Origin of the sequence: Polaribacter uvawellassae (assembly GCF_039748955.1) — a bacterium.
Classification (GTDB): Bacteria; Bacteroidota; Bacteroidia; order Flavobacteriales; family Flavobacteriaceae; genus Polaribacter; species Polaribacter uvawellassae.
This window is the reverse complement of the sequence record NZ_JBDIZN010000002.1, coordinates 519043-576713: the sequence shown is the minus strand read 5'-3', so window position 1 is coordinate 576713 and position 57671 is coordinate 519043. Positions and strand designations below refer to the sequence as shown.

Here is a 57671-nt window from a genome sequence, read left to right as displayed (position 1 = left end):
TTTTGAAATACCCTTGAGTTATGTAATAAGAATTTAAGTTTGTTACTGTTCTGCTAGTTTTTAAATCATTAATAATTACTGGAGATTCACCACTATTTAAAAACCAATTGTTAAAATTAATGTAAGATTTAGCTACACCAATACTTTGTTTTTCTGAAAATATACTTTTAAAAAAGTTGTATTTTTTTGGGTGTAAAGTTGCCCAAGCTTTAGGTGTTTTAGGCGAATTTGGATTACCAAGATTGTGAAAATATAAAGAAATAGGAATTCCTAAAGTTCTAGAATTTGGTTTTTGCAATACATAATCTAGCAAATCACTGTTTCTGTTTTTCTTGCCATCAACTAAAATTGTTGTAGTTCTTAATAAGTGCTCTTTTTCTGGAACTCTTTTTACAGAGTTACAAGAAGCAAGTATTAAAAATATAAAAAGAGAATAAGAAACTTTTTTCATTAGCTTTGTGCTGACTATAACTTGGTTCAAAAGTACTATTTTTAGATGGTTTTTCTAATTTAAAATTAATTAATGAATTTATCAAAGAATCACATTAAACTTATAACAAGTTTACAGCAAAAAAAGTATCGACAAAAACACAAATTATTTGTTGCCGAAGGCGTAAAAATTGTAAACGAATTGCTCAACTCTAATTTTAAAGTTGCGCAGCTTTTTATAACTGATGACTTTGAGGTTTCTTCTGAAATAGAAAACACGATAATCGTTACTGAAAAAGAATTAAAAAAAATAAGTCAACTTAAAACACCAAATAAAGTTGTCGGATTATTTAAAATTCCTGAAACACTTTTAACAAAAAATACTGGAATCATTATTGCGCTTGATGCAATAAATGATCCTGGAAATTTAGGAACCATAATTCGTCTGTGCGATTGGTTTGGTGTACAAAAACTCGTTTGTTCTACTACAACGGTAGATTGCTACAATCAAAAAGTTGTGCAAGCATCCATGGGTTCTTTAACACGTATAGAAATTATTTATACGGATTTGGTTGAGTATTTAAACGAATCTGAATTGCCAATTTTTATTGCTGATATGGAAGGTGAAAATGTCTATAAAAGCGATTTGCCAAAAGAAGCAATTTTGGTGATGGGAAATGAAGCAAACGGAATTTCGGATGAAATTAGAAAATTGGTTGATGCTAAAATCTCAATCCCAAGATTTGGAAATATTCAAGAAACAGAAAGTTTAAACGTTGCAACCGCAACTGCAATTTTGTTAAGTGAGTTTAAGAGAAATGTATAATAAAAGCCTTTGCAACTTTGCCACTTTTTTACTTTGCAACTAATTTCTACTCAAAAGCAAAATTCAAGAAAATACCACGAGTTCCTAGAAAGTTAACTGGAGAAGTCCATTGACTATTTGCACTGTCATCATATTTTAATTCGTTATTCATTGCAAATACACCACGTATTGAAGGAGAAAACTTAAAAAAGTATAAATAAATATCAATTCCAATTCCAACTTCGTACATAAAGTTGTGTGTTTTCATTCTAAATTCTCCGCCAGAATTGTCATTTGCATTTCTTTGATTGCTAGAAAAATTATAATCATAAGAAATTCCAGCTAACAGATAGGGTCTTACATTATCCATTCTGTCTGTACTAAATTTAAAGACAAAAGGAATGTGTAAATACGTAGAACCAATTTCTCTAATGCTATCTCGTTCTGTGTTGATGTGTGTAAAAGCTAAAGTTTTAGAATTGCTAATTAAACCTGGCTCAAAACGTAAATTAATGTTTTTATGTAAACGTAAATCTGCAATTAAACCAACGTTAAATCCGCTAGTTGCCGTTACACTTATATTTGCGTTTGCGTAATTACTTGTTTTGTAATCTATTTTAAAATCGTTTTGATTGATTCCAAGATAAAATCCATAATGTAATTTTTTCTTATCAAAACTTGGTAAATAATCTACTCGATCTCTTTGTGCAAACAAAGAGTTTGAAAGAAGAAAAACGAGTCCTAAAAAAAGTAATTGTAATGATTTCATATGTTACTTTGTAGCTGTATAAATTGACGCTACGCCAAAAGTTACAGGTTTGTCTGTTGCTGTAGTAAACCCATTTTTTAGTAAAATATTGTTGAATTTTTCTCCAAAAGGAAAAGAATTTGCAGATTCTGATAAATATGAATACGCAACTTTGTCTTTAGAAAATAATTTTCCAATTACTGGAAGCAATACTGAAGTATGAAAACGATATCCTTGTTTGTAAGGAAATTTTGTTGGTACAGAAGTTTCTAAGATTACCAATTTACCGTTTGGTTTTAATACACGATTAATTTCGGTTAAGCCTTTGTCTAAATTTGCAAAATTACGCACTCCAAAAGAAACTGTAATTGCATCAAAAGTTTCATCTTTAAATGGCATGTTTTCAGAATCGCCAACAATCATTTCTATTTTGTCTGATAAATTTGCTTTGGCAATTTTTTGTTTTCCAACTTCTAACATTCCGGCAGAAATATCTAAACCTGTAATTTTATCAGGATTTAAAGAAGCCATCATTATTGCTAAGTCTCCAGTTCCGGTTGCAATATCTAAAATTTGCTTCGGATTATTTTCGCCAACAATTGCAACTACTTTTTTACGCCATTTTACATCAATTCCGAAAGAAATTACACGATTTAATCCATCGTAATTTTCAGAGATATTATCAAACATTTGAGCAACTTGCTCTTTTTTTCCTAATTCTGAATCTTTGTATGGATTTATTTTTTCTGCTGACATTTTATATTTGCTTTAGGCTTCAAGCTATATGCTGTGGCCAATAATAGTTCATTTTCAGATTTTTCTTAAACTTGCAATTTCGCTTTTCTCTTTTGGTGAAATGTCCAAAAGGCAAAAGTAATTATCCGTTTATTGCAACAACTTCCTTTATTTGATTTGGTAACATCTCTTTTAGCATTGTTTCAATTCCGTTTTTTAACGTTATTGTTGATGATGGACAGCCACTACAAGCGCCTTGTAATACAACGCTTACAACTTTGCTTTCTTGGTCGTAAGATCTAAAAGCAATATTACCGCCATCAGAAGCAACAGCTGGTTTTATATATTCATTTAAAATACTAACAATTTTAGAAGAAGTTTCATCTAAATTTACTGGAGTTACATTTTCTGATGTTGCATCTTCTTTTTTTGCTTTAGGTAATTGCTTGATAATTATTTTGTCTTCTTGCAAATACTTAAGAATAAATGTTCTTAATTCTGGATAAATTTCATTCCAATCTACCATGTCAAATTTAGTAATAGACACATAGTTTTCAGAAATAAAAACTTCTTTTACAAACGGAAAATGAAATAAAGCTTGTGCAAGTGGCGATGTTGCATTTGCTTCATCAATATTTTTACATTCAACATCTGTTGTTGTTAAAGATTTTGTTGTTCCAAACTTCATTACTGAAGGGTTTGGAGTAACTTCTGCATACACTTCAATAACTTGTGTTTTGGAAGTTTCTATTTCTTTTACAATACTATTTCCGTCATTTAAATACGCTTCAATTTGTTCTCTAACTTCTTCTTGAACATCTGTCCATTCAACAATATCATATTTTTGAATAGCAATGAAATTAGCTGTAATAAAAACTTTTTTAACAAAAGGTAAATAGAATAATTGTTGTGCTAACGGCGCATTTTTTGCTTCGTCAATATTATTAAACTCATAACTTCCTCCGTTAATTAAAATAGAAGAACTTGTAAATTTAATGATAGAATTATTTGTTGTATTTTGTATAGATATTGTTGTTTTGCTCATGATAATAGAGATAGTATTCGATTGATTTTTATCGAACAAATGTTCGGCAAAATTAAGGTAAAAATATGAATGAATAGCAAAGACCTCAAAGGTTTATTTCCGATGAGGTCTAACTTGTTTTTAGGATTAATTTTTTTATAAATTGATGCTAACCGTAGCTGTTAAAATTCGATTATCAATTTTTAAATCTGCCGCATTTACTTGATTGTATTGCGGATAAAAATTATACAATTGTGTATTTGTTTTGTTTTGATATGCAAAATCTAATTTTACATTCCCAAAAGTATATCCTGCACCGTAAGAAAATCCTTTAATATTGTCAGATGCAATTGCGTTTGCATCTGGACTTTCTGAGTAATGATATCCACCACGTAAACTAAGAGATTTAAAACGCCACTCTGTTCCTACATTTAAAGTATATGTGTCCTTTAGATTATTGTTAAAGAATTGATTTTCTACAGTAAAATCTCCGTTAGAAAGTTTTAGTTTTTTATAATTATTTAAAGTGTAATCTGCGCTTATCAATCCATTTTTACCAAAAATATACGCAATACTTGCTGTTGTTTTTGCAGGAGTTTTTAGCTTATAAGAAAATGCTTGAACAGGAAAATAATTACCTGTTGTATTGTCATAAATTGTATTGTTGTTAGATACTTCAATTTCTGTATCGCCTAAAAAACCGTCATTATTTAAAATATTAGTTTCTTCATTTATTTCTGTAAACCAAGTTGGCGTTTGATAAGAAAAACCTAATCGTAAACTTTTTGTTGCTTTGTAAATTGCTCCAGCGCTTATAGAAAATCCGGTTCCTAAAGTATTGTTTTCCTGATAAAATTTAGCCTTTAATATATTTCCAGAACCATCATTATTTTGTTCATTTAAAAAAGATTGTTGAGAAAACTTTAAATCATACGTATTTATAGATGCGCCTAAATATAAATCGTTTTGATATACGCCAGAAATTGCAAAATTATATTCTGAAATTTCACCCTTATATACATTGTTAAATTGTTGAGAATCTGAATTTAAATATTGAGTTTTAGGATTTCCTGTGTCTAAAGGAAACTCTGTAAATGTTGCAAAACCACTATTTCCGTTTGCAATAAAATTTGTATCAAAATTATTTCTGATAGAATAATTAAAACTAAACGCAAATTTAGACCAATCGCTATTTGAATAACTACTGTAAACAAATACTGCCCCAGCTTGAGAAAAGTTAAAATAATCTTCTTGAGTGTTTGTTGAGCTGCCGTAGTAGGTGGTTTTTATTTCTGTAGCTCTAGAATCAAAAGTAGCTGTAAATAAGCTGTTATTAAAAACAGCTCCACTTGCAGGATTTATTTTTATTGCGCTAACATCTCCGCCTAATGCACCAAATGCGCCACTCATTGCATTGTATCTTGCAGAACCTGTGTTGTTGTCTTTTGAAAATAAAATTGCTAAATCTTCATAACCTAAACTTTGCGAAAAACTAGGCAAAGAAATTGCACAAAAGAGTACAAATAATGTAACTTTTTTCATTTTTTAAATTTAAATATCGTTTGTTAATTCCCTCTTCTTTTAGAAGTATTACTTCTTCTTGTACTAGAACTTTTTACTGATGAATTTCTATTAGAAGATGTATTTGATCTATATGATTTATTCGAACTTGAAGAACTTCTTCTCGTTGTATTATATGTTTTTTTATTAGACGAATTTGACCTGTTGTTTACAGAATTATTTCGTTTTGTATTTGTTCTTCTTGTTGTGTTTGTCGAATTTCTTCTAGTGCTATTGTTGTTATTCTGTACAGAATTACTTCGTCTTCTTGTGTTGTAATTTGTGTTGTTAAAAATAGATTTAACTCTAGTGTTTATTGATGAAGCTCTTCTGCTAGAATTTGTGTTTTTAGAATTGTAAAAAGAAGAATTTCTTCTGCTAGACGTGTTTGCAGAATTTCGTTTTGAGTACGTATAATTTCTGTTGTTGTTATAATATCTTGTGTTTCTATAATAAGGTCTGTTATAATAGAAAGGAGAGTAATAAAAATTATAAAATCTATAATTATTGTAATATCCATATTGATAAGGGTAATAAGTATAGTCGCCATAAAAACCATATCTAAATCCCCATTGATATCCCCAATAGCGATCATGGTTGTAAAAATCCCAATAATTTCTAAACCTGTTTCTTACATTAATATTTATGGAAACATTATCATCGTTACTTGTAGAGTAACCCCAAGGATCGTTGTCGTAATTATCATCTATATTATATGAAGTATAATCATCAGCATCAGTAAAAATAGTTTCGTCAGTAATGTCGTCAAAAGCTGTAATTTCTTCTTTAAAATAACTGTCCTCTACATTTTGATGTTTTTTTGTTTTATTAACAACAACCTTTTCTTCAATATTATCGTCGTCATAAATTCCATCATTATTATAAACACTTTGGTAAGTTCCGCATGATACTAATATTAAGTTTGCAAAAATTGCAAGGCTAAGATAGTAGGCTATTTTTTTTGGATATGATTGAGATTTCATAATATATAAATCAGATTAATATTGTTTTGCAAAAAAATTAAACTTTGATTGGGACACTAATCTTTTTGCATTAGTTTTGTGCAGGATTTTAAATCCACTATAAAGATAACAAGTTTTATGCCAAACTTTTAAAATATGGGTAAGAAGTTAACAACAAGAAAAGAAGATTATTCTAAATGGTATAACGAATTAGTTGTAAAAGCTGATTTAGCAGAAAACTCTGCCGTTAGAGGATGTATGGTTATAAAACCCTACGGATATGCTATTTGGGAAAAAATGCAAGCAGAGTTAGACAGAATGTTTAAAGAAACTGGACATGAAAATGCCTATTTCCCATTATTTGTGCCAAAAAGTTTGTTTGAAGCAGAAGAGAAAAATGCAGAAGGTTTTGCTAAAGAATGTGCAGTTGTAACGCATTATCGTTTGCAAAATGATCCTGATAAACCAGGTAAATTACGTGTAGATCCTGAAGCAAAATTAGAAGAAGAACTGGTTGTAAGACCTACATCTGAAGCAATTATTTGGAATACGTATAAAGGTTGGATTCAATCTTATAGAGATTTACCATTATTAATAAATCAATGGGCAAATGTTGTTCGTTGGGAAATGAGAACAAGATTGTTTTTAAGAACAGCAGAATTTTTATGGCAAGAAGGTCATACTGCGCATGCAACTAAAAAGGAAGCAATTACAGAAGCAAAACAAATGCAAGAAGTATATGCAGAATTTGCAGAAAATTTTATGGCAATGCCAGTTGTAAAAGGGTCAAAATCTGAAAGTGAACGTTTTGCAGGAGCAGAAGATACTTTTACTATTGAAGCATTAATGCAAGATGGAAAAGCGTTGCAAGCAGGAACATCTCACTTCTTGGGGCAAAATTTCGCCAAAGCCTTTGATGTAAAATATACTTCTAAAGAAGGTAAGCAAGAATATGTTTGGGCAACGTCTTGGGGAGTTTCTACGCGTTTGATTGGTGGTTTAATAATGACACATTCTGATGATCTTGGTTTAGTTTTACCTCCAAAATTAGCGCCAATTCAAGTTGTAATTGTGCCAATTTATAAAAATGATGAACAGTTAGATGCAATTTCAGAAAAAGTTTCAGAATTTGTAAAAGCATTTAGAGAAAAAGGAATTTCTGTTAAGTTTGATACTAGAGATACCTACAGACCTGGAGCAAAATTCGCAGAATATGAATTAAAAGGAGTTCCTGTAAGAATGGCTTTTGGAGCTAGAGATTTAGAAAATAACACAGTAGAAGTAGCAAGAAGAGATACTTTAGAAAAACAAACTGTTTCTCAAGATAAAGTTGTCAACTATATTGCATCGCTTTTAGTAGAGATTCAAGATAATATATACAACAGAGCATTAACGTACAGAAACGAACATATTACAGAAGTTGCTAACTTTGATGAGTTTAAAGAAGTGATAGAAAACAAAGGTGGATTTGTTCTTGCGCATTGGGACGGAACAGAAGTAACCGAAGATGCCATTAAAGAACAAACAAAAGCAACGATTAGATGTATACCTAATGATAGTAAATTTGAGTCTGGAAGCTGCGTTTTTTCAGGGAATCCATCAAAACAAAAAGTGCTATTTGCAAAAGCGTATTAAATATTTAAAAATTTCTCAAAAATTCTTGTAGAATTTCAAAAACATTGTATATTTGCACCCGCAATCAGCAATAAGATTGTAATGGTCCGTTCGTCTAGGGGTTAGGACGCCAGGTTTTCATCCTGGTAACACGGGTTCGATTCCCGTACGGACTACAAGTTTTAAAATAAACTAAAATTAAAATTATGGCAAATCATAAGTCAGCTTTAAAAAGAATTAGAAGTAACGAAGCAAAGAGGTTAAGAAACAAGTATCAGCATAAAACTACAAGAAATGCTGTAAGAAACTTGCGTGCAGTTGAAGATAAGAAAGAAGCTGAAGCGTTATTGCCTTCTGTTATTGCTATGCTAGACAAGTTAGCTAAGAACAATATTGTTCATACTAATAAAGCAAGTAACTTAAAATCTAAATTAACAAAGCACGTAGCTGCACTTTAATTTTAGATTAAAAACAATTTTTAAAAAGCGTTCTGAATTTTCAAAACGCTTTTTTTTATTTTAAAATCCAAGAAAAGCCTAAAATTAATCCAAGTAAGATTAAAACCCACAATCCAATAAAGGCTTGCCAATTTAAAATGGCAAAATCTTCGAAATGATAAAATTTTTTGAAGATTCTTCTAAAATATATTATTGCAAAAAAAAAGAGAAATAATAATTAGTATTATACCTGATGCTGTTTGATTTTCTGAAATAAAATCTTGAATTCTAATTGTATTTTTACCAGTCATAGCCTTTATTAGCATCCAACTTTATAAAAATAAAAAGTAATAAGGTAAATCCCCAAAGCGAAGATCCGCCGTAACTAAAAAAAGGTAATGGAATTCCTACTGTTGGCAATAACTGAATTACCATTCCAATATTTATGACTACATGAAAAAAGAGAATGGAAGCTAATCCGTATCCGTAAATTCTTCCAAATTTATTTTTATGAGTTTCTGCTAAGTAGATAATTCGATAGAGTAGAAGCATAAATAAAACGATAACAAAAGCACTTCCTACAAAACCCCATTCTTCTCCTACAGTAGTAAAAATATAATCAGTATCTTGTTCTGGCACAAAATTACCTTGCGTTCTATCTCCTTGTAAAAACCCTTTTCCAAATCCACCACCAGAACTAATTGCTTGTAAAGATTGATTTGTATTGTATCCAATCTTTTTTGTGTCTTGAGATAACCCTAAAAGAATTTCGAAACGATCTCTTTGATGTTGTTCAAAAACATTATTAAATATATAACCAGAACTAAAAATATAGAGCCCGAAAACTAAATAAAGTCCTAAAACTTTATACCAATTAAACTTAAAGTATCCTTTATTTTTCCTTAAATAATAAAAAACAATTATAGATAATATTACAAAAACAAGAGCGATAATTGTTGTTGGTCCAAAAAGTAATGTTAGTAAAAATAGAATAATTGCAAGTGCGCCAATTGTTATGTAATTTAAAGTTAAACCTTCTCTGTTTAACACAAAAAAGAAAGATAAATACACTAAAACCGAACCAAGATCTGGTTGTAAAGCAATTAAAAAAGCAGGTAAAAAAATGATGATAAATGCTTTTATTTGATTTTTAACTAGTTTTAAATTGTAGTGTCTGTCACTTAATAGCTTTGCAACAGCTAACGCTGTAAAAGCTTTAGCAAATTCTGATGGCTGAAAACTTGCGTTTCCGAATCCATACCATGAAGTTGCGCCATTTATGTTTTTACCAAAAGCAAAAAGTCCAATTAAAGAAAGAATACCAATTATATATAAAATGCTTGCAAATTTTTCGTAGAATTTTGAATTAAAAAAAAGTATAAGAATAATTAATGGGACACATAATATTATCCACAATAACTGTTTACCGTATCTAGTAGAAAGGTCAAGTATTTCTGAATTATTATCAGTAGTTGTAGCTGCATAAATATTCATCCATCCAAAACCAACTAATGCAATATAGAGGATTACTAAAAGCCAATCTATACCATAAAAAATATTATTTTTTTCTACTCTCAATCTTTAAATTCTGTTTTCTGTATTAATTCTTTTTGATCATAAATGTTTCTTAAACTAAGATTAATCATGCTGTTTTCTATCCACTTTCTTCTGTTTCCAGTTATTTTTTTATTCAAGTATTTTTCTATTAATAAGCTTGTAATTGGTGCCGCAATTGTAGATCCATAGCCTCCGTTTTCTACATAAACAGCAATTGCAATTTGTGGATTGTCTTTTGGAGCAAAAGCGATTAGAATTGAGTGGTCATCTAATTGTTTTCTTACACCATTAATAATAGCAAAATTCTCAGATGTACCTGTTTTACCAACAATATCAATTCCATTTACTTTACTATAAGTTCCTGTTCCTGATTTAAAAACATCGTGCATTCCTTCTATGATTAGATCATAATATTTAGAGTCTATGGTTGTTTTTTTGGCAACAGTATATTTTGGGTTTTTGATATTTTCCCCATTTTTCTTTTTTAATATATGTGGAGTAAAAAAATAACCTTTATTTGCAATTGCAGCAGTAACATTTGCTAACTGAATTGGTGTCGTTTCAATTTCTCCTTGTCCAATAGCATTTGAAATTGTTGTTGTTGCTCCCCAAGTGTATTTATAACGAGAATCATAATAATTACCATTTGGTATTAAACCTGGACTTCCAACAGGTAAATCGTAGCCTAAATAATTTCCAAGACCAAAACTATTTACATGTTTACTCCAAGTATTCATGCCAATTTTTGAAGATTCTGCATTTTCTATTATTCTTCTATAAGTCGTAGAAAAATAACTATTACAAGATTTAGAAATGGCTGTACTAAGTCTAATAGGGCCGCCATAAATATCACAATGACATTTTTGAAAGTCACTTTTTTTATTTCCGTAACGATAACCACCATAACAATATACACCGAAATTAGGATCTATGACACCTTCTTGTAAGCCAATTAATGCATTTATTAGTTTAAACGGAGATCCTGGTGCGTAAGATGCTTGTAGTGCTCTGTCAAAAGTTGGTTTGTCTAAATTGTTTTCATCCATTAATATAACAGAGTTTTTAGAGCGTTGCCTTCCAACCATCATATTAGGGTTGTAAGTTGGTGATGATATTAATGCTAAGATTTCTCCAGTTTTTGGTTCAATGGCAACAATTCCACCACGTTTTCCAGACATTAATAACTCTCCATATTGTTGTAATTCGCTATCAATAGTCAATGTAATATCTTGTCCGTTTATAGCCAAAGTATCAGATTCTCCATTTTTATATTTTCCAATAATTTTATTTAATCGATTTCTATGAAGAAATTTTTTTCCTTTAACTCCACGTAAAATAGAATCGTATGATTTTTCTACTCCGCTACTCCCAATTAATTCTCCTTGCTGAAAATTCGGATTATTTTTTGCCTCTAATTCATTTACTTCACTAATATAACCCAAAACATTTGCTGCCGAATTAATAGGATAATCTCTAATGTTTCTTTTTTGAATATAAAAACCTTTAAACTTATGAAGCTTTTCTTGTAAAAAAGCAAAATCTTCTTTTGCTAGTTGCTTTAAGAAAACCGACGGAAGCCAAGGTGAGTAATTTTTAGCAGTTTTGTACTTTTTATTAAAATAATCTACATCAATTTTTAAAAGATTACAGAACTCAATAGTGTCTAGAGGTTCTACTTCATTTGGCACAACCATTACGTCATACGAAAGTTGATTGGCAACTAAAAGTTTGCCGTTTCTATCAAAAATATAACCTCTTTCAGGATAATCATAAATTACTTTTACGGCAGCATTACGGTTTGGGTCTAAATCAGCTCCATTAATTACTTGTAATTGAAATAATCGACCTAGTAATATTAATCCTGCTAGAGTAATAATAAAGTAAAGTAAAACGCTACGTTTCATTTATTTTTTCTTTCTGATAATGTATGTTCCTAAAAAAAACAAAACTGAAGTAAAAATACTTGAATACAATGTGTTAAATAAAACACCTGAAAAGTTTTGTGTGCTAAAGTTAGCTAAAGAAAATAAGATGAAGTGATGAATTACTATTAAAATTATCACATAATTAAAAACTTTTCCAAATGGTTCTTGATACAGATCAAATAATAAATAATCTTGTTCGGTTTTTTTAAAAATTACTCTGACAAGAAAAAGCCTTATATATGCAATAAACAGTAAAGAGAAAGCATTTATTCCTCCAGAGTCAGAGAAAAAATCAATTGATAATCCTAATAAAAAAGAGAGAAATAAAAATAAGTATCGTTCTTTCTTTAAAGGATAAAAAATAACAAAAGCAACATATAAATACGGATTTATATATCCTAAAAACAACACGTTATTTAAGAGAAATACTTGTAATAATAAGAGTAAAAAAAATAAAAACGCAATGTAGCTAACTTTATTCATCTGATAAATTGATTAAAGTTCTTATTTCTTCTTTGTCTAATGCAGTAACAACATACACATTTCCGATATTACTCATGTCGTTAAACAATTTTATGTCTATTGAGTTGTTGTTGCTTTGAGAATTTATTTTTTGAATTGTTCCGATTAAAATTCCTTCAGGAAAAATAGTTGATTTTCCGCCAGTAATTATTGTATCTCCAACCTTTATGTCTGCTTGTCTTGGAATATCTTCTAATTGAACAATGTTATAATCTTGTCCGTCCCAAATAAGCGTTCCAAAATGAAAGCTGTTTTTTAACTTTGCATTAATTTTACTATTGCTGTTTAAAATTGACTGCACTCTAGCATAATTTGCACTTACATCATCGGTTATTCCAATGATACCTTTGCTATTTACAACTGCCATTTCCTTGTAAACTCCTTGATTTCTTCCTTTATTAATAAGAAGAATATTATTTTGATTGTGGTAATTGTTCCTGTTAATTTTTGCAGTTGTATAAGAATATTTCTGATGATATTTTGTAGAATCAACAATATTTATTATTGCTAAAGAATCAGCTATTGAAGTATATTTCTCAACTAAATTTTTTAAATTATTGTTTTCTAATATTAATTCTTCATTCTGGTGTTTTAAATTGAAGTAATTAGAAATTTGTGAAGTTTTATCGTAAAGACCACCAGTAATTTCATTAGCAGAACTAATAAATTTACTTTTATGAAAATTATTATTATTTATTGTAAAGAAGATGGATATAAATCCTAACAATAAAAAAAACAGAAAATATTTGTACTTTCTAAAGAAATAAAATAATTGTTGCATAGAAAAGTGTCAAATATATTTTATTTCATTAATATGCTTTTATATTTTTCAATCTCTTTTAAAGCAATTCCTGTTCCCCTAACAACGGCTCTTAAAGGATCTTCTGCAACATAAACTGGTAAATCTGTTTTTCTAGATAAACGTTTGTCTAATCCGCGAAGCATTGATCCACCACCAGCTAAATAAATTCCAGTATTGTAAATATCTGCAGCTAATTCTGGCGGAGTTCTAGATAATGTTTCCATAACCGCATCCTCAATTCTTAAAATAGATTTATCTAAAGCTTTAGCAATTTCTCTGTACGAAACTTGTACTTGTTTTGGTTTTCCACTTAATAAATCTCTACCTTGAACCAACATGTCTTCTGGCGGAGAATCTAAATCTTCTGTTGCAGCACCAATACTTATTTTAACTTTTTCTGCTGTAGTTTCTCCAACATATAAGTTGTGTTGTGTGCGCATATAATACATAATGTCGCTCGTAAATAAATCACCAGCAACTTTTACCGATTGATCACAAACAATACCAGCTAAAGCAATAACAGCAATTTCTGTTGTTCCACCACCTATGTCAATAATCATGTTTCCTTTTGGCTCCATAATATCGATGCCAACTCCAATAGCAGCTGCCATTGGCTCAAAAATTAAATAGATTTCTTTGGCATTCATATGTCTTGCAGAATCTTGCACTGCTCTTCTTTCGACTTCTGTAATTCCAGACGGAATACAAATTACCATACGTAAAGCAGGTGGAAATAATTTCTTTTTGATTGATGGAATTTGCTTTACAAATTCTTTAATCATTTCTTCTGAAGCTTGAAAATCTGCAATAACTCCATCTTTTAACGGACGAATGGTTTTAATATTTTCGTGCGTTTTTCCCTGCATTAAGTTTGCTTCTTTTCCAACAGCAATAATTTTACCAGTTATTCTGTTTCGGGCAACTATTGATGGACTGTCTATTACCACTTTACCATTGTGAATAATAAGTGTATTCGCAGTACCTAAATCGATAGCGATATCTTCCGTCATAAAATCGAAAAAACCCATAAAATTATCTTTTTTTTATTTTTTATTGTATTCTTACAAATCTACTAAATTTCTGTGGTCAAATCACACAATATTTAATAGTTATTTATTAGTGTTTAAAATGTCTAGTTCCTGTTAAAACCATAGAAATGTTATTGTTGTTGCAATAATCTATACTTAATTGATCTTTAATAGATCCGCCAGGTTGAATAACACTTGTAATTCCTGCATTTCCTGCAATTTCTACACAATCTGGAAATGGAAAAAAAGCATCACTCGCCATAACAGAATTATTTAAATCAAAATTAAAATTATTTGCTTTCTCAATTGCTTGATTTAATGCGTCAACTCTGCTTGTTTGACCTGTTCCACCAGCTAATAATTGTTTGTTTTTTACTAGAATTATTGTGTTTGATTTTGTGTTTTTACACAATTTTGAAGCAAATAATAAATCTTCTAACTGACTTTCGGTTGGTTTATTGTTGGTTGCATAAGATAAATCTTCTAAACGATCTGTTATAAAATCTTTGTCTTGCACTAAAGCGCCATTTAAACAAGTTCTAATAGTCGTTTTTGGCAACTCAACTTCTTTCTGAATTAAAATAATTCTATTTTTCTTTCCTTTTAAAATTGCTAAAGCATCATTTGTGTATGATGGAGCAATAACTACCTCGCAAAAAAATTTATGAATTTCTTCAGCAGTTTCAACATCTATTTCTGAATTTGCTATTAAGATTCCGCCAAATGCAGAAACAGGGTCACCAGCTAATGCATCTAAATATGCTTGTTTTATTGTTTGTCTTTGAGCAAAACCACAAGCATTATTGTGTTTTAAAACCGCAAATGTTGGTGCTTCTCCTTTAAATTCTGCCATTAAATTAACAGCAGCATCAACATCTAGTAAATTGTTATAGCTTAATTCTTTTCCGTGTAGTTTATCAAACATTGCTTCTAAATCGCCAAAGAAAAAACCTTTTTGGTGTGGGTTTTCTCCATATCGTAAAACTTGACCTTTAGTTTCGCTAATTTTTAAAACTGGTTCTTCGTGATTGTTGAAGTAATTAAAAATCGCTGTATCGTAATGTGATGAAATATTGAACGCTTTTGCTGCCAATTTTTTTCTATCTGAAAGTGAAGTTGAACCATTATTCTCAGAAATTAATGATAAAAAATCATTATACTGTTCCATTGAAGAAACAATCACAGTGTCTTTAAAGTTTTTTGCAGCAGCTCTAATTAATGAAATTCCGCCAATATCAATTTTTTCAATAATGTCTTCTTCTGAAGCACCAGAAGCAACGGTTTTTTCAAATGGATATAAATCTACAATGACTAAATCTAATTGCGGAATTTGATATTCATTCATTTCTGCAATATCGCCATCGTGGTTTTGTCTGTTTAAGATTCCGCCAAAAACTTTTGGATGTAATGTCTTAACTCGTCCACCTAAAATAGATGGATAAGATGTAACATCTTCTACAGGAATTACAGGAATTCCTAAGTCTTTAATAAATTTTTCGGTTCCGCCAGTTGAGTAAATAGTTACGTTTTGCTCGTTTAATTTTTCAACCAAAGGCTGTAATCCGTCTTTATGAAAAACAGAAATTAATGCAGATTTAATAGTTTTTGTGCTGGTCATTTTGTTGTGTTGTTAAGCACGCAAAGCTACTAAATATCTAAGCTTTAAGCAATAAGTTTTTTTGCTTAAAATTTAAACTTGTTCAAATTCAAATCTGGACTTAAAATTGTTGACTAAACTAGTATAGTTTTGATGTTTCTTTGAAGAAAAGCGGTTCTTTTTAGAACCTGTTATTTTGCTTATACAAGCACTGAAAAAAGTATTTTGTTTTTTCATTTTTAGGGGGAATTAATGAGTACAAAAGTATTTTAGTAATAAAAATTACATAACAAACATAAAGATTTTTTTTAGAATAAACAATCGTAATTGTTAGAATATTTTAGAAACTTTTTCACAAACAAATTCTAGTAACTCTTCGTCTTTTTCTGTAAATATGTTTGCTGTGTGAGAGTCGATGTCTATTTGCCCAATGTTTTCATTATTTACAAAAATTGGTATTACAATTTCAGACTTCACTTTCCATCCGCAAGAAATATAATTGTCTTGCTCAGAAACATCTTGCACTACAAAATTTTGATTACTAACGGCAACTTGTCCACAAATACCTTTCCCGAAAGGAATGATAACATGGTCTGTTGGTTCGCCTGTAAATTGTGCTAATTTTAATTCTTCTTTGTCACCGTTTTTAAAATAAAATCCAACCCAATCATAATAAGATATTTCAGATTCTAAGTAATCGCAAATTGCTTGTAGTTTATCTTCTTTAGTGTTTGATTTATCAATTATTAAAGAAATATGTTGTTTTAAATTATCTAGTTGCATATAGTTTTAATTGAAATTACTTAAATTTGTTAAGATTGATAATTAATGTTGCAAAATAAATACATTTTAGTTTGAATAAGTATAAAAATATCGCCCTTTTTTTAGTTAAATTTTTCGCAACATATTTTTTACTTTTTGCTCTTTATGCTATTTATTTGAAATCTAGTCAAGTTAAAGATAGTGTTTTTCAATGTTCATCAATTACTAATAAAGTTGCAGATCAAACAGTTTCGGTTTTAAGTTTTTTCGGCTATAATGTTTCAAGTGTACAGCATACAGCAGAAATGTCTGTGAAATTATTGGTAGAAGGTCATTACATTGCTAGAGTTATTGAAGGATGTAATTCTATAAGTATTATTATTTTATTTGTAGCTTTTATTGTCGCTTTTTCGGGCCCAAAAAGAACAACGATAATTTATGCAATTGTTGGTAGTTTAATTATTTATGCGATAAATATTTTACGAATTGCTTTTTTAACAATAATGTTATATAAATATCCAAATCAACAACTGGTTTTACACAATTTAGTTTTTCCGGCAATTATTTACGGAACAACTTTTTTATTGTGGGTAATATGGGTTCAAAAGTTTTCACATCATAAAAAATGAAAAAAGCGTATAAATACATATCGATAGTAATTCTTGTTACTTTGCTCTTTTTAATTAGAGCTTTTGAAAACGATTTGTTTTACGACCCGTTAATTGTATATTTTCAAAATGATTATTTATACTCAAGTATGCCAGAAGTAAATACTTGGAAATTGGTTGTCGATTTGTTGTTTAGATATACTTTAAATTCATTAATTACTTTAGGAATTATCTATGTAGTTTTTAATAAAAAAAGACTTGTAAAATTTGCAGGTTTCTTTTTAATGTTGGCGTTTTTAGTGTTAATAGTTGTTTTTGTGTTTTTATTAAAAGGAGAATTTAAACAAGGTTATTTATTTCCTTTTTATATTAGAAGGTTTTTAATACATCCACTTTTTTTATTAGTACTTTTCCCTGCGTTTTATTATATGAAATTAAATAAATTAAAAAGGTTTTAGTAAGTCATAGATTTAGTTTTTACCAATTAAATGAAACAATAAAAATAGTATTTGCTTTTATATTCTCGGTAGGTTCTGTATTTACAGCTTGTAAATCAGAGAAAAAAGAAATTAAAAACAACATGTTACCGTTGATAAAGATTCAAAAAAAATTAGTGCATAATACGTATCAATGCCCAATAGATTGTGAAAAGGCAAAACTTACGAGAAAGAAGGAACTTGCCCAATTTGAAAAATGAAACTCAGAAAAAAGTAAAAGGAGAAAGTGATTCAGACGAGAATCATTAAATTAAAAAAACCTCGAGTATTTCTCGAGGTTTTTTGTGTAAACTATTTGATAGTTATTATTTTCTCTTCAAAAATTATTGAGCCATCATTTGCAATTCCTTCTATATAAAATCGAATACTTTTTTGATTTAAATGCGGAACTTTAAAAGTGTAGTTTTCTTTATCTAATTCAATTTTTGATTTCCAATAAATACCACCGTAATTTTTGAAAATATCTGACGAAGTAGAATAATATTTTGGTTGATAATATTCTTTTGATTTAGAAAAACCAGTTGGTAACTCATTATTTAAAAAGGTTATTTTATTTCCGTACTTTCTAACAGGATTGGTAAATAAATAAATCTCTCCACCAAAAGATTTTGTGTAATATATTTCATCAAAATCTTCAACATTTAAATGATTAATCATGTAAATGCTATTTTCATATTGACTAACAATCTGGGTGTTGTCTAAAAACACTTTTACAAAATCTGCAGTAATTCCTGGGGTTTTAATAAGGTTGTTGTCTCCGCCGCCTAAAATACTTATTGGTCCTCTACTAGTACCTCTATTTGTAGAAATTGCAGCGCTTTGAGAATTATCTGCATTAATATCAAATCCTCTGTTTCTTAAGAAATCAAGGATATTTATTCTTTTAGGAATTAATCCGTCAGAAACTTTAAAAGTTTGGTAAGAGTTAGATCTTTTGGGTTTGTGTTTTAATTTTGATTTTCCTCTTACTACAACTTCATCTAAAAGAATTCTTTCTTTTATAAAGTCCTTTAAGTTTAGATTTAATTCATCCGATTTGAATGTTTGTTTATTTACAGCAATAGGATTGGTGTTTAATTTAGGTAAATAATTAGCATAAATCTGAGGTTTTATCAACTTGTTTTTTTCTTGAATTGAAAAACTTACGTTGCTAGAATCTAATAAATAAATATTATCAAAAGAAAACTTGTTATTAGTTACCGGAGCAGATAATAACAGTTCACTTTCAGATGAAAATAAAACGATGGTTGCATTATCATTAAGATTATTCATATTTACAGTTCCTTTAACTGTAATCCCTTTTTCAAAGTCAAAATTTTGTCTTGGGGTTGCATTAAAAATATTATACCAATTATACTTGCTCCATCCTTGTGTTAAAAGCAATAAGTCTAAATCAGCTAATTTTTTTCTGTTTGTGTTTTTAAAATAGTATGAACTGTTTTCTACATCCCCTTTTATATAGGGTTTTAATAGAAACTTAGAATACATTGTGTTTTCTAAAGCATAACTTTTTGTGCTTTCTGGCAAGAAAGTGGCACTTAAAAAATGATTTTTCGCATCGTTTTTAGTAAGTGTTATTGTTAATGAATCTCTAGATTTTGCAATTACTTTAGAAGAAATATCAGAATATAAATCCTTATGATTGTTAAAAAATACTCTTTCTAAGATTGGTTGCATCTTATCATTTAAAATTGTAATAATATTTGCTCCTTTTTGTAATTTTTTAATAGATAAAAAAGAATTATAAGAATAGGTGTTTTCTTTTAAAGAAAACGAACTTTTAATAATAGATGATGTGTTGTGTATATAAATGTGATATGTATTGTTTGCAGTATTTTTTAAAGTCTCTTTATTGGTCTGCATTGTTAACTTTATAAAAGTAGAATTAGGATTATTAACGTTAAGTGTAATTCCAACTTTTTTTGCAGCTTCAATATTTTTTATAATAGTTTCATTATTTTGAGTTGTAATTTTAACTTTATAATTGGTGTTTGGTTTGTAATAAAAACTTACTTTTCCTAAACCAAACTGATTTGTGCTTACTTCTTTTACAACGTTGTTTTTATCATCTAGTAAAACACCAGATTTTATTTGAATACCTTTATTTTTTTTGTCTTTAATGATAATGCCAACAACTGCGTTTGTAGCTTCTACTAAATGACCGCCTTCAGGCAACAATTGTAATTCATAATTACTGTTAGACTCAACTATGTTTTCCTCGGATTTTTTGCCTCCAATAACATGTATTTTTTGAATAAATGATTGATCTTCTTTAAAATTTTGCATCCAATTAGTCGATGCTTTTAAATAATAGGTTCCGTCTGTAAATGTAGAATCAATTTTTATGCTTCCAGATGCAATTCCGTTTTTAACAAATAGTAATTGAGATTGTTTGTGCTCCCCTTTTTCATTATAAATTGCACTGTACAAATTAGTTGTGTGGTTGTGTAATTTATTAGTTTTTTGATCTAAAATATATGCTTGAAACCAAACCTCTTCACCGTTCATAAAGCTCGTTTTATTTAAATGTAAGTACGGAATCTCTCTCGATAATTTAAAGTAATTAACATAAGAAGAATCTAGCGATTTCTTTTCTTGTCCAAAACAAGCAGCTGTAAAAATTGATAAAAAAAGAAATAAGAGTGTTTTTTTTTTCATAGCTTAAAGATAATTAATTATTTGTTAATTAATCACAAAAATCATTCCATAAAAAAACCTCGAGAATTCTCGAGGTTTTAAATTTATCTAAAGCGATTCGCTATTACATCATTCCTGGCATTCCGCCACCCATTGGAGGCATTCCACCACCAGGATTATCTTCTTTAATGTCGATTAAAGCACATTCAGTTGTTAAAATCATTCCAGCTACAGAAGCAGCATTTTCTAAAGCAACACGCGTTACTTTTTTAGGATCAATAATTCCAGCTTTTAACATATCAACATATGCATCAGATTTAGCATCGTAACCAAAATCTTTTTTACCTTCTAATACTTTGTTAATTACTACAGAGCCTTCTCCGCCAGCATTTTCAACAATGGTTCTTAAAGGAGATTCTATTGCTCTAGCCACAATTTGGATTCCAGTAACTTCATCTAAATTATCAGCAGTTAATTTTTCTAATACTTTTTTAGCGCGAACTAAAGCAACTCCACCGCCAGCAACAATTCCTTCTTCAACCGCAGCTCTAGTAGCGTGTAAAGCATCATCAACCCTGTCTTTCTTTTCTTTCATTTCTACCTCAGAAGCAGCACCAACATATAAAACTGCAACTCCGCCAGCTAATTTAGCCAAACGTTCTTGTAATTTTTCTTTGTCGTAATCAGAAGTTGTCGTTTCAATTTGTGCTTTAATTTGATTTACTCTCGCTTTAATATCAGCAGCATTTCCAGAACCATTTACAATTGTAGTGTTGTCTTTGTCAATTGTGATTCCTTCAGCAGTTCCTAATAAATCTAACGTTGCATTTTCTAAAGAAAAACCTCTTTCTTCAGAAATTACTGTTCCTCCAGTTAAAATAGCGATGTCTTCTAACATTGCTTTTCTTCTGTCTCCAAAACCTGGAGCTTTTACAGCAGCAATTTTTAATCCACCTCTTAATTTATTTACTACTAAAGTGGCTAATGCTTGTCCATCAACATCTTCAGCAATAATTAATAATGGTCTTCCAGATTGAGAAACTGGTTCTAAAATTGGAAGAATTTCTTGTAAGTTAGAAATCTTCTTATCAAATAATAATACATACGGATTTTCTAAATCTGCAATCATTTTATCTGCATCTGTAACAAAGTACGGAGATAAATATCCACGATCAAATTGCATTCCTTCAACAACATCAACATAAGTGTCCATTCCTTTTGCTTCTTCAACAGTGATTACGCCTTCTTTACCAACTTTGGTAAATGCAGTAGCAATTAAATCTCCAATAACATCATCGTTATTTGCAGAAATAGCAGCAACTTGTTTTATTTTTTCAGATGAATTACCAACTTTTTGAGATTGTTTGTCAAGATCTTTCACAATAGCAGTTACTGCTTTGTCGATTCCACGTTTTAAATCCATTGGATTTGCACCTGCGGCAACATTTTTTAATCCTTCTTTTACAATTGCTTGTGCTAATACGGTTGCAGTTGTTGTTCCGTCACCAGCTAAATCGTTGGTTTTAGAAGCTACTTCTTTTACCATTTGAGCTCCCATGTTTTCTAATTCGTTTTCAAGTTCAATTTCTTTTGCTACAGAAACTCCATCTTTTGTAACAGTTGGTGCTCCAAATGCTTTAGAAATAATTACATTTCTTCCTTTTGGACCTAAGGTTACTTTTACTGCATTTGCTAATGCGTCAACTCCACGTTTTAAACCATCACGTGCTTCAATATCAAATTTTATATCTTTTGCCATTTTTTAAAATTGTTTATTAGTTTAATTGTTTATTAGTTTAAAGTTGCTACTAAATACTGCAACTGTAAACTGAACACTTTTTATATAATTGCTAAAATATCGCTCTCTCTCATCATCAAATAATCAGAACCTTCTAACTTTAATTCAGTTCCTGCATATTTTCCGTATAAAACAGAATCTCCAACTTTTACAGTTAAAGGCTCGTCTTTTGTTCCGTTACCAATTGCAACGACAGTTCCTTTTTGAGGTTTTTCTTTAGCGTTATCAGGAATAATAATACCTGAAGCTGTAGTTGTTTCTGCAGCAGCTGGTTCTACAAGAACTCTGTCTGCTAAAGGCTTAATGTTTAATCCCATTTTTATAAATTTTTTGATTAATTAATAGTTATTTTATATGAAAAATAAAGAGTCATAAATTATACCAATTCATAAAAACTGACAATTTTACTACATCTTCGTTTTCTTTGTAAAATATATAGATATAAAAAATGCCAACGTGTCATTTACGTTGGCATTTATATAGTTTGTTTTTAAAAACTTTTACTAGTTAAGACTATCGTTAGTTGTAACTGGTGTTGTGTTTACTGGAGCTGGATTTACATTTTCTAATGTATTTTCTAACTGAGGATTGTTACTACTTGCTCTTGGTATTGCAAAATTTGCTAATAAGATTAAAGCAAACATAGAGATTGCTAAAGTCCAAGTAGATCTATCTAAAAAGTTATTTGTGTTTTGTACACCACCCATAGATTGTGCTCCACCACCACCAAATGAAGAAGATAATCCTCCGCCTTTTGGATTTTGTACCATAACGATTAATATTAATGCAATTGCAACGATTAATATCAAAATTAAAATGATTGTATACGTACTCATGATTTATTTTTTTGTAAAATTCTAATTCTTTTAATTTGGTCTGCAAAGGAACCACTTTTTTCTGGATATTTCAAACTTAATATTTCATATGCTTTGATAGCGTTTTCGTGCTTATTTTGCTCTAAATAAACTTTCGCTAACGTTTCAGTCATTAAGTAAGAGTCTTGTTTTTCTTCTAAAACAACTTCTTTTTTTTCGGCATCTTTAGAAATCTTAGAAATTTTTGGATTTTGTTTGATAAAATTATCAATAATCACTTTTTTATCTATTGTCTCTTTTTCAACAGGATTTCTTACAATCTTTTTTTGAGTTGCTAATTGCATCCATTCATTAAAAGAATGTGTTTCTGTTTTAGAAAAGGAAATTGGTTTGCCAATTGATAATTCTTCTTTAATCTCAATAACAGGTTTTTCTGAAACTATTTTCTCTGTAATTTGTTGATGTACTTCTTTAGATTCTAATTTTGGTTCTTCAATAAATTTTGATGAAGTAATAAAATCAAATAAAACAGTTCTGTCTGCTGTATGAGCGGCTGTTATTTTTAGTTCGTTATTGTATTTAAAACTATCTTTATTTTTTAATCCTTTTAAATAAATTGCTCTAGCAGCTTGAAAATATGGATATTCATCAATAATAGTTTTTACTACTTCTGTATTTTTTGCAGTAACTTTTAGTGGATTTTTTAATATTTTGGTAAAGCTGTTTGTGTTCATAATAGGTTTACCATTTTGCTACAGATGCGTTAAAAATATCTTGTGTTATTCTATCTATAATTTCTTTATATGCTGTTTCTAAAACATCACCGATTAATTGTGAATTAGCCGGATAATCATGATAAAAAGAAAATGATTTCTCGAAATTATCCTTTTCAACAAACTTATTAAAATAACGAACATTTACTGTAATTGTTAATCTATTTTGCGCCGCTGTTTGTTGAGCAGTAGAGCTCATTGGCGCAATTCTATATCCTGTTATTTCTCCTTCAAAACGTAAATCTCCAAAACTGCCAGTTGGCGCAGGAGATAAGTTGGTTTGTCTTAAAAATAAATCTTGTAAATCTTGCGTAAACTTCTGACTTAAAGAAGGCTCAACTAAAGGAGCATTATTTCTAAAAAAACCTATTTGAAGCGTTTTAGCCTTGCCTGTATCTCCGCCAGTAAAAGAATAAGCACCACAAGATGTTATGAGTATTAAACTGATAAAAAAAGTTGCGATGTAAAATAGTTTTTTCATACGGATTTCAAATATAAACAAAAGTAAGAGTTACAAATCGTATTGTTTAATTTTTCTATATAATGTGCGTTCAGAAATGCCTAATTCTTTTGCAGCTAATTTCCGTTTGTTATTGTTTTTTTCTAATGATTTTTTTATCATTTCAACTTCTTTGTCTTGCAATGATAAAGATTCATCTTCTTCGATAGTTTCAATAAAATCATACGTATCATCATTATCTACAGAGTTTTGTTTAGAAATTTGAACCACTTCAACATTACTAGAACCATGTTGTTCTTTGTAAATTTTTTCTAATAATTTATGATTTTCCTCTTGTAAGTCATCAATATCATCATTCTTTAAAATATCTAATGTCAATCTTTTTAAATCGTTGATGTCATTGCGCATATCAAACAAAATTTTATACATAATGTCTCGTTCGTTTGCAAAATCAGAATTTGAATTCCCAGAATTACCAATTACAGCAGGTAAATTGCCTTGGTTGTTTGGTAAGTATTGAATCAGTTTTTCTGCAGTAATCAATCTATTTTCTTCAACAACAGAAACTTGTTCAGCAATATTTCTTAACTGTCTAATATTTCCTGGATAACGATAATTTGTGAGTAGATTTATCGCATTTTCTTCTAATCTAATCGTTGGCATTCCGTATTTCTGAGCAAAATCTGCAGCAAATTTTCTGAACAATAAATGAATATCTTCTTTTCGTTCTCTTAATGGAGGCAAAGAAATTTCTATGGTACTTAATCTGTAAAATAAATCTTCTCTAAATTTTCCTTTCTGAATTGCATTTGCCATTTTTAAATTTGTAGCAGCTACAATTCTAACATTGGTTTTTTGAACTTCAGAAGAACCAACTTTTATGAATTCTCCATTTTCTAAAACACGCAATAACCTTACTTGAGTTGTTAATGGTAATTCACCAACTTCATCTAAAAAAATTGTTCCGCCATCGGCAACTTCAAAATATCCTTTTCTACTTGTTGATGCTCCAGTAAACGCACCTTTTTCGTGCCCGAATAATTCACTATCAATAGTTCCTTCCGGAATTGCACCACAATTTACAGCAATGTATTTTGCATGTTTTCTGTGTGATAATTGATGGATGATTTTTGGAATATTTTCTTTACCAACTCCACTTTCTCCAGTTACAAGTACAGAAATATCTGTTGGTGCAACTCTAACGGCTTTTTCTAAAGCACGATTTAAATGCAAATCGTTTCCAATAATTCCGAATCGTTGTTTTATTACTTGTAAGTTTTCCATTTTTTTGAGGTTCAGAGGTTCATAGTTACAAAGGCTCAAAGTGAGTTTTATTTTCACTTTGTAACTTTGAAACTTTGCTACTTTTTTTCAATTTAATTATTATCAGAATATCCGACTGCGGCTCCAATTAAAGTTGCAGAAGTACAATCTTCTACTTTTACATTTACAAAATCACCTATTTTATAATGTTCTTTCGGAAAAACAATTACCATATTCTGAGTATTTCTTGCTTTCCAATGTAGATTAGATTTTTTTGACTCGCCTTCAATTAAGAACTCTTCTGTTTTTCCTAAATGCTGTTTTGTCCTATATAAACTGTGTTCTCTTTGTAACTCAATTACTTCTGCTAATCTTCGTTTTTTAACTTCAAACGGAACATCATCTTCCATTTTTTTTGCAGCCAATGTTCCTGGTCTTTCAGAATAGGCAAACATATAACCGTAATCGTATTTTACATATTCCATTAAACTTAAAGTGTCTTGATGATCTTCTTCAGTTTCTCCACAAAAGCCAATTATCAAATCTTGTGATAAAGACATTTCTGGAACGATTTTTAAAATATTATCTACTAGCTCAATATATTCTTCACGTGTATGTTGTCTGTTCATCGCTTTTAGAATTTTTGTACTTCCGCTTTGAACAGGTAAATGCACATATTTACACACATTTTTATGTTTAGCTATTACATGAATTACAGCTAAACTCATATCCTGCGGATTAGAAGTAGAAAAGCGAAAGCGTGTTTTTGGAAAACGAGTTGCTGCCATATCTAATAACTGGGCAAAATCTACAGCAGTTGCTTGTGCCATTTCTGAGGCTTTCTTAAAATCTTTTTTCAATCCGCCACCATACCATAAATAGCTATCTACATTTTGCCCAAGTAAGGTAATTTCTTTGTAATTCTGATCTATCATAGACTGAATTTCTTCTAAAATACTTTGAGGGTCACGACTTCTTTCTCTTCCGCGTGTAAACGGAACTACACAAAAAGTACACATATTATCGCAACCACGAGTGATTGAAACAAAAGCAGAAACTCCGTTGTTGTTTAAACGCACTGGAGACACATCTCCGTAGGTTTCATCTTTTGACAAAATAACGTTTACAGCATCTCTACCAGCTTCAATTTCTTCAAGTAAATTTGGTAAATCTCTGTACGCATCTGGTCCAACAACTAAATCAACAATTTTTTCTTCTTCTAAAAATTTTTCTTTTAAACGTTCTGCCATACAACCTAAAACTCCAACTTTCATTTTAGGATTTATCTTTTTTACTGCATTGTATTTTTCTAAACGTTTTCTAACAGTCAATTCTGCTTTTTCACGAATAGAGCAGGTATTTACTAAGACTAAATCTGCGTCTTCAAGATTTTGAGTAGTGTTAAAGCCTTGTTCTGCAAGTATTGAAGCAACAATTTCGCTGTCGTTCATGTTCATTTGACAACCGTAACTTTCTATAAATAGTTTTTTGGTGTTTTCAGATTTAATCTCTTTTACAAGTGCTTTTCCTTGTAAACTTTCATCTATTATCTTTTCAACTTGTTCCATATTCGTATTCAAAATGAAAGGCAAAGATACAACCAAATTCTAAAAATTATGACACATTGGCAGAAAATTAACGTTCATTTTTTAGTTAAAATGAGCTAAAAAGCAATAGTAAAATTTGAAATAAAAAAAAACTACCTACTTTTGCAAATCGAATTCACCTTAATACAATAGGTGTAATTATTTTAAGAGAGCAGATTTTATGGCAAAGAATTTAGTAATAGTTGAGTCACCAGCAAAAGCAAAAACAATAGAAAAATTTCTTGGAAAAGATTTTCAAGTTGAATCTAGTTTTGGGCACATTGCAGATTTACCATCCAAAGAATTAGGAATTAATGTTGATGGCGATTTTATGCCAGAATATATTGTTTCGGACGATAAAAAAGCAGTTGTAAAGAAACTAAAAGCATTAGCAAAAAAAGCAGATACTGTTTGGTTAGCAAGTGATGAAGATAGAGAAGGAGAAGCAATTGCTTGGCATTTAAAAGAGCAATTAAAGTTAAAAGATGAGAAGACAAAACGTATTGTTTTTCATGAAATTACAAAAAATGCCATTTTAAAAGCAGTAGAAAATCCGAGAGAAATTAATTACGACATGGTAAATGCGCAACAAGCGCGAAGAGTATTAGATAGATTGGTTGGATATGAATTGTCTCCAATTTTATGGAGAAAAGTAAAAGGAGGTTTATCAGCTGGTAGAGTTCAATCTGTTGCGGTTCGTTTAATTGTAGAAAGAGAACGCAGTATTCAAGAATTTGAAACTACAGCACATTATAAAGTTGTTGCACAGTTTTCGAATGAAGAAGGAAAAACTTTTAAAGCATCAATTCCTAAAAACTTTGAAACTAGAGAAAAAGCAGAACAGTTTTTAAAATCGTCTGCAATGGCAGATTTTACAATTGCTGATTTGCAAAAAAAACCAGCAAAAAAATCTCCAGCTACACCTTTTACAACATCAACACTACAGCAAGAAGCATCAAGAAAATTGGGTTATCCTGTTGCAAAAACAATGCAAGTTGCACAACGTTTATACGAAGCAGGTTTAATTACGTACATGAGAACTGATAGTTTAAACTTGTCTGACGATGCAAGAAAAGCTGCAAAAGAAGAAATTACAAAAAGTTACGGAGCTGAGTATAGTAAGTCGAGAGTTTTTAAAACAAAAGATAAAGGTGCACAAGAAGCACACGAGGCAATTAGACCAACCGAAATGAGTCGTAGTTCTGTAAATGTTGAATTTGATCAAGATCGTTTGTATGATTTAATTTGGAAAAGAACCATTGCTTCTCAAATGAGCGATGCTAAATTAGAACGCACAAATGTTAAAATAAAAAATTCTAAAAACAGTAAAATATTTACTGCAAACGGAGAAATGATTCAGTTTGATGGATTTTTAAAAGTGTATTTAGAAGGTGTAGATAATGATGAAGAAGAACAGGCAGGAATGTTGCCAAATTTAAAAGTTGGCGAAGCTTTGTCTTACGAATTTATTACAGCAACACAACGCTTTACAAGCCCGCCATACCGTTTTACAGAAGCTTCTTTGGTAAAACAGTTAGAAGAATTAGGAATTGGAAGACCATCAACTTATGCGCCAACTATTTCTACAGTGCAACGAAGAGGTTATGTAGAAAAAGGAGAAACAGAAGGGGTTGAAAGAGAATACGAACAATTTGTTTTAAAAACAGGAACAGTTTCAAGTACAACTTTAACAGAAAAAACAGGTTCGGATAAAGGGAAGTTGATTCCGACTGATATTGGAAATATTGTAACTGACTTTTTAGTTGCTAATTTTTCTAATATTTTAGACTTTGGATTTACAGCGAAAGTAGAATCGTCTTTTGATGATATTTCTGAAGGTTTAGAAGATTGGATTGAAATGATTAAAGGATTTTATAATGAGTTTCACCCAACAGTAACTTTTGTTTCTGAAAATGCAGAAAGAGAAAGTGGAGAACGTATTTTAGGAAAACATCCAGAATCTGGAAAAACAGTTTTAGTGCGTTTAGGAAAGTTTGGTGCAATGGCTCAAATTGGAGACAGAGATGATGATGAAAAGCTATTTGCTAGCTTACAAAAAGATCAAAACCTAGGAACAATTACTTTGCAAGAAGCATTAGATTTATTTTTATTACCAAAGAATTTAGGAACTTATGAGGCAGAAGAAGTTATCGTTTCTAATGGTAGATTTGGCCCTTATATTAAATTTGGAACGATGTATGTTTCTTTGGATAGAGGTGAAAATCCAATGGAAGTTGATTTAGAAAGAGCTATAGAATTAATTGTTGCAAAACAAAAAGCAGATGCACCAATTGCAGAATATGAAAACTTACCAGTTCAAAAAGGTGTTGGTCGTTTTGGACCGTTTATCAAATGGAATAGCATGTTTATCAACGTAAATAAAAAATACGATTATGATAATTTAACTTATGATGATATTGTTGAATTAATTGAAGATAAAAAGCGTAAAGAAATAGAAAAAGTTATTCATAATTGGGAAGAAGCTGGAATTAGAGTTGAAAAAGCTCGCTGGGGAAGATTCAATATTATCAAAGGAAAAACAAAAATTGAAATGCCAAAAACTACAAACGCTAAAGATTTAACTTTAGAAGAAGTAGAGCAAATTATTGCAGCAAAAGCACCAAAGAAAAAAACAACACGTAAAAAAACCACTAAAAAGAAATAGCAATTAGTTATATTGCATTCGTTTTAACGACAAAAAGTAAATGAACTTCGATTTTTTAACCCCTATAAAAGATACGATTATTGCTCACTTAGTGCTTCAATCTGCACAAAGTTTGGGTAGGAATATTCAAGTACATTCAATCCAAAATGGTTTCCCAGAATTAGAAGGAATTCAAATCGCAATACTTGGAGTTCAAGAAGATAGAAACGCAATTGATAATATAAACTGTGGAGAAAATCTTGAAGAAATTCGTAAACATTTATATCAATTATTTCCTGGGAATTGGCATACTAAAATTGCTGATTTAGGAGATGTTGTAAAAGGGAATTCTGTAGAAGACACTTATTTTGCTGTAAATTCTATAACAACGTATTTAATTAAAAATAAAATAATACCAGTTATTATTGGTGGAAGTCAAGACATTACATACGCAAATTATAGAGCGTACGATTCTCTTGAGCAAACCGTAAATTTAGTTTCTGTAGATAGTAAATTTGATATTGAATCTGTTGAAGAAGGGTTAAATTCTCGATCGTATTTAAGTAAGATTATTTTAGATAAACCAAATAACTTATTCAATTTTAGTAATATTGGTTATCAAACATATTACAATTCGCAAGAAGAATTAGATTTGTTAAATAGCTTGTTTTTTGACACCTATCGTTTAGGAGAAGTTAAAGATTTAACAGTTGTAGAACCTATTCTGAGAGATGCAGATATTGTTAGTATTGATGTTGGTTCTATTCGTCAAAGTGATGCGCCAGCAAATAACAATGCATCTCCAAACGGATTTTACGGCGAAGAAATTTGTGCAATTTCTAGATATGCAGGAATCAGTGATAAAGTAACTTCATTTGGAATTTACGAATACAATTCTAAGTTAGATAATAACAATCAAACGGCTCATTTAATTGCGCAAATGATTTGGTATTTTATTGAAGGTGTGAATTTTAGAGCTAAAGATTATCCGTTTTGTACAAAAGAAAGATATCAAAAATTTATTGTTTTAATAGAAAATGACGACCCAATAAATTTTTATAAAAGTGATAAGAGCGGAAGATGGTGGATGGAGATAAATATCATTACAAATAATAAATACAAAAGACATGCGTTAATACCGTGTACATATCAAGATTATCTTGAAGCTATTGAACAAAAAATACCAGAAAGATGGTACAAAGCTTTAAGAAAATTAATGTAGTTATAATAATCAATTTAATAGCAATTATTTAAATATTAAGTATCAAAAGGATTGGTTATAATAAAAAAAAATAATAGGTTTACAACTTTTTGAGGAAAGATTATAAAATATGAAGAGAGTAACATTATTTGTGCTGATAGTAACCACACTTTATAGTTGTGGTTCTAATGATAGAGGAGAGTTAACGGGTGTTAATTCTTCAAGAAAATGGTTTGCTGAAAAACCTATGGGAATGACTTTAATTCCTGGAGGTTCATTTACAATGGGTAAACAAGATGAAGATGTTATGGGAACTTTGAGTGCTCCTACAAAAACAGTAACTGTTCGTCCTTTTTATATGGATGAAACAGAAGTAACTAATAGCGAATATAAGCAGTTTGTGTATTGGGTAAGAGATTCTGTCGTAAGAACAAAATTAGCGTATAAAGCAGCTGAGGTTAATCTGCTTTCTGATGGAAATGCAGACGGTTCTCCTTTGAGTGGAGGTATTCATGACTTTGCATTTGCCGTAATTGATACTACAGATGCAAACCCATATCACAAATACATGTTAGAAAATTATTATGATATTGGTGGAGGTTTAGATTCTTTAAGACCTTTAAAAAAAGATATTGATATTATTTGGAACAAAAATGAATATCCAGATGTGAATTATGTTGAAGTGATGGATTCTTTGTATATTAAAAAAGATGAAGCAATTGACGGAAATAGAAGCTTTAATCCAAAGTTTTTAAATTACAGATATTTTTGGTTTGATAAAGAAGCTGCTGCCAAAAGAGGCGGAAATAGAAAAGAATTTTTACGTACAGAAATGATTAATATTTATCCAGATACAACAGTTTGGGTAAAAGATTTTAATTACTCATACAACGACCCAATGCATCAAGATTACTTTTACCACCAAGCTTATGGAGATTATCCTGTAGTTGGAGTTAACTGGTATCAAGCAGGAGCATTTTGTAATTGGAGAACAAAAAATAAAAATGATTATCTTAGAGCTAGAAAAAACACCGTAGCTGTTCCAAGTTTTAGACTTCCAACAGAAGCAGAATGGGAATATGCTGCACGTGGTGGATTAAATTTTGCAAAATATCCTTGGGGTGGTCCAAATACCACAAGTGATAGAGGATGTTTCTTAGCAAACTTTAAGCCAGTAAGAGGAGATTATGCAGTTGACGGCGCTTTATACACAATGGAGGGAAAGTCGTTTAACGCAAATGATTATGGATTATATAATATGGCAGGAAACGTATCAGAATGGACAAATTCATCTTATAATATGTCGTCATATTACATGGGTTCTACAATGAATCCAAATGTAGAAGATAGAAATAACAAAAGAAAAATTATTCGTGGTGGCTCTTGGAAAGATGTAGCTTACTTTTTAGAAGTAAGTTCTAGAGATTACGAATATGCAGATACAGCAAGAAGTTATATTGGATTTAGAACCGTACAAAACTACTTGGGTAAAATATATGGTAAAAATAACTAAAGAAATTAATTAACCCCCTAAAAATAGAAATTATGGCACAATCGAAAAGAGGTAAAAAACTAATGAATTTGGCTTACGGCTTAGGAGCCGCAATCGTTATTCTTGGAGCGCTTTTTAAACTTATGCACTGGAAATTTGGAAATGAAATGTTAATAATCGGTATGATAACTGAAGCAATAGTTTTTACATTATCAGCATTTGAACCAGTAGATGATGATCTTGATTGGAGTAAGGTATATCCTGAATTAGGTGATTCTGATGAAGAAGCTACCGGAGCACATGGATTACTTTCTCAAAAATTAGATACAATATTAAGAGAAGCAGAACTAGACAACACATTAATAAAAGGTTTAGGCGATAGTATTAAAAACTTTAAAGGAGCTGCAGAAGGATTGTCTGCCGCATCAGAATCTATTGCTACTACAAATAGCTATAACGAACAAATGTCTAAGGCTGCTGTTCAAATGGAGTCTTTAACAAGTTTGTATCAAATACAAATGGAAAATGCAACGAAGCAAACAGAATTAAATAATTCGTTAGCTCAAAATTCTGAAAAATTAAAAGAACAAATGGAGTCTTTAGCCAACAATATGGCTTCATTAAATGGAGTTTATGGTGGTATGTTATCTGCAATGTCAAGCAAGTAATTAGTAATAAATAATAACTAAACTAATTAGATATGGCAGGAGGAAAAATGTCCCCAAGACAAAAAATGATTAACTTAATGTATCTTGTGTTTATTGCAATGATGGCATTAAGCATGGGTAAAGAAGTGTTAACTGCTTTTGGTTCTATAAATGAAAAATTGACCGAAAACAATAATACTACAACTCAAAAGAATGAGGCTGCTTACAGTAGTTTAAATACAAAAGCAACAGATCAACCAGAAAAATATTTACCTCTTAAACAGAAAGCAGATAAAATTAAGAATGCTTCAAATAAACTAAATGTTTATATAGATAGTTTAAAATCAAAAATGCTGTTTGATCAAGAGGATAAAAAGAATTATGAAGTTATGGATAGAGGAGATTTCTTAGACGAAAACTTCTTTGTTGGTGATAAATATTCTAAAACAGGAACAGAATTTGTAAATGAAATAAACGAGTATAAAGCAACTATTGCTTCTGCATTAGGAACAGAATATAAAAGTTTAGCAAACTCTATTACAAGTTTATTTGGTACAGAAGATCAAGTAGATAACGAAGGGGTTACAAAAAAATGGTTAAACTATCATTTTGAAGGTTTCCCTTTAATAGCTTCGTTAACTAAATTAACTCAAATGCAAGTTGATATTAAAAATAGCGAAAGCAATGTTTTAACTACCATGTTAGGTGGTCAACTTGAAAGTGAGGTTTCTTTAAGTAATTATAAAGGAATTGTACAGTTAGATAAAACAGCATATTATGTTGGTGAAAAAGTAACAGGAAAAGTTGTTTTAGGTCGTTATGATGCAAGTATGGTTCCGGATAAAGTAACTTTAAACGGACGTAATTATACTAATATTGACGCTGGGCAAGTAATTTTAGATTTAAGAGCTAATAAATTAGGCGATAATGACATTAAAGGAGTTATTAACTTTACAGAAAATGGTAAATCCGTTCCTGTAGAATTTAGTAGTTCATATACAGTAATTCCAGAACCAAACGAAGCAGTTATTTCTGCAGATGCAATGAATGTTGTGTATCGTGGAGTTGATAATCCGGTTTCGGTTTCGTTACCAGGTGTTAGTAATAATAATTTAAAAGTTACAGCAACTGGTGGTAGTATTGTTCCTAATGGGTCAAGTTATATTATTAAACCAGGAAAAGGAACAGAAATGACGGTTAACGTTAGTGCAACTTTAAGTAGTGGAAAAAAGGTGAATTCACCTAAAACTTTTAGAGTAAAGGATATTCCTCCAGCAATGGGAACAGCAAGAGGAGAGTTTGGTATTGTTAAAATGCCAAAATCTAGTGTTGGACGTGCAACTATAGGAGCAGGTTTACCAGATTTTATTTTTGATTTAAAATTAAAAGTAAATAAATTTACAATTAAAGTTCCTGGGCAATTAGCAGTTACAGTTTCTGGTACAACTTTTAACGCTGCTGCAAAAAAGGTAATAGCTAGAGCTAGAAGAGGAGATGTAATTACAGTTTTTGACATAGAAGCTGTAATTGAAAACAATACATCTTACAAACTTAAAAAGGTGTTGCCTGTAAGTATAGAGATTACAAATTAAGATTAAATTAAGTAGTATGAATGGAAAACGTTTTTATATTGTTTTTTTAGCATTAATTACCTCAGGGATAATTAATGCACAAGCCAACTTATTAAACTCAACAGATGTTAATCAGATTGGTAAGAAAACAAAAGAACAATTGTTAGCAGATAATGATGCGCCACTACCTTATGGGTATATAGATGATAGAGATATTTTATGGTCTAAAGTGGTTTGGGAAGTAATTGATTTAAATCAAAAAATAAATCTTCCTTATTATTTTCCCATTGATACTGTAAATATTTCTAATGATCGTAGATCGTTATTTGATACGTTGTATAAAGGAATTAGAACAGGTAAAATTAAAGAAGCATATTCTGACTCTTTTTTTAGTTCTAAAATAACAAGACAAGAAATTTCTGAATTACTTTTTAATGCGCGTCCGAATGGCAACGATATTGACACTTTTAAAATAAGTTCACAAGATATTACTGCTTTTAAAATTAAAGGAATGTGGTATTTTGATAAAAGGCAAGGAGAATTAAAATATAGATTATTAGCAATTGCTCCTTTAGGACCAGATGTAAAAACCATGGGAACAGAAATAGAAGATGATGGTTTATATGAATTATTTTGGATTTTTTATCCATCGGCAAGAGATATTTTACACAAAGCAAAAGTGTTTAATCCGAAGAATTCATCACATCCAATTTCTTTTGATCACTTGTTAAATGCTAGGCGTTTTGCTTCCTTTGTTATACGAACTGAAAATATTTATGATAATCGAAAAATATCTGATTATGTAAGAGGTAATTCTTTGTTCCAATTGCTAGAAGCAGATAAGATTAAGGAAGATATTAGAAATAGAGAAATTGATATGTGGAATTACTAATGTCAATTTACAAATAATAAAAAAGCGTTCTGAATTTCAGAACGCTTTTTTTGCATTTAATAACGTATTTTTACAGCATGAAAGTAGATTATATTGTTGTTGGTTTAGGCTTGGCAGGTTTGGCTTTTATAGAAGAATTAATCGATGCTAAAAAAACATTTATAGTTTTTGAAGACGATTCTCAAACATCTTCTTTGGTTGCTGGCGGAGTTTATAATCCAGTTATTTTAAAAAGATTTACACCAGTTTGGAATGCAGATAAACAATTAGAAATTGCACTTCTGTTTTATAAAAGACTCGAAGAAAAGTTAACATTAAAAGTTGATGTAAAATTTAATACCAGAAAAGTATTTAAATCAATTGAAGATCAAAATAATTGGTTTGAAGCTTCAGACAAACCATTGCTTTCTAAGTATATGAATCCAACGATTCTTCACGAAGAAATAAATGGAGTTATAACAGAATTTGGTTTTGGAGAAGTATTACAAACAGGAAGAATAGATACTGAAAAACTCGTTATGTCTTACAGAGAATATTTACAAAAAGGTTCAAAAATTATTTTTGAAAAGTTTGATTACGAAAGCTTGCAATTAGAAAAAGACATTGTTATTTATAAAAACATAGAAGCCTCTCGTATTGTTTTTTGTGAGGGGTTTGGAATTAAGAAAAATCCGTATTTTAATTATTTACCTTTAAAAGAAGCAAAAGGAGAACTAGTAACAATTCATGCACCAGAATTAAACATTGATTTTCTGTTAAAATCTACACTGTTTGTTTTGCCTTTAGGAAATCATTATTACAAAGTTGGGGCAACATTTAATTGGAAAGACAAAACCTCAAATCCGTCTGAAGAAGGAAAAGAAGAATTAATAGAAAAACTAAAAAAAGTTATTAATGTTCCTTATATAATTATTAATCAAACTGCTGGGATTAGACCAACTGTAAAAGACAGAAGACCTTTGGTTGGAGTTCATCCAAAGAACAAAAAATTAGCGGTTTTAAACGGCTTAGGAACTCGTGGAGTTATGATTGCGCCAACAGTTGCTAAAAACTTGTTTAATCATCTAGAAAACGATGAAAATTTAGATGAAGAGATAGGTATTAGAAGATTTCAATATTCTAATTAAAAATAATTTCTATTTTATTTTTGATTTAAAATCAGCAACAAGCGTATTGTAATCTATTTCTTTATAATTCTGCTTTTTATTTTTGCTAGTTAGCACATTTTTTTCAGAGAATATAAAGTCTAATAGCATTAGGCTAAGTGAAGGTTTACTGTTTATCATAAACTTATTGCTTTTAGTATTGATATATACAAAAATCACTAAAAAAAGTTTAAGACACGTAAGTGTAAACACGTATAAATAAATTTATTTAAATAGGTGTTTGTTTTTTTGAACCCAACTTAAAAGTGTACTTGTTTTTTGCTCTAAATTAAGTTTAGTAATAATTTTACTTCGATGTTTTTCTACAGTTCTTGGAGAAATAAATAGCAACCTGCCAATTTCTTTGTTTGTTTTATGGTTAGCTATAAGCTTAATAATTCTTTTTTCTGCTGGAGTTAAACTATTTAAAACAGTATCCGATTCGTTTGTAAAACCAATTAAATCTTTTATTTTGTGGCTAAAATAAGGTGTGCCTTCTGATACGGAATTGATGCAATTTTCAATTTCTTCTACTGCAAACTCTTTTAAAAGATATCCGTAAATATTTAGTTTTTTTGCTTGAAGATATAATTCAACTTCTTTATGAAGCGTAATTAAAATAATTTTTGTGGCGCTATTATTTTTTTTACATTCTTTAGCGATTTCAATACCGGTTAAAAAGGGCATTTCTACATCTAAAATTGCAATTGTAGGTTTGTTCTTTATAATAAAATTTAATGCAGATCTGCCATCAGTTGCAGTACCAATTACATTAAAGTCTTTTTCAATTAATAAGTCTTCTAGACCTTTAACTAAGATTGGGTGATCATCAGCAATAAAAATAGATGGATTTATCATTTAACAGGGAATATGATATTAAAAGTTGTTCCTTGGTTTTTAACAGAGTCTATTTTTAAACTACCTTTTAAAAATTTTACACGTTCTTTTATTGTTTTTAAACCAAGACTTCTAAAATCGTTATATTTTTCCGAAAAATCAAATCCTACGCCATTATCTTTTATAGAAATGGTAATTGATTTTTTATCATTAATTAGTATAACTTTAGCCGAATCTGCTTTTGCATGTTTAATAATGTTAGACAAACATTCTTGTATAATTCTAAAAAGATTAACTTCTTGTTGTGGATTTAAGAGCGATTTAATGTCATCAATATCGCCAAAAATATATGTGTTTTCATAACTTTCATCAAGCTGAATAATTAAATTTTCTAAAGCTTTAGAAATACCGATATCTTCTAATTGAAACGGATGTAAAACTCTAGAAATACTTCTCATTTCTTCGATAGCATTATTAACTAATTCTTTGGTTTTATCATCGCTTTTTAAAGAAACTTTATTTTTAATAAGCAGTAAACTTTGTCCTAAGCTATCGTGTAAATCTTTAGAAATTCGTTTACGTTCTTCTTCTTGAGAGAGCAATAGTTTTTGAGAAAATTCTTCTTGTTTTTCTTTTTCTCTTTTTAAACGGATTCTATTTCTATATAAAACAATAGTTGAAAATAACAATGCCAAACCAATTCCGCCAAATAATAGCAATCGCTGTTTGGTTTCGTTTTCTTTTGCTAATGAATCAATAGCAGCTTGTTGTTTTTGGATTTCCTTTTCTTTACGTTCTGTTTCGTATAAAGATTGATAATATAAAAGTGAATTTGTTTTGGTTGCCGTAAAAATAGAATCTTTAATTTTGGTGTAATTAGTGTATGATGTTAATGCTTTATTGCTTTGCCCTGTTTTAATATAAATTTCAGAAAGTAGTTTTTCACCATCCATAATTGCAGAAACTACACCGCTTTTTTTTGCTGCTAAAGAAGATTGTTTTGCGAGTTTTAAAGCTTCATTATATTTTTTTAATCCAACTAAGTAATTGGCATTTGCTTTTAAATACACAAACGAGTACATGCTGTTTCTATCTAGTTTATTGTATATAGTTTTTGCTTCATCTAAGTGTTTTTTTGCGAGTGATAAATTATTTTGAGTTGAGTAGAAACTTGATAAAGTACTAGTTAGTATAAGCACATTATTGTCATTAATGTTGTTCCTGTCTTTTGTATCAGATTTCAATAAGCTGTATGCTTTTAACAAGTACTCTTCTTGTTTATTTATACTATCTAATTTTCTATAATTTATAGATTGATTGTAATAATCTGTAAACAATCCGTTAGTAAATTTTTTTGAAAGCTTCTTTTGAATAAGTTTTTCTCTTTCGTCAATAGTTTTTTGATTAAAACCATTTGCTCCATAAATATTTATAATGCTAGCAAGCGCATAAAACATATATTGAGTATCGCCAACATCTTCATAATATTTAGATGCCAATTGATAATCTTCTATTGCTTTTAAATAATCACCAGTATCAAAATATTCATGTCCTCTAAAAAGAAGTGCATCTGCTTTGTATATAGAATCTTTCTTAATATCCTTAAAACTATTTATTGCAAGTGTAAAATTATCTTTGGCTTTTTCGTAGTCTTTTGTTGAAGAATAAGCACCTCCTTTTTTTAAATAAATACTACCAATGAGAAAAGAGTTGTTCGTTTTATCTTTATGTTTTTCAACTTTTTCAATAAGTTTTAACGCTCTTTCCTTTTGATTTAATCTATTATTAATGTTGTAAAAACCTCTAATAGAAAAATTAATTGCATCTTCATATCTTTCTAACTCAATAGCTAAATCTACATATTGTTCGGTTCTGTCAGCAAAATTATCAAGATTTTTCTGACGATTTGTATTATAAATCAGGCTATCTAACGAAGCTAGTTTTAGTTCCTTATTTTTTGTGGTGTCAATAATTTTTAAAAAATAATCTTCATTTTTTTGAGAAAAAACAGATTGACTAATAAGTAAAAGTAAAAGTGTAGTTTTAAAATGTTTCATATGTCTTTTTAGGAACTAAACAATATACAATAATTATAGCTTAGTGTTGATTTTGATTATTTATACTTTCAGGCTCATAACTAACAAACATATTTATCCAAAGAATTCTAGCTAAACGTAAATTTATTGGCATTAAAACTACTAAAGCAATAAAAATTGCTGCAAAAGATTGTAATAAACTTGCTCCAAAAATTAAGGAAGCAATTAAGAACACAACAATTGACAAACCAACTGTAATTCCGTAATTTACATACATGGCGCCATAAAAAAACGAAGGTTCTATCATGTATTTTAAATTACAATTGGGGCAATTTTGATGCAATTCGGTTACTTTTTTTGGGGCATAAGTTAATGAATGCTTAAAAAAATTACCATCGTGGCATTTTGGACATTTATTATTGATAATACTGTAGATTTTTGTGCCTTTCTTAACCATGATTACTCTAAATATTTTAAGTAGATTTGCAATCACAAAATTACAAAAAAATAGATGCTTAACGTACATAACTTAACAGTCTCTTTTATGGGGACAGATTTGTTTTCTGGAATCACTTTTAAATTAAATAAAGGAGATAGAATTGGATTGATTGGAAAAAATGGAGCAGGAAAATCTACACTGTTAAAAGTGTTGGCTAAAGATATTGAAACCAACGGAGGTACGATGGCTTTTGATAAAGATGTAAAGATTGGTTTTTTGCGTCAAGATATCGATTTTGTTCAAGGAAGAACCATTTTAGAAGAAGCATATCAAGCTTTTGAAGAAATTAAAGAAATTGAGCTAAAACTCGATGAAATTAATGAACAATTGGCAACAAGAACCGATTATGAAAGTGAAGAATACAGTCAGTTAATTCACGATTTAACAGACAACACAGAACGTTACGAATTGCTTGGTGGTTATAATTATCAAGGCGATACAGAGAAAATTTTACAAGGTTTAGGTTTTCAAAGAGAAGATTTTGATAAGTTAACAGATACTTTTTCTGGAGGATGGAGAATGCGTATAGAATTGGCAAAACTACTTTTACAAAACAACGATATTTTATTGTTAGATGAGCCAACAAATCATTTAGATATCGAATCTATTATTTGGTTAGAAAACTTTTTAAAAGGATATTCTGGTGCAATCGTCTTGGTTTCACATGATAAAATGTTCTTAGATAATGTTACAAACAGAACAATAGAAATTTCTTTGGGACAGATTTACGATTACAAAAAACCGTATTCTCAATTCTTATTGTTACGAGGAGAAATCAAGGAAAAACAATTACAAGCACAGAAAAATCAAGATAGAGAAATCAAACAAAAGCAACATCTAATTGATAAATTTAAAGCCAAAGCAAGTAAAGCTTCAATGGCGCAATCTTTAATGAAACAACTTGATAAAGTTGAACGTATTGAGGTTGATCAAGACGATAATGCAACAATGAATATTCGTTTTGCAAAATCAAAAGAGCCAGGAAAAATTATTGTTGAAGCAGAAAAATTAAGTAAAAGTTACGGCGATAATCATGTGTTAGAAAATGTAGATTTATTGATTGAGCGTAACAGCAGAATTGCATTTGTTGGTCAAAACGGACAAGGAAAATCGACATTAGCAAAAATGATTGTTGGAGATATTCCGTTTAAAGGACATTTAAAATTGGGACACAATGTAGAAATCGGATATTTTGCACAAAATCAATCAGAACATTTACCGCCAGAAAAAACAGTTTTACAAATTATGGAAGATGCCGCAACAGATTCTAACAGAGCAAGAGTTAGAGATATGTTGGGTGCATTTTTGTTTGGTGGAGATGCTGTTGATAAAAAAGCAAAAGTGCTTTCTGGAGGCGAACGAAATCGTTTGGCTTTGTGTAAATTATTGTTGTCGCCATTTAATGTGTTGATAATGGATGAGCCAACAAACCATTTAGATATTGCGTCAAAAAATGTATTAAAAGAAGCGTTAAAAAGCTTTACAGGAACGTTGATTTTAGTTTCGCATGATAGAGATTTCTTACAAGGATTAACAGATACAGTTTATGGCTTTAAAGACAAAGTAATTAAAGAATATTTAGGCGATATTGATTATTTCTTAGAGGAACACAAAATGGAAAATTTACGTGAAGCCGAAAAAAGAACCGTTGTAAAAGAAGAAAAAGAAACTGCAAAAAAAGAAGATACTCAACTTAGTAGAGAAGAGGAAAAAGAACTGAAAAAGTTAAAAAATAAATTATCTAAAATAGAATCTGAAATTGCTGATTTAGAATCTGAAATTGAAAAAACAGATTTAGAATTGGCAAACAATTACGATGAAGTTTCATCTAGACCAAATTTCTTTGAGAAATACAAAGCTAAAAAAGCAAAAGTAGATTCCTTAATGGAAGAATGGGAACAAATTGAGGAGAAAGTTACTAGTTTTTAGGAACGCTTTTAAAATTCAATTTGATGTTTTTTTTGTAGTTGAGTAAAGTTTAATCATAAGTGTTAAGTTTTTTTTGATAGTTAAATAAGTAGGTAAACTCTAAGCCAACACCAATACTCAATTCTGAAAAATTTGCAACATTTCTATATTTAATAAAAGTATTTATTTTTCTTCCAAAACTTTTTCTAATTTCTGTTTGTACTTCAGTCATACTTTTATAAAGACCAATTTTTCCTGAAATTGATAAATCTAATGGGTTTGAAATCCATTTTTGTATGCCAAGTATAATTCCTGATTTAGAGGTTGATTCCAATAAAAAATCATTACTTAATTGGATATATCCATAACCAAATATCAAGCTAAATTGATAAAATGGCCAACGAGATTCAATTGAATATGTATTTATTATATTATCGTTTTCTAAAGCTATCAAACTATAATAAGTATCGAAGTTAGCTCCATAACCTCTGGTGCCAATACGAACATGGTGTAAACCAATACTAGTATTTAAATACCTTTCTTTTATAGAGTTGGTTTGATAACCAATGCTACTTTTAAGTCCAATAGAACTTTTAAAAATTGGAATTGAAAAATCTAATTGCCCACCAAAAGAGTTATTGATAAGACCACTATTTATATTGAAACCGATTTTCTGATCCCAAGTATGATAAAGAGTATATTCTTTTAATATTGGATTTATTTCTGTTTGCTTATTTACTAATATTTTTTTTTCTACATAACCGAGATATGAAAACGAAACAATTGAATTTGAGTCTTTTACAATTATTGAATATAAGCCATCGAAGTCAGTTTGAGTAGAGTTTTGACTACCTATTTCTTTTACAGTAACTCCAGGTAGAGGTATTCTAGTATCTTTCTCAGTAACCTTTCCAGATATTTTTATTTGACTCCAACAACTGTTAGAGTAAATGATTAGAATTAAAATGAATATAAAGTTTTTAATCAAAATTTATAAGTTTAATTATACTTAACAATTTTTAAATATGACATAGCTAAAGTTAGTTAAAAATATTTTTAGAAACTAACTTTCTGTATTTTTGCTAAAGTAAGAATTATAATAGATTGTCCCCTCGAGCGGAGTCGAGAGGTTTAGAAATATTAAGTGAAACAAAAAATTTGGTCTCGCATCTCGACTCCGCTCGATAGGACAAAGCTCGACCAGACATCTACAATAAAATTAAAATGAAGTTATATTATGTGTACATAATAGAATGCGCTGATAAATTCTTGTACACAGGAATTACAAACAATGTAGCAAGAAGATTTTTAGAACATCAACAAGGATTAAATAAAACGTGCTTTACTTTTAAAAGAAGACCCGTAGAATTAATTTTTTATCAAGAATTTAATGACGTAAATCAAGCAATATTTTTTGAGAAAAAGATAAAAAAATGGAGTAGAAGTAAAAAGTTGGCATTAGCAAATGAAGATTTTGATACGCTTCAAATTTTATCAGAATGTAAAAATAAAACACATTCAAATAATTTAGGTCTCGACTCCGCTCGACCTGACATATCGGAATCAATTAACGAACAAATTCTTTTATCAGAAATAAAAGACAAAAATATTCAGCTCTTTATTAAACGAGAAGATAAAATTCATCCGTTTGTTTCTGGTAATAAATTTAGAAAACTCAAATACAATATTTTAAAAGCTAAAAAACAGCAACAAGAAACTTTGCTGACTTTTGGCGGTGCTTTTTCCAATCATATTTTAGCAACTGCAGTTGCTGGTAAATTAGCTGGATTAAAAACAATTGGAGTGATTCGTGGAGATGAATTGGCGAACGATTTACAAAAAACATTAGCAAATAATTCAACATTACAACAAGCACACGAAAACGGAATGCAGTTTCATTTTGTGTCGAGAGAAATGTATCGAGAAAAAAAATCAGAATCATTTCTCAATTCCTTAAAAAATAAATTTGGAGAGTTTTATGTAGTTCCTGAAGGTGGAACCAACGAGTTGGCGATAAAAGGTTGCGATGAAATTTTAACAAATGAAGATGAAATTTTCGATTATATTTGTGTGGCAGTTGGAACAGGAGGAACCATTTCTGGATTGATAAAATCAGCAAAAAGTCATCAAAAAGTGCTTGGTTTTCCAGCATTAAAAGGTGATTTTTTACAGCAAGAAATTGAAAATTTTGTTGCTAAAATCAATAATTGGAACTTGATACACGATTATCATTTTGGCGGTTATGCAAAATATAATGAAGCGTTCATTTCTTTTATCAATCAGTTTAAAGAAGAAACCAATATTCCGTTAGATCCAATTTATACAGGAAAAATGCTTTACGGAATTGTAGATTTAATTAAAAAGAACTATTTTTCAGAAAATAGTAAAATTTTGGTCATTCATACTGGAGGTTTACAAGGAATAGCTGGTTTTAACAACAGGTTAGCAAAGAAAAATTCAGAATTAATTACAACTTAATGAAACTTAAATCGTACATAATAATTGCATTTCTTAGTTTCTTTATTGTAAGCTGTGGTTCTAAAAAAAGGGTTGTTTCTTCAAAAAAGAAAGTTCCAAAAGAAACCACTTCAATTAAAAAAATGCCTTCTGTAAAACAGAATGCGCATGTAAAAAATCTTACCAAGAAAAATAAAAGCTTAAACAAACACACACTTACATATATTAAAAAATATGCGCCTTTGGCTGTTATAAAAATGCATGAATATAAAATTCCGGCAAGTATAACGTTAGCACAAGGAATTTTAGAATCTGGAAATGGTAGAAGTACGTTGGCATCAAAATCTAACAATCATTTCGGAATTAAATGTCATACAGGATGGGAAGGAAAAAGAGTGTATCATGATGATGATAAAAAAGATGATTGTTTTAGAAAGTATAAATATGTTGAAAACTCGTACAATGATCATTCTAAGTTTTTAACAGGAAGAAAACGCTATGCTTTTTTATTTAATTATAGAACTTCAGATTATAAAAAATGGGCTAGAGGTTTAAAAAAAGCGGGTTATGCAACTGATAGAAAGTATCCTTCTAAATTAATTAGAATAATTGAGACATATGAGTTGTTTGAATTTGATAAAGTTAAAAAAAGCGATTTAAAAAAGTATAAAAGAGAAATAAAAAGCACAAAACCAAAAAGTGTTTCTGTAAAAACAACTACAAAAACGGTAAAAGTACTTTCAGGAAAAACACATATCGTTAAAAAAGGAGAAACTTTGTATTCTATTTCTAGGAAATATAAAATTACTGTTCAGCAATTAAAGAAAAACAATAACTTAAAAGACAATATAATTAGTATTGGTCAGAAATTAATAATTAAATAATATTATTTAATGAAAATCATTAAAGCTGTAAAAGGGAAGTTTCCACAAATTCCAGCAGATTGTTTTGTTGCAGAAAATGCAACTATTGTTGGAGAAGTTTCAATGGGAAAAAATTGTAGTGTTTGGTACAATGCTGTAATTAGAGGCGATGTTCATTTCATAAAAATGGGCGATAAAGTAAATGTGCAAGATGGCGCAATAATTCATGCAACCTATCAAAAATCACCAACAACAATTGGTAATAATGTTTCCATTGGTCATAATGCAATTGTGCACGGATGTACAATTCATGATAATGTGTTAATCGGAATGGGAAGTATTATTATGGATGATTGTGTAATAGAAAGTAACTCAATTATTGCAGCTGGTGCGGTTGTTTCTAAAAATACTAGAGTAGAAAGTGGAACAATTTATGCGGGAATTCCGGCTAAAAAAATAAAAGACATTTCTAAGGAATTAATTTCTGGAGAAATAGATAGAATTGCTAATAATTATGTAGAATATGCGAGTTGGTTTAAAGATTAAAAAATGAAAAACCCGATGAACTCTCACATAACATCGGGCTTTTTGTATTAATCAATCAAACAAATACATTTATTTTCTAACGTTTTCCTTTTCCGCGTTTTTTCATTTTTCCTTTCTTATTTTTCATTTTCTTTTTTGAATCCATTCTCTTTTTAACATGACCAACTTTACGCTTTTGTAGTTTTGTAAATTTTGCATATTGTTCTGGAGATAAGATTTTTTTCATTTTAGCTTGAAACTCAATTCTATTATCTAAAGCTTCATTTGCAGTATCAAAATCTATTTTTGCTCTTCCGCGTCCTCTTCTCATTAAGGTTGCATCTTCTTTTTTTAATTCTCCAGATTTGATAGCTTTTCCAACTCTTTCTTTAAAGTCAGCATTGTCTTTACTTTCTTTTTTGATTTTCGCTAATTTTGCTCTAGAAGCCTTAGCTTCTTTTCTCATTTTGTCTCCTTTTGCCTTTCTTTGTTTTCCCATTTCGGTGTACAAAGCAGTAATTTTTTTAGTTTGATCTTTTGTTAAATCTAACTGTAACGCCATCTTTTTTACAGATAATGTTGCACGTTGTTCTGGAGTCATATTATCAGCTTTTGCCATTCTTTTTCTTTGTTGAGAAAATCCTGCTGTAACTGTAAGTATAAATGCTAATGCTAATGCTATTTTTTTCATGATATTAATATTTATTGTTAATTATTATGCTTCTTTGACTTTAAAAAAATCAAAAGGTTTAACTTTGTATGTTTTTTTAACATTCGATTAACAAATAAGATATTCTTAAAAATGAAAAGATTACTACTAATTTTTTTACTCTTTACTACAGTTGTTTCTGCACAAGATTCAATAAAAGTAGATCTTAAAAATCCAAAAGCTACAATCTATACGCATTTGCATTTTTTACAATCAGATTCTTATCAACCAGAAAAAGCAGCCAAAACTATTTTTCCGAATTCTACCGAAAAACCTACAAATGCAGCAATAAAATTAAAGCAAATTTTAGACGGTAAAGGATTGTTTGTAGATTTTAATGAAGTGCCAACTAGCTCAAATTACTTAGATTCATTATCTCAAGATAACGCGCATAAATATGTGTTGTTTCCAAATGAGATGCCTTTTATTTCAGTTGAAAAAATTGGAAATAATTGGTATTACTCAAAAGAAACAATTTTAAATTTAGACGAAATATATAATGATATTTTTCCTTGGTATGTATTAAAACTTGAAAAATTGATGCCAAATTTTGGGCATAAAAAAGTGTTTAATATAGAAATTTGGAAATATGTTGGATTGCTAATTATGCTAATTATAGCATTTTTATTGCATACTATTTTAAAACGTATTACTTATTTTATCCTTCGTAAAATTCACAGGTATTTTATACGAACTGACGGTGTAGCATTGGCTAAATTTTTAAGAAAATTAGCTCATCCAATAAGTTTATTAGTTGTTTTGGCTTTTATAGATAAAGTGTTTCCTTCATTACAATTTGGATTAGAAATTAACAAGTGGATTTTTAAAGGATTAACTATTGCTGAAACAGTTTTCTGGATTTATGTTTTTTTACAATTAGTACAAGTTACAATGTATATGTATTCAGAGTTTACTGCAAAAACACAGAATAAATTAGACGACCAATTAGTACCAATTTTAAATAATTTTTTAAAAGGAATTGTAATTTTTGTTGGAGTTTTAAAAATGCTAACCGTTTTTGGATTTGATGCTACAACAGTAATTGCAGGAGCATCAATTGGTGGTTTGGCTGTTGCATTGGCTTCTCAAGACACTGTGAAAAACTTGATAGGAACTTTTATGATTTTCCTTGACAAACCTTTTCATATTGGAGATTGGATTGAAGCTGGTGGTGTAGAAGGTTCTGTTGAAGAAGTTGGATTTAGATCATCAAGAATTAGAGCTGCGGATACTTCTATATTTCAAATTCCGAATAGTAAATTATCCGAAATTGTTATCAATAATAAAGGGTTGCGTTTGTATAGAAGATATAATACAAATGTTGGTATTCGTTACGATACTCCGCCAGAATTGATTGAAGCTTTTGTAAAAGGAGTTAGAGATATTATTATTGCGCATCCAGAAACGCGTTCTGAGCCAGATTCTTACAATGTAGAATTTACTGGTTTTGCAGACTCTTCTTTAACCATTTTAATTAATGTTTATTTTATGAGTTTAGGTTGGGGAGCAGAACAATCTTCTAAACATAAATTACATATCGCTATTGTAAAATTATCAAAAGCATTAGGAGTAGATTTTGCTTTTCCGTCTTCTACAGTTATGATAGAGCAATTTCCTGAGAAACAAAGTTTAGATTTAAAATATAATATAGACCAAAAACATATAGATGAGGTTCTTAAAACCCAACTAGAAAATTTCATAAAAAAGAACTAAAAAAATGCCTCAATAAATTGAGGCATTTTTATTTATAAAGAATCTTTTCCGTCGGTTAGCCATTCTAAGCTAAACGAAGTAAATACATTTTTTTTGTAATTGTCTTTTTCAAAAAACAACCCAATTTCTCCATTTTCTAAAACTGTTAAAGAAGAATAGGCTGAACTTTCTGTGTAAATTGTTTTTCCTTTCGACCATGTTTTGCCTTCGTCGTAACTAATTTTAACAGTCATATTATTTCTGCCACTTTCACTATTGGCGTTCGAAAATAACAATCGATTTTTATCAGAACCATTTTCTATTGATGTGTATCTAATAATACTTGCATTACAACTTGGGTCAACTAAATTTTTATCAGCAATTGTTGTCCATGTTTTTCCTTCATCGGTTGATGTGTGCACATAACGCAGTTTTTCTGTATTCACTCTGCTATTTATCATCCACGTTCCGTCTGTTAATTCTATTATCTTAGATTCGTCTGCTGGCTTAATTGGCGTGTCAATTAAATACCAAGACTTTCCGTGATCATCGCTTCCAAATAAATGCATTCCGCTTTCTAAATTAACCAATGTATGAATTAATTTTCCTGATTTTGTTTGAATTCCTCTTCCAGAAGTGATAAACTTAAAATCTTTATGCCATTCTTTTTTTGTGATTTGAGAAGTGATATCAACAGGTTCTGACCATGTTTTTCCGTTGTCTTTACTTTTTGTAACATATAAATAATAAACATTCAATTCTTTGTCTAAATCCATATAATTATAAAATAGAAAGATTTCTCCAGTTTCTTTATCTAAAATCATTGACGGATCTGAGGCAGATTTTCCTAAAGGATAATTTACAACTGTTTCTATTTCTGACCACGATTTTCCGTTGTCTTTACTTCTTCGCATCACGATATTAATATCGTTGCTCCATTTTAAATCTCCACAAGAAGGAACGCGTTCGTCAATCGCAGCAATTAAATCTCCGTTTGGTGCCGTAATTAAAGCCGGAATTCTATAACAAGAAATTGAATCTTTAGCTGAAGCGTCAAATAAATTTTTAAAAGAAAGTGTATTAATGTTTTCTACTGCAATTTTTGTATCGACAATAAAGTCAGTTTTTTCAGCGTTTTTACAACTGTAAAATTGAGAGATTAGGATACTTGCAATTATAAAAGTGTAGATTTTTTTCATGATGCTAAACGATGTTAAATTATGTTGCAAGAAACAAAAAATCCTTGCCAAACTGACAAGGATTTTTTTAAAGTTATTAATTGTGGCTATTATTTTGGATCTAAAATAGCATCAATTCTTTCTAAAATATCTCTTAAGTGATATCTTGTAATTGTATTTGGAGCAGTAGCAACTGCTTTTCTAACTTCGGTTTTAATTCTATTTAACTCTCCTCTAACAATTGGTTTAACATCAGAAATATCAACTCCTTTTTCCATTAAATCACCTAAAACACTTATATGTGTTCTTTGTAAATTTCTTCTGTAAGTATCAATAGATTTACGTGAGTACAACTCAGCCCAAATACCTCTTCTTAAATCATACATTAATGATAGAACAGTATATGCTTTTGAACCGTTTAACGTTTCGTTATCAATCATTCTAACAATTCTTCTGTCTCTTAAAAGGCTTCTTAAAGTTCTTGTTTGCATTCCTTTAATTCTATCAGAAACACCAGAAGATTCAGTTCTATCAATAATTGCTTTGTTAATAACCCAAGTTGGAGTTTTAAACAATTGATCGTTTAAATATTTAACAGCTTCTTTTTGACGAGCCTTAGAAACATGCGTGTAAATTGCACCAGCTTGATCAGAAGTTTTATTATCTTCTACAACACCACCAACAATTGTTGTAACGTGCCCAGAATATCTGTTAAATTGAGAAAGTACATGTCCGTACATTTCTTTTAAATCAGAATAATTTTCTCCTTTTTTACTAGTCCATTTTATTAAGTTTGGTACAATACGCTTTAAGTTAGCAACACCATACATACTTGCTTTTACTCCGTCATCACCTAAATCTTCAGTTTGAGAACTTGGGTCAATTCCGTTTTGTCTTCCAAAACGATATAAAGGATCACCAGCATGTTTTAAAATCCAACTATCTAAAATAGGCTTTTCTTCTTCTGCTGTTTTACCTAAAATAGGACGATAACCCCAGTTGATGGCATGTTTATCATACACACCAATATTTGGCATTAAAGCTACACCTTTATCTCCGGGTTGTGCTACATAATTAAAACGCGCATAATCCATAATAGATGGTGCTGTCCCGTATTTTTTTGTAAAAGAAGCAGAGCGTAAAGAGTCTACAGGATATGCTGAACTACTTCCCATATTATGTGGTAAACCAATTGTGTGACCTAATTCGTGAGAAGAAACAAATTTGATTAATTCTCCCATCACTTCAGTTTTAAAACCAACTCTTTGTGCTTCTGGATTAATTGCAGCAGTTTGTACAAAGAACCAACCTTGTAATAAACTCATTACATTATGATACCAGTTGATATCTGATTCTAAAATTTCTCCAGAACGCGGGTCACTAACGTGAGGTCCGTTTGCATTTGGAATCGGAGAAGCTAAATAGCGAATCACAGAATAACGAATATCTTCTGGGCTGTATTCTGGATCTTCTTCTTTAGTTGGAGCTCTTTTTGCAATAATTGCATTTTTAAAACCTGCAGCTTCAAAAGCAACATTCCAATCGTTTACACCTTGTATAATAAAAGGAACCCATTCTTCTGGAGTTGCTCTATCTACATAATACACAATTTGTTTTTTTGGTTCAACCAATTCGCCTCTATTAAATTTAGCAATATCTTCTTCTTTAACCTCTAATCTATATCTGTCTAAATATCTTACAGTTTTACTTTTTTGAGCAGGTAAACCATAATCTACTTGAGATCTAGAAAACCATCCAACTCTTTCATCAGCAAAACGACGTTTCATAGGAACTTTTGGTAATAAGATCATAGAGTTACTCATTTCTAAAGAAATAGAACCAACACTTCTATTTGAAGGTGGTGCTGCAGATGCGTATGTTTTAACATCTCTTATTTCTATGTTTTGTGGATAACTATTTATTTTATCAATAAAAGAACGACTTGCGTCTAATCTAGATACTTTTAAACCTTTTCTGTAAAAACTAGGTAAACCAATTGCAGCCACATCTGTTGTAAATAATTTTGTTGCATCTATTACTGTTGCTCCAGCATCTTTATTAATTGCTAGGATAGGAAAAGCAAATAATATTGGCGCAAAATTTGAATTTGCTACTGCTTCATGTACTGGTAAACTTTTGTCGGCAACTACACTTTTAGAAATAACTCTTAATAAAATTTTCTTGTCTTTACGTTCCCAACGTAACATTTGTGTGTTTGTTTTTCCACCACCAAAACCAAGTCCGTTGGCAGTCTTAGCAATTCTAGTTACCATTAGCATATCTCTACCTAAAAGCGAATCAGGAATTTCAAATAAATATGCTTCATCTTTTTTATGAACGCTAAATAAACCTGCGTCTGTTTTTACATCTTTTGTTACAACCGAAGCATAAGGTTGAATGTCTCCTTTTTTAGGTTTTGGAGCTGGTTTTACTACTGTTTTTGCGTCTTTATCGTTTTTTTTCTTCTTGCGCTGAGCATCAGCATTTAAAGAAAAACCAAAAACAAATAAAACAACTAATACTCTCGAAATTACTTTTTGTATCATGATTTATATTTTAAAGTTTGTGTTATTAAAAATAAGTTTTCGAATTTACTATTTATTAAAAATAAGAATCTTAAATAAATGTTAAAGACGTTATAAATTTAACCAGTAAGATAGTTTTAAATTAATAGATCTAAAACGTGGACTTAAAGGCGAGTTTGTGTTGTAATTATCATTATAAGCAATAAATAAATCAGATAACGGAGCAAAACGCCATTGCAATCTTGAGTTTACGCTTAAACTTTGTTCTTGATTACTGTATTGAATTAACGTATTCCAGAATAAACTTTTATTAAAAGTAATATCAAAACGAGGACCAATTAACCAAATAGAAGCAGTATCATACGGATCTGGTAAACTAATATAATTGTAGTTTACTTGCACTTTTGTTTGGAAAAATGGTTCAATTCTCCAATTTAAATTTCCTTCTAAAGAATATTTATTTCCGTTGTAAAATTGCCCAATTGATGGAGAAATATCAAAAGAAAAATGCTTTCTAATGTCTGAACTATATTTTGCTTCAAAACTGGTGTAAGAATAGCCAACATTTGCTGGTAATTCTACAGAACTTGTTCTTGTAGGATCAAAACTATTATATAAAAAAGTATATCGATTAAACATAGAAAATTCTAAATTAGTAGAATTGTTAAAGTCGATATTCCATTGACTGATAAATGTGTAATCAGAATTTTGGTAACCTAATTCTGGTTTCCAAATGTAAATTGGAGTTATAGATAAAGTGTGTTTTTGAATTTTTCCTTTCTTTGGATAAAAAGTATATTCAAAATTTGGATTGATTTTAAAAATATCTGTTCTTCTGATAAAACCTAAATCTGACCTAAAATCATCTTCAATATAAACGCCGCTTAATCTAATTTTAAAGTTTCTTGAATTGTATTCGGTAGAAATTCCTGCAGAAATATCTTTGCCAGATGTTGTTGGCGAAAAAGATTTGTGAATAAAGTATCTTCCGTTCCAAGTATTGTTTTCTGACGCTAAATTGTAATCAATACCAATTACTCTGTTGTATTTATCTTCTTGTTTTAAAAATACATATTCTTTTGTTGCTTGTTTGTTGATGAATAAAAAACTTAGATTAGATCTACTAAATAATTTTTGTTGAATGGCAACAACTGAGTTGTTTGTAGCCGGAATTTCATTTGCAACATCTTCTTCTGTTTGAACACTTAAAATCCCTAAACGTAAATTGTTGTTTAATTTTCCGCTTAATCTTGCGCCTGCAACAATTCCGTTTTCTATAGATTCGCCACTTTTATTTTTTGCAATTCCTATTCGTCTAGAGAAAAATGGATTTCCGTCTCTTGAGTCTCCAAAATCACCAAATAAATCGCTATTTTCAATAAAAAACTGACGGCGTTCTGGCAACGAAATTTCAAAACGTGTTAAATTTGTTGTTTGTTGGTCAACTTCTACTTGAGAAAAATCTGGGTTGATAGTTACATCTAAATTCATGCTATTTCCAATAGCAAATTTGGCATCACCACCAAATTTTACATCATTAATAGCGCTGTTATTTTCAAAATCTTTTCCTGAAAAAGTATTTATATAAGGTATAATTGTAATTGGCGCTCTAGATTTTCCTAAAGGTTTTTCAAAAATCATTTCGCCCATATAAGCTAAACTAAAAATCATTTGATTTTGAGGAATGTTCATCCACGTATTTCGCTCATTATCTTGTGTGTCAAACTGATAACTATTAAAACGCCATTTAGTTTCTCCTTCTTTAAATTTAAAAGCTGTTAACGGAATCGCAATTTCTGCAATATATGCATCTTCTAAAATTTGAGTTTTACAAACCCATTTTGTGTCCCAAGCTAAATTAAATCCTCTTAAATCTGATCCACCACCAGAAAGCAACGCTTCTCTTTTAACTCCTGCCGGATTTGTGCCAAAGAAAAAAGCATTAGAACCATCATTAAATGTATCAAAAATTAGGGTGACATTATCATTTCCAGAAGCTCTAAAATCTCTTCGTAAAGAAGGAATGATAAAATCGTTTGATTTTGCGTGTACTTTAATTGCAACATATAAATTTTTGTCATCAAACATCATTTTTACTTCTGTTTGATTTTCTGCTTGTAAAGAATCTGACGGATAATATTGCCAGTAGTTTGATGTAGCTTTTGCTTTTGCCCAATGAGATTCATTTAACAAACCATCAATTGACATTTCTGAAATATCAGTTTTTATATATTTTACAAAAACTTGTTTTGTTTTTTGAGCAAAAAGGGTTGTGCAGCTAATTATAAAAATTAGGAATAGATTTTTTTTCAAAACGGTAATTTGGTTAGCGTTTCGAAAGATAAATAAAAATATAATAAAATCAGATTAATTTATTGAAGCTGAGAATACAAGAAAGTTCTTATTTCTACCAAACAAGAATTACAGGTTAAAAACGCATCGTGTTTTCCGTTCTGAATTGTTTTTAATTCATTTTTTAATCCAAGCGAAGTTGCATAAGGATGTAAAATTCCAGAACCATCAGCAATAATTCCTGTATTATTAACATTGCCTTGTAAATAAGGCACAATAGCATCATCAGTTCCGTGAATACTAAACAAACTTGGTTCGTTAGAATTGATAAAATTAGAATTAAATAACGCTCCAGAAATATTAATTACTCCTTTTACTGTTGATGGAAATGTTTCGTTTCCGCTTGTTCCTTCAATTCCTCCTTTTGAGTTAACATAATCAACAAAAGAGCTACCGCCAATTGTAGTTAATTCTGCATTTGTATGCACATACGCGTAATGCAACGCAGTAATTGCTCCGGCAGAATATCCGCCAATAAAGACTTTTGAAGCGTCAATTTTATAAACATTATTTATAGTTGCATCTTTAGTAAAGTAACGAACAGCAGCTTTCATGTCTGCAACAGAATTTATTACAACTTGTTTAAAAGCTAACTGAGTTGGAGTAACATCTAACAATCTATAATTGATGGATGCCACAACATAACCAGCTTTTGCCAAAAATGTAGCGAGTTCTGTAAAATCGGTTTTATCGCCAGAAATATAACTTCCGCCGTGTGCTAAAACTATTAAAGGTCTGTTGATTTCTGTATCGTTTGCTGGTTGATAAATATCCATAGATAAACCAGTTGTTGCGCCACCTAATGTAACATTTGCTCCGTAACGTACATCTTTAGAAATGGTAATTGTTTCAAAAATCTGACTATTGTATCGTTGTTGATTTTCTGCCTGATTTATGTAACTTATTTCACTTTCTAAACAAGAAGTAAAAAGGATTATAGAAAAACTAAGTAACAGTATTTTACGAATCATAGTAGCAACAGATTGTATCAACTTTATTTGATTTTTTGTTCTTTATTTTAACAAAAAAAAGGAATTATATTAGTTGTAATTCCTTTTTCTATTTTTTTAATTAAACCGCTTCAACAAACAAACCTTCGTCTGTTTTAGAAACTTTGGCAACCTCTTTTTTGGTTAATCCTTTAATGGTTTTATCCCATTTTTTATTTGATAAACCAGATTGTGTTTTCAGTTCGTTTAAATTTATTTTTTCTGCTTTAGTAATGATTGCTAGTAGCGCTTTCTCATCATCTGTAAGTGCAACATCAGCAGCGATTCGCTGCTCTGGTCGCATTTGCGGAAAGAATAATACTTCTTGTATTGATTGATTGTTCGTCAGAAACATAATCAAACGATCCATCCCAATTCCCATTCCAGACGTTGGCGGCATTCCGTATTCTAGCGCACGTAAAAAATCTTCGTCAATAAACTCTGTAGCTTCATCGTCTCCTTTTGCAGCTAATTTTAATTGATGTTCAAAACGCTCACGTTGATCTATCGGATCATTTAATTCAGAATATGCATTTGCAATTTCTTTACCACAAACCATTAATTCGAAACGTTCCGTTAATTCTGGATTATCTCTGTGTTCTTTACAAAGCGGAGACATTTCCTTTGGATAATCTGTGATAAAAGTTGGCTGAATATAATTCCCTTCACATTTTTCGCCAAAAATTTCATCAATTAACTTTCCTTTCCCCATTGTTGCATCAACCTCTATATTCATAGATTTTGCTGCAGTTCTAATTTCATCTTCTGTTTTATCAGTAATGTCAAAACCTGTAAAATGTTTGATAGAATCTGCCATTGTTACTCTTGCGTAAGGCGCCTTAAAATCTATTTTATGTTTTCCAAACGTTGCTTCAGTTGTTCCGTTAACGGCAATTGCACAATGTTCTAATAATTGCTCACAGAAATCCATCATCCAATTATAATCTTTGTAAGCAACATAGATTTCCATTGCTGTAAATTCTGGATTGTGTGTTCTGTCCATTCCTTCGTTTCTGAAGTTTTTAGAAAACTCATAAACACCATCAAATCCACCAACAATTAAACGTTTTAAATACAATTCGTTGGCAATTCTCATGTACAACGGAATGTCTAAACTATTGTGATGTGTTATAAAAGGTCTTGCTGCTGCGCCACCAGGAATTGGTTGTAAAATTGGAGTTTCAACTTCGAAATATCCAGCAGAATTAAAGAAATTTCGCATTGCATTGAACAATTTTGTTCGCTTAATAAAAACTTCTTTTACTTTTGGATTTACAACTAAATCTGCATAACGTTGTCTGTATCGTAATTCTGGATCTGTAAAAGCGTCATGTACAACTCCTTCTGCATCTGTTCTTGGTAATGGCAAAGGTTTTAAGGCTTTACTTAATAAAACAAAACTTTGTACTCTTACACTTTTTTCTCCTACCTGTGTTGTAAATAACTCTCCTTCAATTCCTATAAAATCACCAATATCTAATAATTTCTTATAAACATCATTATATAAAGTTTTGTCTTCTCCAGCACAAATTTCATCTCTATTAAAATACACTTGAACTCTTCCTTGAGCATCTTGTAATTCTGCAAAAGAAGCTTTTCCTTGAATTCTTCTAGACATTAATCTACCAGCAATAACTACCTTTTTACTTTCTGCATAATTTTCTTTAATCTGTTTAGAATTGTGATTTACTGGAAATAAATCAGCAGGATAAGGATTGATTCCTAATTCACGTAATTTTGATAGTTTTTCTCTTCGTACAACTTCTTGTTCTGATAATTGCATAATGCAGTATTCTTTATAGGATAATAATAAAGGCGCAAAGATACAATCAATTACAGAATAAAGCAATCTAGTTCTTTGTAGAAATTTTTTAAGATAAACTTTAGTTTTTTGCCACGAATTCACAAATTCATGGATTTTTAATTTCTTACTTTATTAAATAAAAACCATTGGTTATTCTAAATCCGTAAAATATTATACAAATAATTAATATAAAATTTGTGACTTAACTACTATTGATTTTAAGGAAATATAATTTTTTTTAGCAATCTTTAATTTAATTATTGCTAGTTTAAAAAAAGCTTGTATATTCGCAGGCTGCTTTTTTTAAGAGTAGCATTTAGTTGTGTTGTTTTGGCACTTTCAAAAAAGTGTCGTGGTTTTGTTAACCAATGGAAAGCTTCCCTGAGATGGGACGCTTTTTTTTTGCCTTATAATTTGTATATTTACTGAAAGCCAATTTATTATGAAAAATATTTTTCTTGTTTTCTTGTTGTTCTTTTCAATAAATTTAGTTTCTCAAACTAATGATAAAATAAAAAAGGATTCGATATATACGTATATGAGTGTTGATAAAAATTTCAACTTTGATTCTTGTAAAGATGTAGAACAAGGGCCGAAAGATCTTCTTTTTGGATGTTTCAATAGAGAATTAAAAAATTTCATTAATAAAGAATTAACTTCAGAAATGAAAAAAGGTGATGGATGTTATAGTGGAAGGTATTCTATTTATTTAAGTTTTGTGGTAAATGAAAATGGTAGATTTGAAGATGTTTCTCTAAGAT

Annotated in this window: 49 protein-coding genes, 1 tRNA gene and 1 pseudogene (2 of these 51 only partly in view); 20 read left to right on the top strand and 31 right to left on the bottom strand. The window is 29.9% G+C overall.

All coding sequences use genetic code 11. The features are described 5' to 3' along the window. A protein-coding gene (gene tamL, locus ABDX67_RS06985; RefSeq protein WP_347174238.1) for a translocation and assembly module lipoprotein TamL crosses the window boundary here: on the bottom strand, nt 1–451 show its 5' end (the start). 2039 nt of this gene lie to the left of the window's left edge; 451 of the gene's 2490 nt are visible here — the first part of the coding sequence; its start codon is at nt 449–451; its stop codon lies off the left edge, out of view. Nucleotides 452–523: 72 nt separating this feature from the next. Between tamL and ABDX67_RS06980 the strand changes: the two genes are divergently transcribed. Continuing rightward, complete coding sequence (locus tag ABDX67_RS06980) at nt 524–1255, top strand: TrmH family RNA methyltransferase (protein WP_347174237.1); 732 nt, start codon at nt 524–526, stop codon at nt 1253–1255. A 46-nt stretch (nt 1256–1301) separates the two neighbouring features. Here ABDX67_RS06980 and porT read toward each other — a convergent pair whose 3' ends face one another. The 5 genes from porT to ABDX67_RS06955 form a co-directional block, all read right to left on the bottom strand. Next, on the bottom strand, nt 1302–2003 hold the full coding sequence (gene porT / locus ABDX67_RS06975; RefSeq protein ID WP_347174236.1) for a type IX secretion/gliding motility protein PorT/SprT: 702 nt from the start codon (nt 2001–2003) through the stop codon (nt 1302–1304). Nucleotides 2004–2006: 3 nt separating this feature from the next. Further along, nucleotides 2007–2738, bottom strand: a complete 732-nt coding sequence (gene ubiE / locus ABDX67_RS06970) for a bifunctional demethylmenaquinone methyltransferase/2-methoxy-6-polyprenyl-1,4-benzoquinol methylase UbiE (protein ID WP_347174235.1) — start codon at nt 2736–2738, stop codon at nt 2007–2009. Nucleotides 2739–2859: 121 nt separating this feature from the next. Beyond that, nucleotides 2860–3762 (bottom strand): NifU family protein, encoded by a 903-nt coding sequence (locus tag ABDX67_RS06965; RefSeq protein WP_347174234.1) that lies wholly within the window; start codon nt 3760–3762, stop codon nt 2860–2862. Nucleotides 3763–3897: 135 nt separating this feature from the next. Beyond that, nucleotides 3898–5283 (bottom strand): OmpP1/FadL family transporter, encoded by a 1386-nt coding sequence (locus ABDX67_RS06960; protein ID WP_347174233.1) that lies wholly within the window; start codon nt 5281–5283, stop codon nt 3898–3900. Nucleotides 5284–5306: 23 nt separating this feature from the next. After that, nucleotides 5307–6284 (bottom strand): hypothetical protein, encoded by a 978-nt coding sequence (locus tag ABDX67_RS06955; RefSeq protein ID WP_347174232.1) that lies wholly within the window; start codon nt 6282–6284, stop codon nt 5307–5309. Nucleotides 6285–6419: 135 nt separating this feature from the next. On the opposite strand from ABDX67_RS06955, the gene proS reads away from it, so the two are divergent. From proS to rpsT, 3 genes are all read left to right on the top strand, one after another. Further along, nucleotides 6420–7898, top strand: a complete 1479-nt coding sequence (proS, locus tag ABDX67_RS06950; protein ID WP_347174231.1) for a proline--tRNA ligase — start codon at nt 6420–6422, stop codon at nt 7896–7898. 83 nt (nt 7899–7981) lie between these two features. Further along, nucleotides 7982–8053, top strand: a tRNA-Glu gene (locus tag ABDX67_RS06945). 30 nt (nt 8054–8083) lie between these two features. Continuing rightward, nucleotides 8084–8335, top strand: coding sequence for a 30S ribosomal protein S20 (gene rpsT, locus ABDX67_RS06940; RefSeq protein WP_347174230.1), 252 nt, complete (start codon nt 8084–8086; stop codon nt 8333–8335). 279 nt (nt 8336–8614) lie between these two features. Here the strand turns inward: rpsT and rodA are convergent, their stop codons facing one another. The 7 genes from rodA to ABDX67_RS06905 form a co-directional block, all read right to left on the bottom strand. After that, nucleotides 8615–9892, bottom strand: coding sequence for a rod shape-determining protein RodA (gene rodA, locus ABDX67_RS06935; protein ID WP_347174229.1), 1278 nt, complete (start codon nt 9890–9892; stop codon nt 8615–8617). Continuing rightward, nucleotides 9889–11775, bottom strand: a complete 1887-nt coding sequence (gene mrdA / locus ABDX67_RS06930) for a penicillin-binding protein 2 (protein WP_347174228.1) — start codon at nt 11773–11775, stop codon at nt 9889–9891. Before mrdA ends, rodA begins: the two co-directional genes overlap by 4 nt. After that, nucleotides 11776–12279 (bottom strand): rod shape-determining protein MreD, encoded by a 504-nt coding sequence (gene mreD / locus ABDX67_RS06925; protein ID WP_347174227.1) that lies wholly within the window; start codon nt 12277–12279, stop codon nt 11776–11778. Continuing rightward, entirely contained in the window at nt 12272–13099 is an 828-nt protein-coding gene (gene mreC / locus ABDX67_RS06920) for a rod shape-determining protein MreC (protein WP_347174226.1), read from the bottom strand. The genes mreD and mreC overlap by 8 nt, the downstream gene beginning before the upstream one ends. 20 nt (nt 13100–13119) lie before the next feature. Beyond that, nucleotides 13120–14148 (bottom strand): rod shape-determining protein, encoded by a 1029-nt coding sequence (locus tag ABDX67_RS06915; RefSeq protein ID WP_347174225.1) that lies wholly within the window; start codon nt 14146–14148, stop codon nt 13120–13122. Between the two features lie 88 nt (nt 14149–14236). Further along, on the bottom strand, nt 14237–15766 hold the full coding sequence (gene purH / locus ABDX67_RS06910; RefSeq protein ID WP_347174224.1) for a bifunctional phosphoribosylaminoimidazolecarboxamide formyltransferase/IMP cyclohydrolase: 1530 nt from the start codon (nt 15764–15766) through the stop codon (nt 14237–14239). 309 nt (nt 15767–16075) lie between these two features. Next, nucleotides 16076–16528 carry a GAF domain-containing protein gene (locus ABDX67_RS06905; RefSeq protein ID WP_347174223.1) on the bottom strand — a complete coding sequence of 151 codons (453 nt, stop codon included), beginning with the start codon at nt 16526–16528 and terminating at the stop codon, nt 16076–16078. A gap of 71 nt (nt 16529–16599) precedes the next feature. On the opposite strand from ABDX67_RS06905, the gene xrtF reads away from it, so the two are divergent. Next, on the top strand, nt 16600–17136 hold the full coding sequence (gene xrtF, locus ABDX67_RS06900; RefSeq protein WP_347174222.1) for an exosortase family protein XrtF: 537 nt from the start codon (nt 16600–16602) through the stop codon (nt 17134–17136). After that, on the top strand, nt 17133–17573 hold the full coding sequence (locus ABDX67_RS06895; RefSeq protein ID WP_347174221.1) for an exosortase F system-associated membrane protein: 441 nt from the start codon (nt 17133–17135) through the stop codon (nt 17571–17573). The genes xrtF and ABDX67_RS06895 overlap by 4 nt, the downstream gene beginning before the upstream one ends. Before the next feature lie 330 nt (nt 17574–17903). Here ABDX67_RS06895 and ABDX67_RS06890 read toward each other — a convergent pair whose 3' ends face one another. The 8 genes from ABDX67_RS06890 to miaB form a co-directional block, all read right to left on the bottom strand. Continuing rightward, entirely contained in the window at nt 17904–20270 is a 2367-nt protein-coding gene (locus ABDX67_RS06890; RefSeq protein WP_347174220.1) for a hypothetical protein, read from the bottom strand. Between the two features lie 103 nt (nt 20271–20373). Further along, a complete protein-coding gene (gene groL, locus ABDX67_RS06885; RefSeq protein WP_347174219.1) occupies nt 20374–22008 on the bottom strand; it encodes a chaperonin GroEL in 1635 nt (544 codons plus the stop codon). An 80-nt stretch (nt 22009–22088) separates the two neighbouring features. Then, nucleotides 22089–22364 carry a co-chaperone GroES gene (locus ABDX67_RS06880; RefSeq protein ID WP_301401599.1) on the bottom strand — a complete coding sequence of 92 codons (276 nt, stop codon included), beginning with the start codon at nt 22362–22364 and terminating at the stop codon, nt 22089–22091. A gap of 186 nt (nt 22365–22550) precedes the next feature. Then, complete coding sequence (gene secG / locus ABDX67_RS06875) at nt 22551–22883, bottom strand: preprotein translocase subunit SecG (protein ID WP_347174218.1); 333 nt, start codon at nt 22881–22883, stop codon at nt 22551–22553. Then, a complete protein-coding gene (locus tag ABDX67_RS06870; protein WP_347174217.1) occupies nt 22880–23596 on the bottom strand; it encodes a hypothetical protein in 717 nt (238 codons plus the stop codon). Before ABDX67_RS06870 ends, secG begins: the two co-directional genes overlap by 4 nt. A gap of 7 nt (nt 23597–23603) precedes the next feature. After that, nucleotides 23604–24116: an LptE family protein gene (locus ABDX67_RS06865; protein WP_347174216.1), complete on the bottom strand. Its 513-nt coding sequence runs from the start codon at nt 24114–24116 to the stop codon at nt 23604–23606. Between the two features lie 30 nt (nt 24117–24146). After that, nucleotides 24147–25379, bottom strand: coding sequence for a sigma-54 interaction domain-containing protein (locus ABDX67_RS06860; RefSeq protein WP_347174215.1), 1233 nt, complete (start codon nt 25377–25379; stop codon nt 24147–24149). A 92-nt stretch (nt 25380–25471) separates the two neighbouring features. Then, on the bottom strand, nt 25472–26926 hold the full coding sequence (miaB, locus tag ABDX67_RS06855) for a tRNA (N6-isopentenyl adenosine(37)-C2)-methylthiotransferase MiaB (RefSeq protein ID WP_347174214.1): 1455 nt from the start codon (nt 26924–26926) through the stop codon (nt 25472–25474). 199 nt (nt 26927–27125) lie between these two features. Here miaB and topA point away from each other — a divergent pair, with 199 nt between their 5' ends. The 7 genes from topA (at nt 27126) to ABDX67_RS06820 (ending at nt 36518) form a co-directional block, all read left to right on the top strand. Next, complete coding sequence (gene topA, locus ABDX67_RS06850) at nt 27126–29609, top strand: type I DNA topoisomerase (protein ID WP_347174213.1); 2484 nt, start codon at nt 27126–27128, stop codon at nt 29607–29609. A gap of 40 nt (nt 29610–29649) precedes the next feature. Beyond that, on the top strand, nt 29650–30810 hold the full coding sequence (locus ABDX67_RS06845; RefSeq protein WP_347174212.1) for a formimidoylglutamase: 1161 nt from the start codon (nt 29650–29652) through the stop codon (nt 30808–30810). A gap of 109 nt (nt 30811–30919) precedes the next feature. Beyond that, nucleotides 30920–32302 (top strand): T9SS ring complex lipoprotein PorK/GldK, encoded by a 1383-nt coding sequence (porK, locus tag ABDX67_RS06840; RefSeq protein WP_347174211.1) that lies wholly within the window; start codon nt 30920–30922, stop codon nt 32300–32302. 32 nt (nt 32303–32334) lie between these two features. Continuing rightward, the gene (gene porL, locus ABDX67_RS06835) at nt 32335–32949 is read left to right on the top strand and encodes a type IX secretion system motor protein PorL/GldL (RefSeq protein ID WP_347174210.1); all 615 of its coding nucleotides are present in this window, start codon (nt 32335–32337) and stop codon (nt 32947–32949) included. A gap of 32 nt (nt 32950–32981) precedes the next feature. After that, a complete protein-coding gene (gene porM / locus ABDX67_RS06830) occupies nt 32982–34520 on the top strand; it encodes a type IX secretion system motor protein PorM/GldM (RefSeq protein ID WP_347174209.1) in 1539 nt (512 codons plus the stop codon). Between the two features lie 16 nt (nt 34521–34536). Next, entirely contained in the window at nt 34537–35391 is an 855-nt protein-coding gene (porN, locus tag ABDX67_RS06825) for a type IX secretion system ring subunit PorN/GldN (protein WP_347174208.1), read from the top strand. A 77-nt stretch (nt 35392–35468) separates the two neighbouring features. Continuing rightward, entirely contained in the window at nt 35469–36518 is a 1050-nt protein-coding gene (locus ABDX67_RS06820; protein WP_347174207.1) for an NAD(P)/FAD-dependent oxidoreductase, read from the top strand. A gap of 243 nt (nt 36519–36761) precedes the next feature. Here ABDX67_RS06820 and ABDX67_RS06815 read toward each other — a convergent pair whose 3' ends face one another. From ABDX67_RS06815 to ABDX67_RS06805, 3 genes are read right to left on the bottom strand one after another with little or no spacing between them, the layout of a single operon-like run. Beyond that, nucleotides 36762–37394 (bottom strand): response regulator, encoded by a 633-nt coding sequence (locus tag ABDX67_RS06815; RefSeq protein WP_347174206.1) that lies wholly within the window; start codon nt 37392–37394, stop codon nt 36762–36764. Continuing rightward, nucleotides 37391–39430: an ATP-binding protein gene (locus ABDX67_RS06810; protein WP_347174205.1), complete on the bottom strand. Its 2040-nt coding sequence runs from the start codon at nt 39428–39430 to the stop codon at nt 37391–37393. The genes ABDX67_RS06815 and ABDX67_RS06810 overlap by 4 nt, the downstream gene beginning before the upstream one ends. A 40-nt stretch (nt 39431–39470) precedes the next feature. Continuing rightward, a complete protein-coding gene (locus tag ABDX67_RS06805; RefSeq protein WP_347174204.1) occupies nt 39471–39866 on the bottom strand; it encodes a DUF983 domain-containing protein in 396 nt (131 codons plus the stop codon). Nucleotides 39867–39920: 54 nt separating this feature from the next. Here ABDX67_RS06805 and ABDX67_RS06800 point away from each other — a divergent pair, with 54 nt between their 5' ends. Beyond that, nucleotides 39921–41837 carry an ABC-F family ATP-binding cassette domain-containing protein gene (locus ABDX67_RS06800; RefSeq protein ID WP_347174203.1) on the top strand — a complete coding sequence of 639 codons (1917 nt, stop codon included), beginning with the start codon at nt 39921–39923 and terminating at the stop codon, nt 41835–41837. A gap of 49 nt (nt 41838–41886) precedes the next feature. On the opposite strand, the gene ABDX67_RS06795 is transcribed toward ABDX67_RS06800, so the two are convergent. Then, nucleotides 41887–42804, bottom strand: coding sequence for a carboxypeptidase-like regulatory domain-containing protein (locus ABDX67_RS06795; RefSeq protein ID WP_347174202.1), 918 nt, complete (start codon nt 42802–42804; stop codon nt 41887–41889). Nucleotides 42805–43040: 236 nt separating this feature from the next. On the opposite strand from ABDX67_RS06795, the pseudogene ABDX67_RS06790 reads away from it, so the two are divergent. From ABDX67_RS06790 to ABDX67_RS06775, 4 genes and pseudogenes are all read left to right on the top strand, one after another. Beyond that, a pseudogene (locus ABDX67_RS06790) lies at nt 43041–43256 on the top strand (GIY-YIG nuclease family protein); the annotation flags it as partial. Nucleotides 43257–43382: 126 nt separating this feature from the next. After that, a complete protein-coding gene (locus tag ABDX67_RS06785) occupies nt 43383–44294 on the top strand; it encodes a 1-aminocyclopropane-1-carboxylate deaminase/D-cysteine desulfhydrase (RefSeq protein WP_347174291.1) in 912 nt (303 codons plus the stop codon). Then, the gene (locus ABDX67_RS06780; protein WP_347174201.1) at nt 44294–45157 is read left to right on the top strand and encodes a glucosaminidase domain-containing protein; all 864 of its coding nucleotides are present in this window, start codon (nt 44294–44296) and stop codon (nt 45155–45157) included. The genes ABDX67_RS06785 and ABDX67_RS06780 overlap by 1 nt, the downstream gene beginning before the upstream one ends. 9 nt (nt 45158–45166) lie before the next feature. Next, on the top strand, nt 45167–45682 hold the full coding sequence (locus ABDX67_RS06775; RefSeq protein ID WP_347174200.1) for a gamma carbonic anhydrase family protein: 516 nt from the start codon (nt 45167–45169) through the stop codon (nt 45680–45682). Between the two features lie 76 nt (nt 45683–45758). On the opposite strand, the gene ABDX67_RS06770 is transcribed toward ABDX67_RS06775, so the two are convergent. Continuing rightward, the gene (locus ABDX67_RS06770; RefSeq protein ID WP_347174199.1) at nt 45759–46352 is read right to left on the bottom strand and encodes a hypothetical protein; all 594 of its coding nucleotides are present in this window, start codon (nt 46350–46352) and stop codon (nt 45759–45761) included. Nucleotides 46353–46463: 111 nt separating this feature from the next. Here ABDX67_RS06770 and ABDX67_RS06765 point away from each other — a divergent pair, with 111 nt between their 5' ends. Beyond that, entirely contained in the window at nt 46464–48083 is a 1620-nt protein-coding gene (locus tag ABDX67_RS06765; protein WP_347174198.1) for a mechanosensitive ion channel family protein, read from the top strand. A 32-nt stretch (nt 48084–48115) separates the two neighbouring features. Here ABDX67_RS06765 and ABDX67_RS06760 read toward each other — a convergent pair whose 3' ends face one another. The 5 genes from ABDX67_RS06760 to lysS all read right to left on the bottom strand — a co-directional run bounded on the left by ABDX67_RS06760 (nt 48116) and on the right by lysS (nt 56889). Next, entirely contained in the window at nt 48116–49261 is a 1146-nt protein-coding gene (locus tag ABDX67_RS06760) for a sialidase family protein (RefSeq protein ID WP_347174197.1), read from the bottom strand. Nucleotides 49262–49350: 89 nt separating this feature from the next. After that, nucleotides 49351–51786, bottom strand: a complete 2436-nt coding sequence (locus tag ABDX67_RS06755; protein ID WP_347174196.1) for a zinc-dependent metalloprotease — start codon at nt 51784–51786, stop codon at nt 49351–49353. A 90-nt stretch (nt 51787–51876) separates the two neighbouring features. Continuing rightward, nucleotides 51877–54078 carry a DUF5916 domain-containing protein gene (locus ABDX67_RS06750; RefSeq protein WP_347174195.1) on the bottom strand — a complete coding sequence of 734 codons (2202 nt, stop codon included), beginning with the start codon at nt 54076–54078 and terminating at the stop codon, nt 51877–51879. A gap of 59 nt (nt 54079–54137) precedes the next feature. Further along, the gene (locus ABDX67_RS06745) at nt 54138–55088 is read right to left on the bottom strand and encodes an alpha/beta hydrolase fold domain-containing protein (RefSeq protein ID WP_347174194.1); all 951 of its coding nucleotides are present in this window, start codon (nt 55086–55088) and stop codon (nt 54138–54140) included. A gap of 100 nt (nt 55089–55188) precedes the next feature. After that, the gene (gene lysS / locus ABDX67_RS06740; protein ID WP_347174193.1) at nt 55189–56889 is read right to left on the bottom strand and encodes a lysine--tRNA ligase; all 1701 of its coding nucleotides are present in this window, start codon (nt 56887–56889) and stop codon (nt 55189–55191) included. 463 nt (nt 56890–57352) lie between these two features. Between lysS and ABDX67_RS06735 the strand changes: the two genes are divergently transcribed. Then, nucleotides 57353–57671: the 5' portion of a hypothetical protein gene (locus ABDX67_RS06735; protein WP_347174192.1), read on the top strand. 140 nt of this gene lie beyond the right edge of the window; only the first 319 of its 459 coding nucleotides appear in the window; the start codon lies at nt 57353–57355; its stop codon lies beyond the right edge, outside the window.

Excerpts from the sequence above, each read along its gene's own strand:
- ABDX67_RS06775 (WP_347174200.1), top strand. The coding sequence starts at position 45,167 with ATGAAAATCATTAAAGCTGTAAAAGGGAAGTTTCCACAAATTCCAGCA.
- porT (WP_347174236.1), bottom strand. The coding sequence starts at position 2,003 with ATGAAATCATTACAATTACTTTTTTTAGGACTCGTTTTTCTTCTTTCA.
- purH (WP_347174224.1), bottom strand. The coding sequence starts at position 15,766 with ATGACCAGCACAAAAACTATTAAATCTGCATTAATTTCTGTTTTTCAT.
- ABDX67_RS06865 (WP_347174216.1), bottom strand. The coding sequence starts at position 24,116 with ATGAAAAAACTATTTTACATCGCAACTTTTTTTATCAGTTTAATACTC.
- rpsT (WP_347174230.1), top strand. The coding sequence starts at position 8,084 with ATGGCAAATCATAAGTCAGCTTTAAAAAGAATTAGAAGTAACGAAGCA.
- groL (WP_347174219.1), bottom strand. The coding sequence starts at position 22,008 with ATGGCAAAAGATATAAAATTTGATATTGAAGCACGTGATGGTTTAAAA.
- ABDX67_RS06820 (WP_347174207.1), top strand. The coding sequence starts at position 35,469 with ATGAAAGTAGATTATATTGTTGTTGGTTTAGGCTTGGCAGGTTTGGCT.
- ABDX67_RS06745 (WP_347174194.1), bottom strand. The coding sequence starts at position 55,088 with ATGATTCGTAAAATACTGTTACTTAGTTTTTCTATAATCCTTTTTACT.
- ABDX67_RS06810 (WP_347174205.1), bottom strand. The coding sequence starts at position 39,430 with ATGAAACATTTTAAAACTACACTTTTACTTTTACTTATTAGTCAATCT.
- ABDX67_RS06915 (WP_347174225.1), bottom strand. The coding sequence starts at position 14,148 with ATGGGTTTTTTCGATTTTATGACGGAAGATATCGCTATCGATTTAGGT.
- ABDX67_RS06765 (WP_347174198.1), top strand. The coding sequence starts at position 46,464 with ATGAAAAGATTACTACTAATTTTTTTACTCTTTACTACAGTTGTTTCT.
- miaB (WP_347174214.1), bottom strand. The coding sequence starts at position 26,926 with ATGGAACAAGTTGAAAAGATAATAGATGAAAGTTTACAAGGAAAAGCA.
- porK (WP_347174211.1), top strand. The coding sequence starts at position 30,920 with ATGAAGAGAGTAACATTATTTGTGCTGATAGTAACCACACTTTATAGT.
- ABDX67_RS06905 (WP_347174223.1), bottom strand. The coding sequence starts at position 16,528 with ATGCAACTAGATAATTTAAAACAACATATTTCTTTAATAATTGATAAA.
- ABDX67_RS06890 (WP_347174220.1), bottom strand. The coding sequence starts at position 20,270 with ATGAAAAAAAAAACACTCTTATTTCTTTTTTTATCAATTTTTACAGCT.
- ABDX67_RS06845 (WP_347174212.1), top strand. The coding sequence starts at position 29,650 with ATGAACTTCGATTTTTTAACCCCTATAAAAGATACGATTATTGCTCAC.
- ABDX67_RS06760 (WP_347174197.1), bottom strand. The coding sequence starts at position 49,261 with ATGAAAAAAATCTACACTTTTATAATTGCAAGTATCCTAATCTCTCAA.
- mreC (WP_347174226.1), bottom strand. The coding sequence starts at position 13,099 with ATGCAACAATTATTTTATTTCTTTAGAAAGTACAAATATTTTCTGTTT.
- mreD (WP_347174227.1), bottom strand. The coding sequence starts at position 12,279 with ATGAATAAAGTTAGCTACATTGCGTTTTTATTTTTTTTACTCTTATTA.
- topA (WP_347174213.1), top strand. The coding sequence starts at position 27,126 with ATGGCAAAGAATTTAGTAATAGTTGAGTCACCAGCAAAAGCAAAAACA.
- secG (WP_347174218.1), bottom strand. The coding sequence starts at position 22,883 with ATGAGTACGTATACAATCATTTTAATTTTGATATTAATCGTTGCAATT.
- ABDX67_RS06805 (WP_347174204.1), bottom strand. The coding sequence starts at position 39,866 with ATGGTTAAGAAAGGCACAAAAATCTACAGTATTATCAATAATAAATGT.
- ABDX67_RS06815 (WP_347174206.1), bottom strand. The coding sequence starts at position 37,394 with ATGATAAATCCATCTATTTTTATTGCTGATGATCACCCAATCTTAGTT.
- proS (WP_347174231.1), top strand. The coding sequence starts at position 6,420 with ATGGGTAAGAAGTTAACAACAAGAAAAGAAGATTATTCTAAATGGTAT.
- ABDX67_RS06800 (WP_347174203.1), top strand. The coding sequence starts at position 39,921 with ATGCTTAACGTACATAACTTAACAGTCTCTTTTATGGGGACAGATTTG.
- ABDX67_RS06955 (WP_347174232.1), bottom strand. The coding sequence starts at position 6,284 with ATGAAATCTCAATCATATCCAAAAAAAATAGCCTACTATCTTAGCCTT.
- ABDX67_RS06980 (WP_347174237.1), top strand. The coding sequence starts at position 524 with ATGAATTTATCAAAGAATCACATTAAACTTATAACAAGTTTACAGCAA.
- ABDX67_RS06880 (WP_301401599.1), bottom strand. The coding sequence starts at position 22,364 with ATGGGATTAAACATTAAGCCTTTAGCAGACAGAGTTCTTGTAGAACCA.
- ABDX67_RS06960 (WP_347174233.1), bottom strand. The coding sequence starts at position 5,283 with ATGAAAAAAGTTACATTATTTGTACTCTTTTGTGCAATTTCTTTGCCT.
- lysS (WP_347174193.1), bottom strand. The coding sequence starts at position 56,889 with ATGCAATTATCAGAACAAGAAGTTGTACGAAGAGAAAAACTATCAAAA.
- ABDX67_RS06895 (WP_347174221.1), top strand. The coding sequence starts at position 17,133 with ATGAAAAAAGCGTATAAATACATATCGATAGTAATTCTTGTTACTTTG.
- ABDX67_RS06755 (WP_347174196.1), bottom strand. The coding sequence starts at position 51,786 with ATGATACAAAAAGTAATTTCGAGAGTATTAGTTGTTTTATTTGTTTTT.
- porN (WP_347174208.1), top strand. The coding sequence starts at position 34,537 with ATGAATGGAAAACGTTTTTATATTGTTTTTTTAGCATTAATTACCTCA.
- ABDX67_RS06965 (WP_347174234.1), bottom strand. The coding sequence starts at position 3,762 with ATGAGCAAAACAACAATATCTATACAAAATACAACAAATAATTCTATC.
- ABDX67_RS06770 (WP_347174199.1), bottom strand. The coding sequence starts at position 46,352 with ATGAAAAAAATAGCATTAGCATTAGCATTTATACTTACAGTTACAGCA.
- ABDX67_RS06860 (WP_347174215.1), bottom strand. The coding sequence starts at position 25,379 with ATGGAAAACTTACAAGTAATAAAACAACGATTCGGAATTATTGGAAAC.
- porL (WP_347174210.1), top strand. The coding sequence starts at position 32,335 with ATGGCACAATCGAAAAGAGGTAAAAAACTAATGAATTTGGCTTACGGC.
- porM (WP_347174209.1), top strand. The coding sequence starts at position 32,982 with ATGGCAGGAGGAAAAATGTCCCCAAGACAAAAAATGATTAACTTAATG.
- ABDX67_RS06780 (WP_347174201.1), top strand. The coding sequence starts at position 44,294 with ATGAAACTTAAATCGTACATAATAATTGCATTTCTTAGTTTCTTTATT.
- mrdA (WP_347174228.1), bottom strand. The coding sequence starts at position 11,775 with ATGAAACGTAGCGTTTTACTTTACTTTATTATTACTCTAGCAGGATTA.
- ABDX67_RS06870 (WP_347174217.1), bottom strand. The coding sequence starts at position 23,596 with ATGAACACAAACAGCTTTACCAAAATATTAAAAAATCCACTAAAAGTT.
- ubiE (WP_347174235.1), bottom strand. The coding sequence starts at position 2,738 with ATGTCAGCAGAAAAAATAAATCCATACAAAGATTCAGAATTAGGAAAA.